A 56793-nucleotide genomic window follows, 5' to 3' on the forward strand; every position below is an offset into this window, starting at 1 on the left:
AAGACTGGTTGCCGGTTTGGAAATACCCACTGCTGGGCATATTTTGGTGGAACAATTGCCGGTGACTGGGCCGGGTTTTGATCGCGGCATGGTTTTTCAAAGTTATACTCTTTATCCTTGGATGAATATCGCCGATAATGTGGGGTTTGGATTGAAATTACAAGGACTACCTAAGACCGAACGGCGCGATCGCATTTCTTATTATTTGGATATGGTCGGTTTGTCTGAGTTTGCCCATGCTTATCCCAAGGAATTATCCGGGGGAATGAAGCAACGAGTAGCGATCGCGCGGGCTTTAGCTTGTCACCCGAAAATCCTGCTTTTGGATGAACCATTTGGGGCGTTGGATATCCAAACTAAAGAAATTTTGCAACAATTTTTGCTGCAAATTTGGCGACAAACGGGGATTACCATTTTAATGATTACCCATGATATCGAGGAAGCGGTGTTTCTTTCCCAGCGAATATATGTTCTCACCGCCCGACCGGGGACAATTCAACAAGAATTTCCGATTAACTTACCCGGCGATCGCCCATATCGAATTAAGCGACAATCAAAATTTCAACAGTATAAAAATGAAATCGCTGATTGTTTGATGAGTAACGCCCAAGAAGCTTTGTTTTTTGGCGATCGATAGTTAGGGTTCATTAATTGCCAACAATTAGTAGGGTGGGCATTGCCCACCCTACTAATTGTTATTTTTCCTTGCTAATTGTCAGCGGGCGAAATATCTCTAGATTTACGCGAACTAACTGATACGGCGTGATTTCATAAAAGGCTTTATAGTGAGGCGATCGCAACCCCGCCCCATTGAGTTTATTCGGCCAGCCAACGATTAATACTGAGATGGGAGTTACTGCTTTTTTCCCTTTAGCTTTTAAGTAATTCAAGGCGTCGGTAGACCGGCGAAAAAATGTCACCGGCTGATGACTATAAAAAACTAAACTTGGTTTTTCAAAGGCAATCATCACGATTTCTTCTTCGGGCTGCCTAATCTCTTTTACAATAGCCGCGATTTCTCGGACAGGTTGCTGTCTTTCTGCATTAAATATCAGCAAAGTGGGCATCAGGGCAAAGATGAAAAATGCCAAAAAGCCGATAAAATTAATCGCCCACAGTCCATAACCGGGTAAAAGCCCCTGTCCTGCTGAAACCGATGTTTTTTGTTTTTTTAATTGCTGTAAAGTAGCAGCAATTATCTGATTTGAAAATAGCAAAAATAAGCCAATAATCAAGGCGATCGCACCTAAAATAATTGCTCCTACAGTTGGGACTCCTGATGCTTGTAAAGCTTGCGGAAAATTGGGCATCGCTGGGTCAGTATTCAGGAAACTGTAAACCCAGAAACAAGCAAGGGCTAACAGCAGCCAAAATACTAAATTAATCCAACCATTAATTAGAATAGATTTGGGAAAAGCTAACTTTTCTGAAGACTCACTAACTTTATTATCCGGGTAATTTGTAGTGAACAACAAAGCGACTAAAATGGCTGCCGCAGGCATTAAAGGCAAGACATAACTAGGCAGTTTTGTCGCCGCAACGGTAAAGAAACCAAAAATCGCCACAAACCAACAAAGGGCAAATAAACCTAACTGTTGAATGCGGGTTTGTCGCTGCCAATAATTTCTTTGCCACCACTTCAAACGGGCGATCGCTAAGGGTAAATATAATGACCAAGGGGCAAATCCAAGTAACACAACTATAAAGTAAAAATACCACGGAGCACTATGTCGATTGACCACATTGGTAAATCTTTCAAAGTTATGATAACCAAAAAAACTGTCGATATATTCTTGTCCATTTGCCCAGGTGACTAAAATATACCAAGGCAGGGTAATGAATAAAATAATCAGCAGTCCTCGAATCGCTTGCATCTCGGCTAAAACTGACTTAAACTGACCGAGATAGAGTAAAAATAAACTAATAATAAGTCCGGGTAAGACAATTCCCACCGGACCTTTGGCTAAAATCCCTAAAGCAATTAAAATATAAAAGGCTAAATACCATAAATTTACCTCTGACTTTTCGGGTTTATTCTCATGGTGAATAGTTGCCGGTTTTGTTTCTGCATATCCCAGGAAAAATGCTAATAAAGCACCGCCCATACAGCCCGTGAGCAGCATATCAGAAACACCGCTACGACCCCAGGCAATAGTTTCTAGATTAAAAGCCAGCATTCCTGACCCGAAAAAGGGTAAAATTTTCTGGAAAAACCTGGCTTTATTCTCAGAATTAGCAAATTTATTTAGGGTATAAAATAGTAGAATAATTAGCCCGATCGCTGATAAAGCAGAGGGCAACCTTACCGCCCATTCGTTCACCCCAATTAACAGATAGGCGATCGCTTGTAACCAGTAAATTAATGGCGGCTTATCAAACCGGGTTTGCTCATTAAAATAAGGAGTAATCCAATCCCCCCGGACAATCATTTGGCGAGATGCTTCAGCAAATAAGGGTTCAGTTTCATCAATTAAGTTAATCGCCCCTAAATTCCATAAAAAAGCGATCGCCCCAATCACAGTTAACCAGATTATTGCTAAAATTAATCCGATATTTTTTTTGTGTTTAACCATACTTATTTTAGAAATTACTTCAGATAGTAGGGTGAGCAATGCCCACCATGACCTGACTTATTTTAGATAGTAGGGTGGGCAATGCCCACCATGATCTTTAATTTTATCATATAGTCATTTGAATTGTGGTTGACATAAAACATCAGGGGCGCAAGCATTGCGCCCCTACAATATACGTTTATTTTCTGTAGGGGCGCAATGCTTGCGCCCCGGTATAATTTTATCAATCTTGAAAACTTGAAATAACTATACCAAATAAGGTTGCCATAGTAATCTTAAGTTGGGTCCACCGTCCAAGAAACCCAACGGACAAATTTAGAATAGATGCGCTACTACTATTTTAAAGCGGACTACAGCTTGTTCACGAGTAGGGGCGAATGGCCATTCGCCCCTACTTAACACATTCTCCTCACCCTAAATTTTTCCCCCAAAAAGGGAGAGGGACTTTGAGATTCGATAGAATTATTTCTGAGCAGGCTGTATCTCTGGATGCCATAAATATAGTATAATATCGGTGAATTGAATCTAGGTCAATACTGGAATCGCCAATTATGCAAAACACTCGTCTAAATACACTGGTAGATGTAACTTTAAATCGCTTAGATGAATGGTTAAAGAATCCCTGGCGCAGAACTTCTATACAATTATTAGCGTTTTTATTGGGTTTTATCGCCGGACAATTTATTGCCAGTATCGCCGGTCAAAGGGCAAATTTGGATGTAACAATGGCGGCGGTTTTCTTGATTATTATTGAAAGCTATAGTCGGTTGATTTATCGGTCTAACAGCGAATGGACTAAATCTTTATTTTTGCAAACCATAAACTGGTTTAAAATTGGTGTTATGTATTGTTTATTTTTGGAGGCTTTTAAACTTGCATCTTGAGAAAGTGGGGTCACAAATTCTGCAAAATTGGGCGACCCTGGGACGCCGCCCCAACCCGGAAGAATGGCAACAGCTAGAAGCCAGGGAATTGCAGGATAAAAACCGTTGTTTAGGGTTGGGAATCGATCCAGAAAATATTACGGAACTGCTTCAGCAGCGATCGCATTTGTTTGAGGCGGTGGTGGGAGAAGTTGGCCATATGCTTGGCTATTTGCCCGTGACTACTTTATGGTATTTGTGGATTCCTTTGGCTATGCAATTAGCGGCAAAGCAAAAAATATTAAACCGTCCCTTAATTCAAGGCATTTTAGGCGGTCAGGGGACGGGCAAAACCACAATGGGAAAAATGCTGAGTTTGATTCTCCGTGAATTAGGCAATCGCACCTTAAGTTTATCCATTGATGACCTATATAAAACTTATGCAGAACGGCAAAAATTGCGGGAATTAGACCCCCGATTAATTTGGCGTGGCCCCCCAGGAACCCACGATGTAGAATTGGGTTTGCAAGTGCTGGATAAACTGCGTCAGCAACCTTTAAAATTAGAAACAAATTCGCCAACTACGCCAAAATTAATCGAAATTCCTCGGTTTGATAAGTCAGCTTATCAAGGGGCAGGCGATCGCACCAATCCTGAAAAAATTGATGGTGCAGAAATTATTTTATTTGAGGGTTGGTTTGTGGGAGTTCGTCCCGTAGAGGGGGATATTTGGCACAATGCCCCGTGGCCAATTATTACAGAAAGCGATCGCATTTTTGCCCAAGATAATAATCAAAGATTACGAGAATATTTACCTCTTTGGCAGCGGTTAGATAGTTTAATTGTCCTCTATCCGGTGGATTATCGCTTAAGTTTAGCATGGCGAAAACAGGCCGAACATGAGATGATTGCCAGCGGTAAATCGGGCATGAGTGATGCAGAAATTGAACAATTTGTTTACTATTTTTGGCAAGCCTTACATCCAGAGTTATTTATTGAACCCTTAATCAAAAATCCGCAATGGGTGGATTTAGTCATTACCATTAATCGCGATCGATCCATCGGGCAAATTTATTCTCCGAAACCGGGTTTCTTTGCTTAACCTTTGCCACCCAACCCACATTAAAATAGAAACCCGGTTTCTTACAGCGGTTTTTAAATGAATAAACCACATTAACCGCCAGGGAATAAATTCCCTGGCTAATAGCGCAAGTCGGTTAAAACCGACTGAACTTTTCATCGCTACAAGCATGATTAGTCGGTTTTAACCGACTTACGCTATGAGGCGGGGATTTTAATCCCCGACGGGTGTGGTTTACGCAGTCAACCTTTGCCACCCAACCCACATTAAAATAGAAACCCGGTTTCTTTGCATGAACTCCCCACACCTCCCCACACCTCGATGGCGGCCTCCCACACCTCGATGGCGGCCTCCCACACCTCGATGGCGGCCTCCCCCTCCTCCTCACTCCTGCATTTTCGCCATAATCTTCAAACTCATCTCTGCCGATAATTCCCCTTGACGATTCTCACTCACCACCTGCTGCAAAAACCGCAAATAATTCCGCCAAACAGTTTGAGTATTCGGATGATTTTTTCTCAGTCCTGACACCAGAAAGGCATTAAATAATATTGACTACCGATGGATGTCTCGACGTGATAGCCATGACCAGAAAAATAAATCACTACTGTAGCGTCTGGGTTGCTGGTCTAAGCTAAATTATCTAATCCAGAGAGAATATTTTCGCGAATTGCGGCTTCGCTGACTAATAAACTGACTTGGTTTGTAGGATAGGCACATCGTCCTTCGTCTTTGAGAATGTTCGCCAAACCTTTGGCATCATCGATGGTATTCGGTAAATCTGCGCCCACCCCCACCACGAGGGCAAAACCTTGCTGGAAAATTGCTGTCATTGTCTTTTGCTCCATCACACCTTATATATAGTGTCATTTTTTTCTGATATTGCCTACAACTATTCAGAAACCGGGTTTCTTTGCTTAACCTTTGCCACCCACCCCCAGAAACCGGGTTTCTTCAGATAACCTTTGCCACCAACCCCAGAAACCGGGTTTCTTTAGACCATCGAAAGCCACCAACAAACAAATGTCATAGAAACCCGGTTTCTTGCCCCGGTTTCTTCCCCCGGTTTCTTTGCGTCATGGGCAACGGATGGGCAATTGGCAACGGATGGGCAACGGATGCGCGATCGCCTTTCTTGGCCGATCGCCAAAACTAGAAAAATATTGATTTCTCGGCTATCATAAAAAATATAACTTACCCAATATGATGAGAGAAACAACCTTTGCGGACATATTGGAAGCCTGCGATCGCCTTCCCCTAGAAGACCAAGAAAATCTGATTAATATTTTACAAATTTACAAAATCGGAAATGGTAAAAAAACCAGCTAAATGAAAATATTCAAAAAAACAGAAAATAATTTATTCTTTATGTTAATAGACAAAATTATCCAAGAACTAGAAGATATTCCCGCAGAAAATCTCACAGAAATTTATGATTTTATTCATAACTTCCGTTTAAGATTAAACTCAGATAATCCCCAAACACTTACGGTAAGCGAAGTCGAACCGCGTACCCCTGGAATCCTTCCAGGAAAACTGGGAGATGCGTTTTTTGAACCCCTACCAGAAGAAAAAATATAACTTACCCAATATGATGAGAGAAACAACCTTTGCGGACATATTGGAAGCCTGCGATCGCCTTCCCCTAGAAGACCAAGAAAATCTGATTAATATTTTACAAAATCGGATTAGAGAACAGCGCCGATCCGAGAAAGTAAAAGATGTTCAAGAAGCACAAAAAGAATTTGCTGAAGGAAAGTGTCAACCTGTGACCCCCGAACAACTGATGGAGGAAATTCTATCGTGACATTTGTCTTATTGCGATTTAACCGAGAATTCAGAAACCGGGTTTCTTGCGACAAACTTTGCGGAAAACCCACATTAAAATAGAAACCCGGTTTCTTCTTCTCCGAAACCGGGTTTCTTGCGACAACCTTTGCCACCAACCCCAGAAACCGGGTTTCTTGCGTCAAACTTTGCCACCCAACCCCAGAAACCGGGTTTCTTTAGACCATCGAAAGCCACCAACAAACAAATGTCATAGAAACCCGGTTTCTTGCCCCGGTTTCTTCCCCCGGTTTCTTATTTGCCGAAGTCAAACAACCCAAAAACCCCGCCCCCAGAAACCGGGTTTCTTGCCCCGGTTTCTTTGCCTAATTTACAGTACCATGAAATAACCCCTTGCATCTTCCCTCATCAATCAGGCAATATACCCGTGAATCAACCATCAGTTAATCCCCCCCAAGGATGCCCACAAATTCCTGAAACAATTCAATTAAGAAATTACCAAAAACAAGCGGTTGCCAGTTGGTTTGCTAACCAGGGTCGTGGCACTTTAAAAATGGCCACCGGCAGCGGCAAAACCATCACCGCATTAGCGATCGCCACCGAACTTTATCACAAAATTGGCTTGCAAGTATTGCTAGTCATTTGCCCTTACCGACATTTAGTCACCCAATGGGCAAGAGAATGTGAAAGATTTAATCTTCAGCCGGTGCTTGCCTTTGAAAGCGTTTACGAATGGCAGAGTTTACTTTCCAGTCAATTATACAATATTCGGGCGGGAAATCAAGCTTTTTTGACAGTCGTCACCACCAACTCAACCCTAATCAAAGATAGCTTTCAATCTCAACTAAAATACTTTCCCGAAAAAACCCTAATTGTCGGCGATGAAGCCCATAACTTAGGCAGTTTACGCTTAGAAGAAAGTTTACCCCGTAACCTAGGTTTACGTCTAGCACTTTCCGCCACTCCTGAACGCCATTTTGACGAAATTGGCACTCAAGCAATTTTTGACTATTTTGGCTCAATATTGCAACCAGAATTAAACTTAGCGGATGCCATTCGCCTCGGCGCCCTAGTTCATTATCTTTATTATCCAACTTTAGTCCAACTCACGGAAGAAGAAAGCATCACTTATCACAAATTAACTACCAGAATTGGCTGGGCTTTAAGTAAAAATTCCGATCTCGATCTTGATGATAATGAATTAGTCAGTAATTTATTAATCCAAAGAGCGAGATTAATTGGTAATGCCCAAAATAAGTTAACCGCTTTAAGAGAAATTATGTCTAATCGCCTGCATACTAGCCATACGTTATTTTATTGTGGCGAAGGTTCTAGTCAATCTCTGGATAGTGAAAGCCAGCGTCAAATTACTGCCGTTTGCCGAATTTTGGGATTAGAACTAGGCTATAGAATTAATACATATACGGCAGAAAATCCCATTGAACAACGAGAGGAATTACGGCGACAATTTGAAACGGGAGAACTGCAAGGATTAGTAGCCATTCGCTGTCTGGATGAAGGGGTGGATATTCCGGCAATTCGCACCGCCGTAATTCTTGCCAGTAGCACAAATCCCCGACAATTTATTCAACGACGGGGCAGAATTTTACGCCCTTATCCGGGGAAAGAATATGCAACTTTATTTGATACCATTGTCACTCCAGCAAATTTAAATCGTGATGCCTTAGAAGTTGAAAGAAATTTATTACGCAAAGAGTTAAAACGGTTCTTAGAATTTGCTAATTTAGCGGATAACGCGGTGGAAGCTTGCGCCACCTTGCGAAAAGTTGAAGCCAAGTATGGGTTGTGACATGGGGCTTCTGGGCTTCTGGGGTGTGGGGTGTAGGGTGTAGGGTGTAGGGTGTAGGGTGTAGGGTGTAGGGGGAAGCCGCCGTCGTGTAGGGTCTGGGGTGTAGGGTGTAGGGAAGAGGGAATAGTGAATAGTGAATAGTAAATAGTGCATAACAAATAGTGAATAGTGAATAGTGAATTGTGAATAGTGATATTTCTTTTGTACGGGCGTCCTTGCGAAGCATAATCCGTCAGGCTATATGGCCATTCGCCCCTACGACTTTTGTACGGGCGAATGGCCATATAGCCCCTACGAATGCATCACTTTCTTCCCCCAGACCCCACACCCCACACCGATAGCGGCCCCACACCCCAAAAGCAACCCCCGCTGACTGGAGGGAGAAGAAAGCAGAAGTATTTAGGCAAAGATTTCCATGTACCTGGTCAAGTTGATCTAAAATAGAGTGATTATTTCAGTAGCCGGATTTATCAGCCCCAAACATCTAGTAATTTTAAGGATATGGTTAAAGCATGAATGCCTATGATTATCCGATTCCGCCAAAAATTGCTACTATTTCTAAAGCATTAGCGGAAAAGCGTTCGTCTTATCACGCTAAATTACAGCTAAATGATGTTCAAGAACCGATTAATAGTGCTACCGAGGAGGTTCAAGCAATTATCCAGAAAGTTTTGGAAGTAGAGAAAGACAAACTCTACCAAAAGAATCCTCGCTACATTAACGATGATATTTTAAAGATTATTAAAGAAGTGATCCAATGAAATTAATTTCCTTGCACTTGTGTAATTTTCGGCAATTTTATTCTAAAAGCCCAGAAATTAGTTTTTCCAAGGGAACGCTAAATACGACGATTATTCACGGGAATAATGGCGCAGGAAAAACCACTTTACTGAATGCGTTTACTTGGGTATTGTACGATAAATTTACAGCGGCTTTTGCGGCGGAAGATCAACTGGTAAATAAACGGGCAATGACCGAAGCCCCTTTGGGAAAACCTGTAGAATGCTGGGTTGAGGTTGTGTTTGAACATGATAATAAACGCTATCAAGTGAAGCGGTTATGTCGGGCTTATAAGAAACAAGATAGTATTGATTATGGCCCAAGTGATTTATTTATGTTGGTGGCTGGAGAAGATGGTCGCTGGTCGCCACCCCCCCAACCTCCAGAAGATGTGATTGGGCGGATTTTGCCGGAAAGTTTGCATCAATATTTTTTCTTTGATGGGGAACGCATTGAACATATCGTTCGAGATGATAAAAAGGATGAAATTGCGATCGCCACTAAAGAACTTTTGGGCGTAGAAGTCTTAAACCGAGGAATTAGACATCTGAAAGAAGCCAAAAAATCTTTAGAAACTGATTTACGGGGAATTGGCAATCCCCTAACTAAAAAGTTCTTACAAGATAAACGTAAGCAAGAACAAGAAATAGAAGAAATGGCAAATCGGCAAAAAGAAATTGCCGCTAGTTTAACGGAAAAGTCGGAAGTTAAACGCACCCTAAATCAGCGGTTATTAGAACTCGGTGGCGCTGAAGAGTTGCAAACTTTACGAAATCAAATCGAAGCCCAACTGGAATCGTTACGCGAACAACTAAAGCAGGCAAAAGATAATTTAAAAAAGGAAATTTCAACCCGGGGCTATACGGTGTTATTGTTAGAAAGAATCGCCGATTTTCGTTCGATTGTGGAATCATTGCGGGAAAAAGGTGAGTTAACCAGTGGGATTCAGCAGCAATTTCTCCAAGATTTATTAGAACGACAAAAGTGTATTTGTGGAGAACCCCTGACTTTGGGAAGCGATCGCTATCAACAAGTTCACGCTTGGATGGAAAAAGCTGGGAGTGCTGATGTGGAAGAAACGACGATTCGCATGATTGCCCAAGTAGATGAACTGGATAAAATGCAGCCGCAGTTTTGGCAAGAAGTAGACCAACAGCAAGATAATATTAATCAGTATAGAATTGAAATTTCTAAGTTGGAAAATCACCTAGATGACACAAAAAATAAATTAAGAAAATATCCCGATGAAGATATTCAAAATCTCCAAAATCAATTGGACGAAACCGAACAAGCGATTAGCGATTTAGACCGAGAAGTCGGATCCACTCAGCAACAAATTGATAATTTAAAGCAGGAAATCGAACGGTTAGACAAAGAAATTGATGCCCAACAAATGAATGAGTATCGGCAAGTCCTCGCCCAGCGTCGAATTGCTGCTACCCAAGATGCGATCGAGCGACTAACTGAAGTGAGAAATCGCTTAGAGTCTCAGTTTAAAAGCCAATTAGAAAAGCGGGTACAGGAGATATTTAGCAGTATTTCATTTACCCCATATGTGCCAAAAATTAGCGATAAATATGAGTTGACCCTGGTAGAAAATACTACCGGAAAAGAGGCTTATGTGGCTGCTTCGACTGGAGAAAATCAAATTTTGAGCTTGTCATTTATTGGCGGGATTATTGATGGGGTGCGAGAATGGAGTAAAAAAAATAGCTTAATGATGGCGCCGGATAGTAGCACTTTTCCCATTGTGATGGATTCTCCCTTTGGCAGTTTGGATCAAATTTATCGGCGACAAATTGCTAAAATATTACCAGAATTGGCCAATCAGTTAGTGGTTTTAGTCACAAAAACTCAATGGAGGGGAGAGGTGGAAACTGAAATGGCTAATTATATTGGTCGAGAATATGTGCTGGTATATAATTCCCCAAAATCTGATTGTCAGGAAGATTCGATTGAGTTGGGAGGAGTGTTGTATCCCTTGGTTCGCCGTAGTCCTAATCAATTTGAATATACGGAGATTTTAGAAGTAGAACCGAGAGATTTTTAGGCCAATTAACGATTAGCGATCGATGGTCGGGTGGGCAATGTCCAGCCGATCGATAACCCCAATTAAATGCATTTTTTACTATATGAAAAAAGAATATAATAAGCTAGTGCGCGATCGCATTCCAGAAATTCTGCTTGAAGCGGGTCTAGATTTTGAGATTAGTACCCTATCGGAAACAGAATATCGTCAGTTATTAAGAAAAAAAATTATCGAAGAAGCCCAAGAACTCGCTGAATCCGATGCGGAACATTTATTAACGGAATTGGCCGATTTATATGAAGTCCTCGATGCCCTAATCGAGACGTATGGTTTATCCCTAGATGCTATCCTGAAAAAACAAAAACAACGCCGCATAGAACGGGGTGGCTTTAAACAGCGAATTCAACTGCTTTGGACTGAAGAATCCTCGGATTCTCAGGCTAAATAATTTATCGATCAAAAATTTTTACTATTCCCTCTTCCCTCTTCCCTCTTCCCCGTTCCCTCTTCCCCGTTCCCCGTTCCCTATTACCATAAGTAATTTATTCAGTGAGGAAGATTATGTTTTCTGATATTGATAATCATTGGGCAAAAGAATGCATTATCCAACTAGCTAAACGAAACCTGGTCAGCGGTTATCCTGATCGCAATTATCGCCCCAATGCCCCAGTGACTCGGGCAGAATTTGCGGTACTAATGTGTAATTTATTTGCCAATGCCCCAGTGGTACAGACGGCGGTTAACTTTAAAGATGTACCGGAAAACTACTGGGCGTATCGAGCCATTAAAACCGCTTCAGAAAAAGCATTTTTTGTGGGATATCCCGATTTTAGTTTTAAGCCCAATCAGCAAATTCCTAGAGTTCAAGCTATTATTGTGGTGGCGGCCCAACTGAAGTTAAAAGCCCCAACCGATGTTGATCGAATTCTTGCCAGTGCTTTCAATGATGCTATGCAAATTCCTAATTACGCTAAAAACATGATTGCCGCTGCCACAATTGGCTCCCTGGTAGTAAATTATCCCAACGTAAAAGAACTAAAAGCGAATCAAAGTGCCACCAGAGGTGAAATTGCCACTTTATTAACTCAAGCGTTACAAATTCCCGGTGTACCTGAAGAATATATTTCCAGAGTGCAGCAATTATCTGGAGAAATTCGCCCCTTACCGGGAGGGCTAGATTCAATTCCTACTTTTAATAGTAATAGTCCGGAAGTAGTGGAAAATTCGGGAATTTTATTATCTACATTTCCCCCCACGGGCAAACAAGTGCCAACAGCGCATTTAAATTTTCCTTTTACGGGTAGGTTTGATGTGTTCACTCACCATATTACCCGCGCCCGATATCAGGCAGAAACCCATCCGTTTTATCAAGGAATTTTGATGCATAATCCTACGAATGAAACGGTGGTGGTGGAAGTTTTGACAGGAGCGAGTTATTTGACTTCTCCTGATGCTTTTTTTATCAATTTACCACCGATGGTGGATAACAGCTTTGGGGATGTTTTTTCTGGGCCGGGTAGTCGGGTGATGAATGAGGTTTTACGCCAACGAAGACAGGCCATTTTTCCTAAATATATTGATATTCCTGCCAAAGGATATCAAATGTTATTAAATTTACCGATTCCTCTGGGTAATCGGGTGCCGGTTTCTAATGCGCGATCTACCATGATGCGGTTGTCGAGTAATGGCCGAATTTATTTGGCGAATTTGGCCATGAAAGCGCCGAAAAATGCCGATGGTAGCTATCGATCGCCCACGGTGGAGGAATGGCGCAATTTATTAGTCACAGGTAAATTAGTTTCTCCTAGGGATTCGGTGCCCACTCCCTTAGAACCGGAGGTGAAATTTCCCATTGTATTTAGTCGAGTAGCGGGAGTATCCCAGGGCACCCAATGGAAAGGGCAAATTACCGATAATTCTAACAGTTCATTCTTGAGTATTCCCAACCCTGGACAAGCCTTTTCTTATCCCATTGCCACCATTCATCAGGTCACATTGGGTACTCAACAAGTGCAAAGTGCTAAAATGTTAGTTCGTTATCCAGATACCGCCTATTTTGCTCATGCCAATTATGGCATAGAATATGACTTAATTGTGCCATTGCAGAATAAAACCCGTGCAACTCAGACGATATCAGTGATATTTTCTTCTCCTTTAAAAAATAGCGAAGCCGACCCACCGAATCAAAATGAATTGGTATTTTTAAATGGCAGCGATCGCATCTTTTTCCGAGGAACTGTCCGAGTCAGTTATCTGGACGAAGTGGGGGAAGAACATACCCGCTATTTTCACTTAGTTCAACCGGAAGGACATGAGGGCAAACCTTTAGTCACCTTGACCATGTTACCGGGTTCTCACACCCGCATTCAAGTGAATTTCCTTTATCCCCCAGATGCTACACCTCCCCAAGTTTTAACGGTAAAAAATGAGGGGTCGAAAAATTAAAACCCCGTCCCTATATGATTGATAGAAAAAACAAGATATTAGACAATTCAGGCTTTCCCAAGCTAAAAAGCCGAGTGGCGCCCTTTTCCGCTATCGGTTGGGGGCATCGATGCCGGTATTAAAGAATTGTCTAGTCTCTTGTTCTCGATCGCTTGCTTAATTAAAAATCAAGATTAAACCGGCATTAACCCGGCGATCGATAGCCGCCAAATATGGCTAATTGATAATATTTCCAGGGCACCATCACCGGATGAAAGCCGACGTTTTTCAACATAGCCAACTGATCTAATAAATCACCCATTTCCTGTTCATGGGAATACCCTTCGGGTTTCGTTGGGGCAATTTGCTCTCGAAGTTTGCTCAAAGTATTTCCGTGACTCACCGCCCATTCTTCGCGAGTTTTTTGATAAAATTCCACGAGGTTAGGTAAATCGGGCAACACCAAATCCCCATTCCAAAAACAACCGTTTGGCTGTAAATTTTCGCCAATCCATTGAAACACTTTTTCTTTCATTGGATCTGTTAAATGGTGAATAGCCAAAGATGACAAACAAACATCAAACCCATTTTTGGGAGCCAAAGGTGCATTCAGGCTGGCTAAATTGCCAAAATCAGCTTTAATCCAATGGACTTGTTCTCCATAGCCAAATTTGTCAATTTTCACACTGGCAAAATCTAGCATTCGAGGAGAATAATCCACGGCGACAATTTCAATTTCCGGAAATCGACTGAGGATTTTGCCCGTGAGTTCACCCGTCCCACAACCCAGTTCTAACAACTGTCGAGTATTCGGTGGAATGCAATGTACAAGCAGATCCAGCATTTCATCATAACGGGGCAATAGTTGTCGAATGTTGCGATCGTAGTCAGTCAGATTTAGGAAAAGTTCTCCAGGAAATATCTCTTGCATAAATTCAAATTCCCTTAAATTGAATTGGAGAATTGCCTCTTGATTGTAGAAATTCACCCAATTTTATTGTACCTGATTAATCTAATATTTCAGTGATTTTTCCGGATGATTCCCGATCGCGATCGCTATTTTGTTGACTGTTGACTGTTGACTGTTGACTTTTGACTGTTGACCCCCCTCTGCACGGGGGCTGACGGTTATTGGTTATTTTGTTAAAAATAATAAGCAATAAGCAATAAGCAATAATTCTCGACCATCACCACCGATCGCGCAATCGTAACTTCATCCGCTAGAATTTACCCAGGGTGTTCATGGTTTTATTGGGTTCAGTCTTTTTAATTTTCTCTATGCATGACAAAAAGCTCTCATTGTTTTACTTGATTAAAGCTAGATTATCTAAAAGAATCGTTTTTTGGGTATTTCTCAGTTTAATTGCCATTGAAGCCATAATTTTAATCCCTTCAGCGCAGCGACGAGAACAAGAACTTCTAGAGCAATTAACCGAGGTATCCTCGGCCAAAGTCAGTTGGCTAATTCAAACCTACCCGATGATTTCTAGTCAAGAATTTATAGTGCAATTACGGCGACTAAAAATTGAAACAATGTTTGGCAAAATTATCGGCGGAATTCTCTATGATAGTCAGGGAAAGACTCTCCATCAATTTGGAGAAATTCCCTCCCTTGATTGGGAACAGGTAATGAGCGATCGCCTCAAACTCAAGCCGCACGATCTGGATCGATACGATCTGGCTTGGAAATTAGAACATATTCCGGGAAACTACATATTAATTTTGCGCCATGATGTATCTTTAATTGGCATAGAATTATGGGCATATAAAGCCCGAATTGCTGGCTTAGTAGTCTTAATTTCTCTCGTAGTCACTTCAACAACGATGTTTGTCTTAGGAAAAACGGTAATTTTTCCTGTATTGCAACTGCGCGATGACATCCTAGGGGCGGGAGAAGCCCTGAGTCAAGACTTACCCACCCCAGACTTTTATTCTTGTTCCGTGCAAAGAACTGATGAATTAGGAGAAGTTATGCAAGCGTTTAAGCAAATGTTTGAAAGAGTCCATCAAGAAATTGCCGAACGAAAACAAGCGGAAGAAATGTTACGAGGCGAACAGCAAAAATCGGAAACTTTACTCTTAAATATTTTACCCACTGCGATCGCAAAAAAATTAAAGAATGGAGAAAATCACATTGCCGATGGATTTGCCTCAGTAACGATTTTGTTTGCGGATATTGTCGGCTTTACCCAACTTTCCCAACAAACATCCCCCGCTGATTTAGTCCAATTATTAAACCATATTTTTTCTGCCTTTGATCGCTTAAGCGAAAAACATCAATTAGAAAAAATAAAAACCATTGGGGATGCGTATATGGTGGTGGGAGGTTTGCCCATTCCCAGACCGGATCACGCCGAAGCGATCGCGGCAATGGCCCTGGATATGCAAGATGCGATCGCCGATTTTAATGCCCAAAATAAATCCGATTTAACCATGCGAATTGGCATCAATACCGGGGCAGCGATCGCTGGAGTCATTGGCACCAAAAAATTTATCTATGACCTATGGGGTGATGCGGTCAATACTGCCTCTCGCATGGAGTCCCACGGCATTCCTGGAGAAATTCAGGTGACAGAATCTACCTACAATCTGCTGAAAAACAAATATTCTTTCCAGCCACGGGGAAAAATTCATATTAAAGGCAAAGGAAAAATGACGACCTATTTACTGAAAAAATCAGATAGTTAGACTAATTTTGACATTTTTAGAGATCGAATAGTCAGTAGACCGCTGACAGTGGCCGATTGACCGTGAAAGCAAAAAATAGAGAAATTTCTAAAAGCGCTCTCAAGTATAGTCGCCCATAATGAAAGAATTTGGAAATTAGCCTTTACCCCAGACGGTAAAGTGATCGCCTCTGCCAGTAAAGATGGCACCGTGAAATTATGGCAAACCGATGGCACACTTTTGGCCACATTGAATCATCAAGGGGGTGCGGTTTGGGGCGTCGCCATTAGTCCCCAAGGGGATTTGATTGCCTCTAGCAGTCGGGATGACACCGTAAAACTCTGGAAATTAGATGGCACCCTAGTGAAAACCATTAACGGGCAGAGTAGAGGCATCACCAGAGTCGCATTTAGTCCCGATGGTCAAACCATTGCCACTGGGGGTGTAGATAATACGGTAAAGCTGTGGAACTGGCAAGGAGAATTACTAGCCAATTTGCCCGGACATACCGGCATGGTGGTCAGGGTTGCCTTTACCCCGGATGCTGACTTTGTGGTTTCTGGGAGCGACGATTCCCTTTCCTGAGCTTCGCGAACGCACCGTGATTATTTGGGATTTAGCAAAAATTCATACCTGAAAAAACTAGCTTATGGCTGCGACTGGGTACGGGATTATTTGCACCACAATCCTCTGGTGGAAGCAAAAGACCGAAACCTTTGTGATGGGGTGAAAAGTGATGGGGTGAAAAGTGATGGGGTGAAAAAATAGGCAACGTCCTACATCATGGGTATCTTAGAGTCAAGAAACCCGGTTTCTTGATTCAGGTAAATGTTATATCAAATTTTAGGCAGAAACCCGGTTTCTCTGTCCCAGGAAAAACCTGAAAAAATGTAGCCTATTTTACTGTTTAAAAAACCATCGTTTTTTTGATGGATTCCTGATGGATTTCAAATAGAAAACCAAACTTCAGACTGAAGTTTGGCTTTCAAGGTATATATGTTTTGATGGCTAGGGTCTTTATCTGGGCTGACCCCATTTGAACTAACTATATGTTTGCATAACTTTGGCAAAATTGCCAATACCTTAATAATTTCTTTATAATCTCGCAAAATTAGGATGGTAAAAGGTTATAGCCGCTACTTATGGGTGAGTGTCGCCCCCAAAACTTGGGAAAACCAAACTTCAAACGAGCGTAAGCGAGCCATGCCCAATCCTTCAGCGGGATCGACTAATGGTTCTACTAAAATAGTAAACATTCCTAACCGATTGCCTGCGAGAACATCGGTAAAGAGGCGATCGCCCACCATCGCTAATTGTTCCACCGGCAACTGCATTTGCTCCACCGCTTGTCTTAACTTCCGACGGGATGGTTTAGCCGCCCCAGCAATATAAGGCAAATTCAGGGCATCTCCGATACGAGCAATCCGGGCTGAAATCACATTATTACTAACCAACCATAAACTAGCGACTTGTCGAATTTCACTCACCCATTGTTGTAACTCATCGGAGATATGATCTTGATTAATTGGCACCAGAGTTTCATCAACATCTAAAACCAGTCCTTTGAGATGATGTTGCTGAATTAATTCTGGAGTAATCGTCAAAACTGAACTGCCCAAAACGAGATCCGGTTCTAAAAGTTTGCCCCAAGACATGGTATTTTACTCTTTATTTTACGCTAAAATAGTAATAATAATATTAACAACCAATTAAGAATTAATAAAGTGTGAAGTTAGGCGATATTGCCTCGAACTTCACACTTAATGGTTTGACCAGGATAACTATTGTCGCGCCCCATCTCGGCGATCGTGAATTTCCTCCTGCGCTTTTTGATGTTCGGCCAAGGTACGGCTAAATACATGAGTGCCATCATAGCGAGCGACAAAATACAAATATTCAGTTTTTTGCGGATTTAAACTCGCTGTTAAACTCGGCAGTCCTGGTGAGCCAATGGGAGTTGGAGGTAAACCCACATTGAGATAAGTATTATAAGGAGAAGGAGTCTCAACTTGTTCCCAAGTTAAAGGGCGATCGGGAGTTTGTGTCACCCCTAATCCATATTCAACGGTTGGGTCAGCACCCAGAGGAATTCCTTCTTCTAATCGTCTGGCAAATACCCCAGCAATCAGCGGACGTTCTTGTGCGATCACCGCTTCTCTTTCAACAATACTAGCCAGAGTCACCCATTCTTTTAAACTGTAATTAGTTTGGGCTTTCCCGGCTTCATAAACTGGCAGGACTAATCGTTCAAATTGCCCTAGCATTTGGCGGATCACTGCTTGTGGACTGATCTGATCGCTATTGAGATGATAAGTGTCTGGATATAAAAATCCTTCTAGGTGAGGAATATCTTTGGGTAGCCAGGGAAATTCATTGGTGGGAATTTCTGACGCGGCAGCCATGAATTCTTTAGCGCTGAAAAAACCAAGGGACTCAAGATAATCCGCCATCTTTTTCAGTGTCCAACCTTCCCGGATCGTGTAGCCATCTTGAACGACCGATCCTCGCCAAATTTTAGTGGCGATCGCATTCAAATCTTCCGTTGGGTAAAACTCATAAGCCCCTGCCTGGAATCCACCATTGGGTTCTCGGAAAGTTTGCCAGCGAGTCCATAATTTCCACGCGGTTTCCGACCGAATCAACCCTTGGTTGATTAATTTTGTACCGATTTGCTGTCCCGGAGTTCCCGAAGCGATTTCTAAATAGATCGCTTTGGGTTTTGACTCTTCATCGGTCTCTTTTGTAAACGGTGAAGCCATTGGCGCACTGGCGGACATCCACCAGGCCCCAGCTTGCAACCCAGCCACTCCTAGCAATCCGCAAAAAAACAGAAAAGAAAAGAAAACACGAGTAACGATCCTAGTTGGATTTTTTTTGGGTTTGCTTTTCAGCACGATCTCTCCCCCCCCCTAATTACTTGTCAACTGAAGATTTCCGACCCTGATTATGATGAAACTTAATTCATTTCACTAAATAAGTGTTCTTCAATCATTCCTTCCAAGCTTGGTAACATCGGTTCGAGTTCTTCTAATTCTTCATCAGAGAGTAATTGCGGTTGTCCATTTTCGTCCAATCGAGCCAAAATAAAAAATGGATCTAGCGGTGTATAAATGGCATACTCCTGCTCTTCATTATAAAAACTAGCCAGCAGTTGTAACTCCTCATACCCTTCTTCTTCTTCAGAAGACTCCGCCTCATCCTCTAGTAAATCGGGAAGTTCACCACTGACGGTTAGGGTGACAGCAGTGCGTTTGAGGGTGAGATTTTGTTCTTCTAGCACCGCTTTGGCGGTTTCAAAAATCTCATCAATCTCATCAGGGTCTTCGATCGCAATGGGTTCTTCATCATCGTCATCTTCTGCCCAAGCAAAAATTTCTACCGGGGCATCTACCGGCAAAAGCAACACATAATTTTCCCCATTTAGTTCAAACGAATGCTCAACATAACAAGCGAGCGATCGCCCAAATTCATCAGTTACAGTCACAGATTTCGCGGAAAAGGTTCCATTTTCTTGTGGGAATTCTGATTGGGTCATAACCTTATAGAACAATTGAATATTGTAGCAAATAGTACCAATCAGTGCTGATTTAACACACTGATTAATGGGTCACTCTTTAGACGATAGTTTGGCGATGAATTACCCATGCTAAAATATCTTCGGTCATATAGTGGCCTAATCTAAAGACACATTCAGAATATCACGGCCTTGGGACATCTGGCCGAGTGTCAAAAATTAATGATTGACCATTGGTTGTTGTTGGTCTGTCGTTGTTGGTTGTTTGTTCTTGGTTAGTTACTCGTTATTATTTATTCGTTATTAGTTATAAAATTATTTGCTAGAAAGTTATTTGCTAAGGGAACGGGGAAATTCACACTCAGCAAAGAACCGCCATCATAGGAGTGCCGGAGAGCAAGGAATAGGACATTCGGGTCATTCGGGACAACCGTCAACCGTCAACCGTCAACCGTCAACGGTTCCTCTCTCCTCATCCTGGCTGAGGGTTCCGGGTTCAGGGGTGAGGGCTGATAGCTTTTGCCGACGGTCATCTAACCATTGCTGCAAAATCAGGGCAGCGGCTTTGCGATCGATCAGCCCCTTATTTCGGGAAGGGGAAATATTTTCCGCCTTGAGCATTTCTTCCGCCTGAAAAGAAGTTAAGCGCTCATCCACATACTCCACAGGTAACTGTAAAGCCGTAGAGAGCGCTTGAGCAAATTTGAGGATCTGTCGAGATTGGAGCCCAACGGTGCCATCCATCGAATAAGGTAAACCGACGACGAGGACTTGGACTTCGCGATCGCGGATAATTGCTTCTAGGTTGGCGACCACCTGGGCAAAAGATTTGCGGTAGATAGTCTCCAACCCGGTAGCAATCAACCCCGTGCCATCACAACCTGCGACACCAATTCGCTTTCTACCGAGATCCAAACCTAAAGCAGAGATTTTTTTTGTCACCGTTAACTGTTAAAACCTTGAAAATGAACCATAAACGCCTGTACCATCGTCAACCCAGTCTAACCCCACGGGTGCTTTGTATGGAACACGGTGAACCAACGGGACAATTAGCTAGAAAATTGACCTTCGTCACCGGTCGAACATTGACGAGAATCTTCAATATTCGGTCGCGAGGACTCTGGGGGACGACAGGGGGCGGCGGATTCTATTTCACTCCCCCACCAGGTAATCCGACTGGGGATGGGCTTGCGGACTGGGGATAAACCGGGCAGCATATCCGTCAGTTGCAAAGCATCCAAAGCAACCCGTTTAGATTCTCGGAGTTTATGCCAGACCGAACGAGACATCAACATCGTATGTTCAATGCGTTCCGCCCGGATTTGTTCTAAATACTCTTCTCGTTCCGGTTGATAATCTGCGGAAGCCAGTTGGAGTGACTGCGGGGGCAAATCTTTGGCAATGCGGGCCATTTGCGAGAGAATTTCTGGATATAGCCAGGTATAAGCGGGATGAACGGTTAAACTACCTCGGTGGGCAAAAGAGCCATCTTTACATAAGCGCAGTTGAAAATGACCGATCGCGGCTTTGCGCTGGGGTTCAAACACATAACCACTCACCACTTCGGTGCGATCGAGCCATTGGCGGATCCCTTGGAGGATGGCTTGGAAAAAACTGGTTTGAAAGTCACTTTTATGGCGTTCAAACACTTGACGCACCAGAGGGGGCATCGCGGCGATATCCAGTTGACAGAGTAAATGAGCATCCGCATTGCTCACAGGCAACAAGTTCGGTAAGTCCGGTTCCCGCTGGGTTAACTGAGTCAACAACTCAGGCGCGATCGCCCAATAAGTCATCTGGGCTAACGGTTGAAACCCATTATGACGATACAAGGCCAAAGCATCCTTATCATTCACATTCACTTCCAACAACCACATCCGGGCTTCCCAAATTGCTTCTAAGCAGTGGCGCAACAGCATCGAACCAATCAATAAATGGTCTGCGCCAGGATCCACCACAACTCTTTCAACCCGCCAAGTGCTGCGGGTACTATTAAACGGCGCAATCTGAATCAATCCCAAAATTTGGTTATCTCGTTCAGCCACCCGCGCACATAATAGGTGCTGCAAAGGATTGGGAAATAAACTGAATAACCTAAGCAACCCATACCAAGTGCGAATCGGTTGGAATTGCCGGTGAATATCTAGAGAACATTTTTCAATGGAACAGCTAGGAGTTTCTAGCTCAATGCCGATTTGCAGTAGATGCTCTACCGCTTCGAGATCCCTTTGTTGTAAAGGACGAATCGTGACATTTCGATTTCGATGAAGACTGACACTCATATTGATTTAGGGAGAAAGATTATAAAGGTAAGATTTTAGGGCGCGATCGCTGCCGCACAAAACCGATAGTGACAAAGGATCGGTGCGGCTTTCTGATGTTCCCAGTGAGACAATTTTGGCCAATTTTCTTTTTTTTCCGGGGTTAGACCATGCCTAACCCCGATCGGCTTGCTTCAAGACGTGATTTCCTTAGAGCAATCCTCAGAGCAATTAAGCAGTCTGGCGAATTAACACAACCGGAGTTTGTTCGTTACCATTGCCTGCGGGATTATTTCTTAAAGCGGCTTCTAAGAAGTCAGAGGAAATATCAGAGGTTGCTGCCAATATCTTAACTGCTTTCAAGTCGTTCACATCGACGATCGCCGCTGAAATATCAGTTTCTCGTTTAATTCGATCCACCACTTGCTGGGGATTTTCCGGGCCGAGGACAATAAATTGATCGTAAGGCGGCAAAGTGCCGGTGACATCATCGATTAAACGGGCTTGTTCCCCAGCTAACTGGTAAAAAGCGCCACGATAACCAAATACCCTGGCGATCGCCCCACCAACAAAGGCCAAAAATACTCGCACCGGGCCTACCACATCTACCAAAGACTGTAACCCACAAGCGGTAGCTAAACTGGAAGTGGGTAAGAAAAAATAACATAATCGTTTAGCCACAAATCCGGGCTTAACTTGACTGGGATCTCGCCACCGTCCTTGCATAATCGCCACGGGAGTTTCCCCAATTGCCACAATATCTCCCGGTTTAGCATGAGGCAGGACATATCGCTTCACCACCCCCACCGGATCGTCGGAATTGGTCAGCAAATGAGTTTTCACCGGCAACACTTGACCCTTGGCTGCGGGAACTTCTCGCCACGCCGGATTTTCTGCCGGATTGGGAAACTTTAACGGCACAATAATATGTTTAACCTTGGGAATGCGTCCTTCGGGGCCATAAGTCAGGTAATTAATTTTGATCCAAGCGGTTTGCAGATCGCTGAGATTCTCCCCTTGAATATCAATCGTAACCGACATTTGCGTGATTTTACGCACTTTAACAATATAGGCATCCCAATAGCCATCAGCCCGGGCTGGGGTATCTGGATGCATCGATTTCACGTGAGTCTGAGTCTGAATTTTCGTCAAACTGCCCTCAGACAGTAACGTCACCTCCGCAGACACTTGGGGCAGCATAATTTCCAAGTTGGGCGTCAGGTTGCGAAACTCCATTACCCCCACTAATTGCCAATGCTGGGGAGACAAGGTTTCTTGTTGCCATAAGCCGGTGGTCAGTTCTAAATCATTCCCCGGTCGGCGGCGGTATTGCAACTCTAGGGACACACCAGCGACACCGAGCACGAGGGCTGCCGCACCTAATCCCAGTCCAATTGTTTCTGCGATCGCCACAAATCCTCCAAAAATAAACTCAAAATTACATAATGAGTTTATTATGCTTGCATCACCACAGGATTTCCGCAAGATTCGTTATTCGTTATTTGTTGTTCGTTGTTCGTTATTCGTTATTTGTTGGTTGTTGTTCGTTATTTGTTGGTTGTTGTTCGTTATTCGTTATTCTCGCTTTATAACAACAACCAACAACCAACAACCAACAACCAACAACCAACCACTTTACATTAAAAAGTTTTGTGTCACCGTCAGGCAGCCAGATTTGATCTCAACGGTAAACTCTTCTCCTCGTTCAACCGTAAACTCCAATTGAATCACCTCACTGGTCTGATGGGCGATCGCGCAACCGAGAACGACTCCCAAAGGAGAAAGCACAGTCATCAGCAGGTTTTCTGGGAGATAATGTAAATCCGTCCCATGAACTTGTAAAAGAATGCTGGTTTTTGTCGAGGACTCGTTTTTCAGCGTGACAATTAGGGCAACTTGAGATTCCAGGTCAATCAACTTGGCGCGTTTTACCCCAGCGGTTTGTAAAGAAATCTTGGTGGCTGCGGGGTCAAAAATCTCCTCAATTGAATGCCAATCAGGTTCAAAAACATTGTGAAACCACTGCCGAAGTCTGACGGGCAACTCGGTGACATCCTCACCCCAATTTTCTAGCCAATCGCTTTCGACATCTTCAACATAAAGATTGACATAATCAAAGCCAGAGTTAATTCTTTCTTGCTGTAATTTCTCTGCATCTTGTAGTAAATGCCAAATTCTCTCCAGTCTGTCTTTATTGCTGAGATTGCTAGTAGTTATGCTCATGGATGGCTTTTTTCAACAGTTATAATGTTTTTATTTTTTGTTTTTTATTTGAATTCACTTGTTAAAAGTGAATTTTAAGTAATTTTGCTTGGGCAAATTTTTACTATTATATAAAACTAAGTTGACCACTTGAACAATGAACTCCTCCTGACTGGGATTAAAACTAATAAATAACCCGCGTTCTATGTTCCACTGGCGTAAAGTATATTCCCATTTATCATATTTCATTTGAGAATATTCATCAGAAACCGTGGTAATTTGAACACAGAGGGGCTGGCCTTTCTCACTACTGACAATCACATCAGTGGCCATAGAAAAATCAGCAATATAGCGATGAACAACGTTGCCGTGACGCTGTTGAATTTGATCCGCGATCGCCTTAATCAATTCAGTATCCGTGGGATTAAATTCTCCCGATCTTAATTTTTGTTTCCAAATATAAAATTTTTGATCGCGATCGCGAAACCAGGTGGGAAATAGCTCTTCATACCAATATCTTACCGTAGGAGTTAGCTGATCTAAAAAACATTTTCTTTCATCAGGATTTAGGACTTCCAACTCTAACCAAATTTCTGCATCCTTAGTCAGTTCTAGGAGAAATCCCATTAAAAATTTTTTTTGCAGCAGGTAACCGGACTTGATGTCTTTAATCCAGCGCCAGATTTCCTCTAGCCGTTTGGCGAGAATTGGCTCCACGACCGAGGCTAGTTTAATCAGTTGTTTGAGTTTCGGTTCGATCTCCCTGGCCTGCAAACCATATCCCCCTGAAAATAGGTAAGTTTTTTTCCTGTCTAACTTGTATCATATTACACTTCCGTTGCCAAGAGAGTAATTTTTGCGTTGCGGCGATCGGCCTTTGACCAACAATGCATCAAACATTAATCAAAAATTCATCAAAAATTAATGTTTGATTAATTTTTATCGAGGGAAGACAGCGGTTCCTCTTGGTTGCTCTTCGCTTCACGCCCGATCCCCAGAGGCTACAGATTGAGAAATTCGGCCAAGTCGAACAGGGAGATGGGGAGAATGGCAGTGGGCTAATCCCGCCCCAGCTTAAAAAGGCAGGTTGGCGGGATCGTCTTGTTCCGTTTCACTGCCGATGAATTCGCGGGGCTGAATCAATCAAAAACTCCGGGACAACTAACAAAGGACTAGACGCGATCGCCAGTCTTTATGTTGCGACATCTGGCGACCTAGCAAGACATGAATCGGACGTAGCAGGACATCCGCCCACGGCAGCAAATATCTCAGATTATTTCTTGCCTTTCTTCATTTTAAAATAATCTTCCATAACTTGCAGTGCCTTGGGTGCGGCAAAACCGCCGCCACCACCGCCAGAATTTTGCCCAAAAACCACCACCACAATTTCTGGTTTGTCATAAGGGGCATAACCGCCATACCAAGCATGGGATAGACGGGGCGGATCTTCAGCCGTACCTGTCTTCCCCGCATTTGGGGGAATCGTGGGTACATTCATCACCTGACCTGTTCCTGATGTCACCACCTGTCGCAAACCAGATTGCAAAACGTTCACCGCGTCCTTACTTAATCCAACAGACCGCCGATTTTTTTTCGCTTCTGGATTATCCTTAAGCAAGTGAGGTTGCACCAGATAGCCGCCATTAGCCGGGACTGCATTCATCAAGGCTACTTGCAGAGGGGTAGCCAGCAGAAACCCTTGACCAATAGACATATTGACCGTATCCCCTTCAAACCAACCTTCACCGATGTTTTCAGTTTTCCAGGCATCATCCGCCACCAGTCCGGGGTCTTCTTCGGCGGCCAACTCGATGCCGGTTTTCGAGCCAAAACCAAACTTGCGGGTCCATTCAATCAGCGTTGGCCCACCGATAGTCATGCCCACTTGATAAAAGAAAGTATCACTACTCCAAGCCATCGCTCCATCAAATCCTAAAGGGCCAAAACCAGCCTGGTTCCAATCCCAAAACTGGATGCCGCCAGCAATAATGTACGGATAAGTGGGTAGCACCGTATAGGGATCAAACTTGCCAGACTTGAGGGCGGCAACGGTGGTAATAATTTTAAAGGTGCTGGCAGGGGGGAAGCCTCGCAAAGCCCGATTGACAAATGGGTGATCGGATCCTTGAACTTGTTGCCAAATTTCTTCGGTCACAGGTTGAGAGAACACATTCGGGTCATAGACCGGGCGGCTGACCATCGCTAAAATCGCCCCATCGTTCGGATCCATGACTACAATGGCTCCCTGGGTATCGCCCAGGGCTTTTTCGGCGGCCCTTTGGATATCCAGGTCAATGGTCAAAGTCACATCTTGTCCAGCTTGGGCGGGTTCTTCACCCAAAAACTTGATAATTTGACCCATATTATCCACTTCTACGCGCCGACCACCCCATTTACCTCGCAATTTCTGCTCTAAACCAGCTTCAACCCCTAACTGACCAATAATGTCACCCAGACGATATCCTTTGGGTTTAAGTTCAACTAAAGATACTTCATCCACTTCGCCGGTATAACCTAAAACATGAGCCGCCAGAGTGCCGTTGGGATAGTAACGGAGGGCTTCATATTCCACGTCTACTCCGGGTAATTCATTACTGAATTCGCCAATTAAGGTGGCTTGTTCCGCTGTCAAACCCCTGGCGATGCGGATTTGCTGCGTAGAGTCATAGCCATTTTCGGCTCTTTCGATCAGTTTAGATAACTCAGTGTCAGGGATATTCAGAATTTGAGAGATGCGTTTAAGAATGGGCTGCCATTCTTCGCGACTGTGGGATCTCGGCCAAACAAATAGCGCTTTGGATAGCCGAGAAGTCGCCATAATTCTGCCTTTCCGGTCGAATATATTGCCTCTGGCTGGTTGTTTGGCAATTAGACGAATCCGGTTTTGATCGGCCACTGCTCGAAAGCGATCGCCTTCGACTAATTGCAAATAGGCTAAACGCCAGACAATGCCACCAAACAGCATTAAACTTACCAGTCCCATGATCACAAAAGACTGATAATGTTGTCCGACGGTACGAAGTTTAGATTTCTGGCGATCTGAGTAAAACTGCATCAAGGTCATAATTATGGCTATTTGCGGCAATTATTGCATATCCTTCTTTAGGTTATGGTAAATAACAGCTATTGTTGGCTGATTTTAGTCAGAAGTTGAAGGGTTGATCTTCTGACTTTTAGGGGACGACCAGAAGTGGCTTAGGCACGGCTTAACCCACTTTGGCAGCGGGCGATTCCGCGTGCATATCGGATCCCGAAGCGGGAATCCCGCCATAAGCTAGAGAGAGATTCATCAGTGATTCCTGGAGAGGGCAATCTTCCCATTCGTTTCTTGGCTTTCCAGTTCAGGAAAAAATCGGCGATCGCTCTTCCCCATATCTGAAGGCATCCATTACTAATCCATTACTAATCCATTACTATTTACTAAAATGCAATGAAAAAATTTGAACAGAGATTAAAATTTCCAGAAAGAGATTCGATCGCGAATTCCGATCGGCTCGGTAGACCTGAGTCCAACTTGGGAATCCAGAGATAGGGAGAATTCTCTCCCCATCTCTGGATGTCAGCGATAGAATCAAGCCAATTATAAGTTATAAACCAATCAGGCTAACTCAAACATTACAGGGGTAAAATTGGGCGGAAATGCCATGAGTTTTTCAACTGCTGCTACACAACCATCAGACACCACACGGCAGGAAACGGCCTTGGACGTGGAACTGCGGAAAGTTTTTAAGGTGTTTGATGGCAATACCGTTGTCCGGGCTGTAGACCTGGATATTCGTCGAGGGGAGTTTTTTAGTATTCTGGGATCTTCTGGCTGTGGGAAAACCACAACCCTGCGTTTAATTGCCGGGTTTGAAACTCCTTCCGCTGGAGAGGTACTCATTCGGGGCAAGTCAATGACCCAAGTGCCTCCTTATCAAAGACCTGTCAACACCGTATTTCAAAGTTATGCCCTGTTTAATCACATGAGCGTAGCGGAAAATATTGCTTTTGGATTACGGATTAAACGCTTGGGCAAAGCGGAAATTGAAGACCGGGTTCGGCAAGCGCTGAAATTAGTCAAAATGGAAGAATTTGCTAACCGGGTTCCCACTTCCCTCTCAGGAGGTCAGCAGCAACGGGTCGCTTTAGCCAGAGCACTGGTAAATCGACCAGCGGTGATTTTACTGGATGAACCCCTCGGCGCTTTGGATTTGAAGCTGCGGAAAGAGATGCAAGTGGAATTATCCAATTTACATAAAGATTTGGGCTTAACTTTTGTGATGGTGACGCACGATCAACAAGAAGCCCTGAGTCTTTCCGATCGCATTGCGGTAATGCGTCAAGGTCGGGTTGAGCAAATTGGTTCACCGACGGAAATCTATGAACGGCCCAAAACAACTTTTGTGGCGGATTTTATCGGCGATACTAATTTGCTGGAAGGGCGGATCGAATGTGCCGAAAGCGCATCTGCGCCGCCTCGCGAACGCACCAATTTACAAATCCGCACCAATAGCAACCTGAAAATTGGGGTACAAACCTTAGAACCCTGGAGTCATTCAGGAACTCAGGTTGCTGTGAGCGTGCGACCGGAACGGATTCAATTGAGTCTGTATGAACCGGAAAACCAAATCAATTGTTTTGAAGCCCGCCTGGAACATATTATGTATCTGGGAACCCATGTGCATTATGTGGTGAAGTTAACTTCAGGGGATCGGCTAACAATTATGCAACCGAACACCCTGGGTAGCTTGCCAGAATTACACACGCGGATTTATGTTCACTGGTCGCCAACGGACTGTATTGCGATCGCCCAATAGGGGGGATTCGGGAATCGCCCCTACATACCACAAAGCAAATCTTGTGAACATTTCAAGACCCAACTATGACAATCAAAGGCTTAAATCAATTACTGGCTGAGTTGGAATCACACTGCCCCAAACAGGCGATCCTCACCTTTTTGGGCAGTGATGGTCAACCCTTCGTGATTAACCTGTATCGCCAAGGCAACCAAGTCAAATATGGAGAGGAAGCATACAGCCAAGAATTATTTCTCAGGCGCATTGATTCCTGTTGCGATTCTGTGGCATCGATCGTATTGCGTTCCTTTACCTCTGAGATCGATCCGATGACCCAACTGCCCATCAAAGAACTGCGGGGATATTTACTCAAACGTCAGGGCAATCACCTGGAGTTTGAAAAAATTTCTCCAGAAACGATGTTTGCCTGTCAAAATACTGATGCTCAAACTGGTGAACCACTAGCTTTAGAACAATCAGTACGCTACTGTTGATTCAAACCAATTATGGTCAGATTCTACGGATAGATATCACGGGTAGAAATCAAATTCCCCCCCGTACCCCCCAAGAGACGTTTCGCCCTCCGCGATAGCTTCGCTAACGTACCTCCGACGAAATCACATAGAACACCTCGCATCTATATGACTCAAACTCGACGCCAATTTTTACAAAGTTCTGCGGCGGCGCTTTCTAGTATGGCGCTGTCCGGTTGTGGGTGGACTCTAGGGGGTAATCCCTTTGATGACAGTGGGGATGAGATGACCGGACCGCCGATGACTCAGACCTCAGCCAACGATCTCTATATCTACACTTGGGCCGATTACACTGACTCAGAGTTAATCGAAACCTTTAGAAAACAAACCGGCATCAAAGTCATTGTGGATATTTTTGACTCCAATGAAGCGATGCTGGCGAAGGTTCAAGCGGGCGGTGGTGGAGCCTACAGTATTATTTATCCCTCGGATTCTTGGGTCAAACGGATGGTGGAGTTGAGACTGCTACAACCCCTTGACCACTCTCGACTGAAGGGGATAAACAATCTATTTGAGAAGTTTCAAAATCCTGACTACGATCCAGGAAATCGTTACAGTTTACCCTTCACTTGGGGAACCACCGGCTTAATTTATAACGCCGAAAAACTTTCCTCTACCCCGAAAGATTGGGACTATCTCTGGGAACACCAAAAAGAATTATCTCGCAAAGTGACTTTGATCAACGATCCGCGAGAAGTGATAGGGGCATCCCTGCGATCGCTGGGCTACTCCTACAATTCCGAAAACCCCGCAGAAATACAAGCGGCTTATGAAAAATTGCTAAACCTCAAAGGTACACTGGCCACATTTACCACTGATGGTTGGCGAGATTTAATATTAGCCGGAGACTTAACAATGGCAATGGGTTTTTCCTTTGACGCCCTAAATGTAGCCAATGAAAACCCAAATTTAAAATATCTGGTGCCTCAAAGTGGTACTTCTTTGTGGATAGATACAATGGTTATTCCCGCCGGGGCGCCGAATGTAGCCGGAGCTTACAAATGGCTAAACTTCATGTTGCAACCAGAAGTAACCGTATCGCTCTGTGAGCGACTGTATTTTGCCACACCCAATAAGCAGGCTTATGCTCAATTATCTCAGGATTTACAAGAAAATCCTACCTTGTTCCCCCCTGAATCCGTACTAGAAAAGTGTGAAGGAATTATTCCTTTAAGTATTGAAAAAGAAAAAACTTATGCCAGGTATTGGATCAAACTAAAAAGCAGCTAAATTATCAGTAATGATGTGAAAAATTTTCAGATTTAAATTGTAAATTTAATTTGATTGAAAAATACATAAATTCTCAAATTATATTTATCAAAATAAATTATTTAATTGATGAATATTCATCGTTAAAAATCCCTAAAATCTTCTATCTCCCAATCATTAATTAACCCTGGAAAAATTACTCATGTCATTATGACTCCACCTTCTACTATATCGACCAATAAGACCAAACCAGAACCAGCCGGAAATCATCGCCTACAACCGAATTGGCTTGGCCCTTTGGCATTGCTTGGCCCATCAGGAATTTGGTTAGTGTTATTGTTGGTGCTGCCCACCTTGGTGATTTTTCAACTAAGTTTGGTGCCGGAAATCCAACCTGGGGAAAAAGTGATTCCGTCCGGGCTGGATAATTATTGTCGAGTCTTGGGATTTGATCAGTGTCAATGGGCTAATTTCGATCCGGTTTATTTACAAGTGATTGGCCGATCGCTCCTGTTAGCATCTGGCACCACCAGCATTTGTTTGATCCTCGGATTTCCTGTCGCTTACTGGTTAGCCTTGCAAACTCCCAAACGCTGGCAAAATTTACTTTTATTAGGGTTTGTCTTGCCTTTGTGGACTTCTTCCCTGCTGCGGTCTTATGCCTGGAAAACCATTTTGCGGCCTACTGGGGTACTGAATAGCATTATCGCCACTGTGGGACTACCCCCGACGGATTTGTTGCACTCTACGTCAGCGGTACTGATTGGCATGAGTTACAGCTTTTTGCCTTATATGGTACTGATTCTTTATGCTTCTTTGGAAAAACTCGATCGCCGTTTGTTGGAAGCGGCGGCGGATTTGGGCGCTAATCCCGTGGAAGTCTTTTTGAAAGTAACCGTACCCCAAACCCTGCCGGGAATTGCAGCGGGTTGTTTGCTGGTGTTTATCAGCGGTCTGGGGGATTTCGTGGATCCCGAACTTTTGGGCGGGGCTTCCAGCATGACGGTATCTCGGTTAATTTACGATCAATTTTTGGGGGCAGCGCGGGATTGGGGCTTTGGTTCTGCCCTGAGTATGGTGTTAATTACGGCGGTGAGTATTGCGATCGCGTTGATGATTCGCTTTGGTGATGCCAGCCCGAAAAAATAATTCTTTGTTATTTGTTTATTGGTTGATTGTTGATTGTTGATTGTTGATTGATTGTTGATTGTTGATTGTTGATTGTTGATTGTTGAACAACGAACAACCAACAACAAACAGGGAACAGGGAACAGGCAACAGGCAACAGTGGTGAATAGTGAATAGTGAATAGTGAATAGTGATACTTCTTTTGTACGGGCGTCCTTGCGGAGCATAATCCGTCAGGCTATATGGCCAGAAAGCCCCTACGACTTTTGTACGGGCTTTCTGGCCAGAAAGCCCCTACGACTTTCTCCGTTCCCTGATAACTGTTCCCCGTTCCCCAACCAAAGAATCCCTACCCAAAGAATCCCTACCCAAAGAATCCCTACCCAACAACAAACAACAAACAACAAATCCTATAATAATTGATTAATTGGAATAGATTTCAATGATAGACACCAAAATTTCACAGGAGGACATCCCGGTAGATATGTTAAAAGGTAAGCAAAAATTGCGAATTTCTTGGTCGGTGATGTTTGCCGGGGCAATGTTCTTTTTTATGTATTTGCCTATTTTGGTTTTGACTTTTTATAGTTTCAATGAATCTCGCTATAGTGCGGCTTGGGGTGGCTTTACTTTCAAATGGTATCTGAATTTATTTCAAGATGAGTCAATTTTGCTGGCACTCCGCAATAGTTTGATGGTGGGGTTGTTAGCGATCGCGGTTTCGGCGGTCTTAGGAACTTTGATGGCTGTGGGTTTAGCTCGGTATAATTTTTTCGGCAAAACTTTATATAAAGGGATTTCTTACCTGCCTTTAATTATTCCCGATATTGCGATCGCTGTGGCTACCCTGGTATTTTTAGCCGCTGTCCAAATTACCCTAAGTTTGTGGACAATTATTGCCGCCCATATCGTCTTTTGTCTCGCTTATATTGCCCTAGTAGTTTCCACTCGATTAGCGGATTTAGACCCTCATTTAGAAGAAGCCGCTTTAGATTTAGGCGCCACCCCAGTGCAAGCTTTTCTACAAGTTTTATTACCGCAGTTAATGCCCGGAATTGTATCCGGTTGTCTGTTGGCATTTGTCCTGAGTTTGGATGATTTTTTAATCGCCAGTTTTACCGCAGGCAGTGGCGCTGTTACTTTGCCAATGGAAATATTTGGCCGCATTCGTACCGGGGTAAAACCGGATATTAATGCTTTGAGTGTGATGTTGATTATCTTCTCTGGATCTATCGCCTTTTTCGGGGAATTTCTCCGTTCTCAGGGAGAAACAAAAACCGCTAAATAATCCTGAATTTTATCCGCAATAACCCCGGTTTTTTTAGAAAAGCCGGGGTTATTTTACTGCGCTTTTCTGTTGATTACAGCGGTTTTTAGATTAATAAACCACAGCCGGCGGGGATTTCACCCCGCCTAATGTCGCGCAAGTCGGTTTTAACGGACTGTAGGGGTCAACGGCCGTTGACCCCTACAGGCGGGAATTCATTCCCTGGCGATTAATGTGGTTTACTCAGTAGAAAACCGCTGTAGGATTGCTATATCTACTGATTTTTCACATACTGTTTAAATAAGCCTTGCACGGTAAATAGGGACGCACCATTATTATCGCTGACTTTTTCGATTAAACCCCGTTTCCGCAAAGATTGGATCGCGGTCAAAAAATCCGCATCCGGTAGGGGCGAATGGCCATTCGCCCCTACTGGTTTCTGGAAAATATCGGCGGCTTCTTGGTTGACTAACCACCCCAAGACTATTTTTTCAGATGCCGATAACCGTTGATAATATTCTTGTAATCTGGGTTCTAAGTCTCCGAGAAATAAACCGGGATAGGATAGGTAGCGATCGACGCTGCGGTTAAATAAGTCTTCAATGGTAGCGGCAACGATATTTAACCAGGACGGGTTGCCGCTATAAATTTGGATTAGTTCCCCCCATTTATCGTCATCCTTTAACCCTTTGTTGCTTAATATTTCTCCTGCTGCTGCTTCTCTCAAACCTCCCAGTTGTAAGCTACGGCAATGGCGGTTTTCTCCTTCTAAGGTGGCAATTTCTGTGGGTTTTTCCCAACTGAGGATGAGGAAGCAACTTTTGTGAGGCGATCGCGCCATTTCTTTGAGGAATTTCCCATAACTTTCGGCTTCTGGGAGATAAGTGCCTGCGAATTTTTCACGGGCAAACAGTTCTTGGAAGTCATCGAGAATAATCAGGCAACGATTTAAACGCAAATAGTCGATCGGGGATGATGATTTCGTTTCCTGATTTTGGGAAAAAAACTCAATTAAATTGGTTTGGAAAGATTTTAGGGTGAGAGTTTCGCTACAGTTGCGCCAAAGAATATAGTCAAAGTTATCTTTAATTTGTTCTACCAGTTCTCTAGCGAGGGTGGTTTTGCCCATTCCCGGCAAGCCAAAGATAGTGATAAGGCGGATTTTTTCGGCCAAAATCAACTTTTTTAGGGTGGTTATTTCTGCACGGCGGTTGTTATGATGCTCCCAGTCCGGGGCTTCGGTTAAATTGTGGCGTTGTTCTGGTTGTTTGCTAGGGGAATTTGTGGAGGAATTGGCAGAGGGCGATCGGGTTTTTGTGGCTTTCTTTACTTTGGGATAGGGGCAAATTTCGCTACAGATATTAATATCACCAAAAATTTGTGTATCCGAGCCAAAATTTGAAATATGGGAAAATTCTATTCGGTCTAAGGTAGATTTTAAATTGGCTTTTTTGACCTCTTCACCCAACACATCCGAGAGCATTTTCCACAATTGCGCCGCGACTCTTTTAGTATGGTCTTTATTACAATGATAATCCTGGGCTATTTGCTTGTAACTTTGATTTTCTAAAGTTCCTTCTAAGATAGTGCGTTGCAGTGAGTCGAGGCGCTTTCCGGTTTTAGCAAAAACGCGATCGTCCGTCCACTCGATCGCCTCTTGGATATCCATCATTGTTAGGTAAGGTCATCATTGTAGTTAAGGTTTGACGTTACTTTATCACACCAAATGCCACTTTTGCCACCAAATGTCACTTTTTGTCACCAAGTCGGGGTCAAAAAATTTGAAAAATACGCCACCAAATGCCACCGCTTATCCGGTGACGGAATAAAAATTGCGTGGCAAAATAATAGATATGTAGCCAAAGGAGCGATTCGCCCTCCGCGTTAGCTTCGCTAACGCACATATTTTTTTAGCTAGATGACGCGCTCCGCTTGTGTTACTCCCGCGAGGGAATATTGTAACCATCCGCATTTGACTAATCAAATAAACGCTATATAAGCGTTATCATAAGGGGAATTATGCCATGATTTTTAGCTGGCCTTTTAAGGACTCCTCTGATGGTGATAAAAAAATCACCCGCGAAGATGAACGGCGAATAGTTGCTCAGTTTAAGGAATGGTTGCCGCGTATTTTGGCAGTGCCGGAAGTACAGGCAGTGATAACTTTTGATCAGGTGATTAGTTATTTACAGAGCGATCGACCCCCCAACTCGGCTGTAAATAAGAGTGTAGTTATTCGTCAAAATCATGCTCAAGGGCAACTTTTAGGATGGGTATTTTTGGATCAAAATAACAGCTTTGTTTCTCGTCCTGATGGAACCGCATACGGTCGTCAGTTATTAGCTCGCAAACTAGATGGAAAACTGCAACAAAATTTGGGTAACAAAGACCTGATGCTGGTGGACATCCAGTCTCAAAAGTCTGGTTTTGAGGAGTTTCATCGCTCAATAACAGACCAGTATCAACAATGGTTGCGAGACATCCTGAAACTACCAGAAATCGTGCCTATTATGACGTATGAAGCCGCCATCCAATATTTTATCACAGACCGCCCATCCGATCCAAGGATAGAGAAAGGAGCTATTATTCGTCAACCTCATTCGCAAGGTCAACTCTTGGCACAAGTGTTTTTGGATAGCAACAACGACTTAGTTAGACGTTCTGATGGTAAACCCTATGGTCGTCAGCTTGTAGCCAAAAAACTGGACGAAGAATTATTAGACGCTTTTGGCAATAAAAACTTGATTATTGTTGAATAAGGATAAGATTATGATACCTTTGTTGCTTGCTGCTATTGCTGTTGCTGTAGTTATTTTTGTGATTATATATCTGATTCGGGTTCACTGGGACACACTTGCCGAATGGTTTCAGCAAAAGGAAGGACTTATAAAATCGGATGAAATTGCTGCTCTTATTAAAACAACGCTGGAATCTGGAGCAGTAATTATTCAGGGGATTTTTAAGAAAAAAACAGGCGCTCCTGTTGAGGGACGTGTCATTCATCATAAAGATATCGATTCAAAAACCAGCGCTGCTTTTAGGGAGAGTTCATCTGGTGTTTTGATTGTTGAATAAAAGTGCCACAGCCAATATCTAATTTTTTAAAAAATGATCGGCGATATTCGCATCCAGGGGATTTTTTATCCCGTAACCGAACCTATCGCTCCCGGTTGTTTTTTCACCACTTGTGCCAATAGTGTTGAAAAAACAACGCTATAGTTATTTGGTAATAGCCAACAATAGTTTTGTTATTTTGTGCAAAAAAAAATTAGCCAAAAACTATTAGTAGCTTTCGGCAAGTAAAACTTGATTCTTGTTGAATGAGAATAGTATTATGGATCCGCTGACAATTTTAGTTCTGGGTGCGATAGCAGCCTACAATCTTTTTGTAATTGTATATTTTGTTTACCTTACTTGGTCAATAATTGTTGAATGGTTTCAGAACAATGAAGAAGTAGCTACAGAATGGGATAACGTCGCTGCTACTGTTAAAACAGCACTGGAATCTGGTGAAGTAGCAGTTGTTCAGGGTATTTTTAACAGAAATACAGGCAAGCCTGTCAAGGGACGTACCATTAAGTATGACGATCTCGACTCACGAGTACGCGAAGTTCATCGCAACAACCCTGTTGTGATTTGGCAGTAGAAAAGCAACCCAATTTAAAAGTCAGGAGAAAATGAACGCATCCCGTGATATTCGCATACAGGGTATTCCTGATACTGTACCCGAACCTACCGCAGCCGTTTGTCGTTCTCGACTTTTAACGGCAGTGAATAAACTGATTGATGAAACAGGTCTGGATAACATCAGGATTACTGTGGGTGATGCTTCTAGTTTTTCGAGTTTTTGGGAAAACATCAATCTCCCAGGTAGAGGTGATTCAAATCAGAAAAACCGCGACCCAGAATTGTCACCAGAAGAGCGGGCAAAAAGGTACGAAGCTCAACAACCCATATTTACTTTCAAGCAGTTAGTCATTCCTGAAGAAGTAGAAGAAGACCTGCTTTTAGCTGTTGACTTAATTCGGCTAGAGTTTAAAGTTTTCGATGAGTGGGGGTTAAGGAAAATAGAACCTTTTCCCCGCACAGCGTTAAACTTTCACGGTAAACCGGGAACAGGAAAAACTCTAGCAGCACACGCCATAGCATCTAAAATTAACCGCCCGATTTTAGTCGCCAGTTACGCTCAAATTGAGAGTATGTATCACGGCGAAGGTCCCAAGAACGTGGAGGCAATTTTTCTCGCAGCAGAGCGAGACAATGCATTGTTATTTATAGATGAAGCTGACTCCTTACTTTCCAAACGACTAACCAATGTCACCCAAGGTTCGGAGCAAGCTATCAACTCAATGCGTAGTCAGTTGCTTATTTGCTTAGAGCAATTTCGCGGTGTGGTGATTTTTTCCACAAATCTTGTTGAAAACTATGACAAGGCATTTGAAACGCGGGTGAGAAACATCAATTTTCCGATGCCAGATGAAACCTGTCGTCGTGAGATTTGGAAAAGACACCTTGTTGAAGAATTGCCTATAGCCGAAGATGTCTCCATTGAAAAACTAGCTCAGATTGAAGATGTTTGCGGAAGAGATATCAAGAATGCTATTATTGATGCGTCTATGAGAGCAGCGCGTCAAGACAAGGAAGAAATTGGAATAAGCGAATTTCTTGACTCGGTTGATCGCATTAAGAAAGCCAGAATTAATGTGACTTCAGAGCCAATGCAGTTAACCCCAAAAGAAAAAGAGGAAGTTGCTGAAAAAGTCAAAGCTGCTATAGCTAAAAAAGAACAGGAGACTACATCTTGATTAGACCTCTTGCAAAATTCCTAAAAGCCCCCCTTAAAAAGGGGGGTTGGGGGGGTCGAAATATTTATTTTGCAAGAGGTCTATTTATTACTAGGCTTTCCTTATATCACCAGTAGAGACAAAACCAAAGCCATCAAAGATCGTATTCTTGATAAAAATCCGTTTATTGCAGTTATGTCTGTGAAACTAGGCATTCTTGAACTTTTGCGAGGCACGGAAACAACTTTGTCAAGTCTCTATGAAGATTTATCAGCATCAGGTTTTTTATGGCTTAATCGACGAGAGAGAGGTACTCAATTTGGTGATTTAGATTCTCGAACTAGCGTTTCTGATAAACCTAGAATTCTGGATTGGTATGATCTACCAGATTATAAAGATCCTTACTGTCCTGTTTGCGGTGATTTTATTGAAGGGCAAATAAAATCAGGAAACATTTCAGCAAGACCTTCTGAAGAGGAAATTTCAGCTTTTGGCACAGATTTATTTGAATCGAGGTGAAATATGCAACTAAAAAAACGCACTTGCAATGACTGCGGTGGAACTGGTCGTTTAACCTGCTCTCACTGTGGTGGGCATGGAGGATATAGTAGTGGATCTCGCATGGGAGAGTATAGTAGCGATCACAATAATGTACCTGATAACAGAACAGTATGGATGACTTGCACTTGGTGCGGTGGGCGCCGAACTCTAACTTGCGATCGGTGTCATGGAATGGGTTATGTTGAATTTTATGAGTAAAAAATAACTTTTTAATTAACCCTGATCCTTCAAATTGTTTATAAATAGAGAGCATCTCCGCAATTGTAAAAATCTTGTAATATTCTAATAGTCGTGAAGCATTCCCGGATAAATATCTGCTACAGACCGATAGATTATCTACGAGGAAAGCTTTGCCTGTCCAGATATTTTTACAAAAACGGAATGCTCCCTAGCCATCGCTAAACCTAGCTGTTAGCTTAGGAGATGACTTGGCAATTGGGGCAAACTAAGAAAAACCCGGTTTCTAGTGACTGGGATTTATACAGGGGGCGATATTTTATTTTCCATTCATGCGATCGCTTTTTTATTCCTGCATAAAGAAACCGGGTTTCTTTGCGGCGAAAAAGAAACCGGGTTTCTTTGGTGTAATTCACAGTTAACTGTGGCAGGACAAAAAGAAACCCGGTTTCTGCCTCCGTGGTTTCTTTGCCCGGAAAAAGAAACCGGGTTTCTTTGGTGGAAAGAACAGTTAACTGCGAAAGCACAAAAAGAAACCCGGTTTCTGTCTTCCAGGTTTATTTGCTGCGAAAAAGAAACAGGGTTTCTGTTGCGGAAATGTAGGGGCGAATGGCCATTCGCCCCTACTGTGGCACCACAAAAAGAAACCCGGTTTCTGTGTACTCTGTTTCTGTGGCAAGATGCGATCGCTATGCTGTCAGGCAAGTACGCTATTTTACGATCGCAGAAAAGCGATCGCGAACATAGCAAGTAAACGTAGGTAGCCGATCGCACCAAAATGGATTATAATCGAATAGCTTAAATCAGTCGAGGTAATGATTAATGAAATTAACAGCAACAGAACAGGGTTTATTAATTCCTAAAGACATATTAGGAGACAGTCAAGAATTTGAACTTACCCAAGAACAAGGAAAAATTATTATTACGGTCATCAAAAAACCATCTTCTATTTGGGATTTAGGTTCAAATCCTGTGGAATGTGATGTAAAAGATGCCGCCATCAACCACGATCGTTATCTGTATAACCAATGAAAAACATTTATTTTTTGGATACCAGCTATATTTTGGCTCTGGAAATTAAAAATGAAGCGGCTGATAAACAAGTATTAAAATTTGGGTTATTTTAGCACAATCAAAACCAGTTTTAGTAACTACAACATACATTTTTGATGAAATTGTCACTTTCTTTAATAGCCGAAACCTTCATCATAAATTGAAGTTGGTAATCGCCTCTTGTCAAGTCCCGATATAGAGTTATTAGAGATTAATAGAACTTTATTTAATCAGGGCTGGCAATATTTTCAAAAATATCAAGACAAGTCTTATTCCCTCACTGATTGTTTATCATTTATCGTTATGGAAGAACGAGGGATTATTACGGCTTTAACCTTAGATCATCATTTTATTCAAGCTGGATTTCAAATTTTCCCATCATCACTTAATTAAAAATACGGTTTAATTTCAGAAAAGCGATCGCTATTTTATTTGCTAGAAAGGCGATCGCTATTTTATTCCTGCATAAAGAAACCGGTTTTCTTTGGTGAATATGTAGGGGCGAATGCGAGAACGCCCCTAGGCAGCACAAAAAGAAACCCGGTTTCTGTGTGCTCGTTTCTTTGTCGAGAGGCGATTCCGCAAAGCGGATCGATCAAAGCGAATCGCACAGCGTACCGGAGGGAATCGCTATTTTATTTAGTAGAAAAGCGATCGCGCTTTTATTCCTTCAATTGACACATTCCCCGATCCACGAGCGAGAAATCTCTGTCCCCCACGGTGTACCTCATGCTACAACTAATATTATAGAGATACCCTCCAGCGACAATGGCACCTAAGCCTAGGAGGGCGGTTCCGGTTAGCAGTCCTTGATTTAGTCTTACCAGTGGGAGATAGTCCATAGTTTGTTACCCCAGGCAGCAAGGTTATGGCAGATAGTTTAGCATCTGAGAAACCGGGTTTCTGGCAGAGGTTATGCCAGAAACCCGGTTTCTTGCCCTGGCTGGTTTAACCTAGGGCTAATAAATCATCGGCAACTGTCACAAACCGGGAAATAAGTTCAGCGGGAGTCACACCGACGACAATGCCCAAAGCGGTGCCAAAAAACTCCGAACCCGGTTGATTATTTCTAATTAGTACCCCGTCAACTTTGGCATTCACAATAGTGGTATCATTTGGGGCAATTAAGTCCGGGGAAAAACCACTCACGGCGGATGTTTGGTCTGGGAATAACTTAAAAATACTTAATTGAGTGGTTAGGTCAATGGTGAATACTTCTAAAGTAATATTACTCGCAGTCAGACCATTGGTCAAACCAATACTATCCTCCGATGAATTAAAGCCAAAAATCAAATCTGCTTGGTTCGGGTCAAAGGCTGGGGCATCGGTTCTCAGCACATAAAGATCCTGACCTTCTCCTCCAAAGAGAAAATCCTGATTCATATCACCAATTAAGGTATCATTTCCCGCTGAACCAATTAAAATATCCTCCCCTTGACCACCACGAATAATATCATTGTCTTCCCCACCGACCACTAAATCGTTACCTAAGTTGCCATTGAGAATATCGTTGCCATTTTCGCCAAATAGGACATCATTATCTCTTCCGCCTAATAAAATATCGTCACCATTACCCCCAAATAAAGTATCATCTCCGGCATTGCCGTTGATTTGTTCATTGCCTGAAGAACCAGTGATTAAATCATTGCCCGCGAGTCCCCGTAACCCTTCGGGAAATGCTGATAATTCACCAATAGTTAGTGAATAATTATCATTTTGTTCGGTTAAATTTTTGTAAATTGGTGGGGGTGGTGGAGGCGGTGGTGCTGGGGTTGGGGTTGGGGTTGGAGTTGGGGTTGTCACAGGGGAAGATACTGGGGCTGTCTCTTTTGTTGTGGTTGCCCCTCCGGTTAATGTGTCTCTATCTGGTAATATTAAAACTGCTTGAGTCATTTTAGATATCCTTGCTATATCTTCAAGATTATTTGCTGTGAGGATTTCTTACTTTTCAGGCATTAACCAACCAATCTTACCAATATTTTTTGTGAATATTGGTTGGCTGCGAGAAATCCTATCCCAGAGATAAGAAGGAGTCCGGCACACTTTGAAAAATTGAATTATTATTGATTTGGGCTTCAGTGACATTTAAGACAATCCCCAAAACTGTATTGAGGAACGGAGAATTTCTTTCATTATTACGAATCAGGACTCCTTGAACGGTGCCATCCCCATTTGGATCTAGGACTTGGGTAGGAATTTCTGTCTCTGAAGAAAAATTTTCTCCGTTGAAACTTGTTAAAAAATCCAGCCTACTGCCTAAGTTTAAACTAATGGTTTCAAAGCTTAGGTCACTTCTAGAAAGTCCCCCAGTTAGACCAATTTTATCATTGTTGGGATCAAAGTCAATGATCCAATCTGCGAATGAGGCGATCGCTTCTGCGGTTTCGGTTCTGAGGATAAACAAATCATCTCCATCGTTACCCATTAAATAGTCGGTGCCAAAATCACCAATCAGAGTATCGCGGCCTTCTCCTCCCAGCAAGAGGTCATTATCTTGACCTCCGCGCACAATATCATTGCTATTACCTCCTAATACTAAGTCATTTCCTCGATTCCCATTGACAATATCGTTGCCATCTTCCCCAAAGATGCGATCGCTATTTTGGCCACCTCGCAATGTATCGTCACCCCCTCCACCCAGGAGGCTATCAAATCCCAGATTACCATTGATGGCTTCACCGCTTGATGAACCGACGATCGTATCATTGCCACCAAGGGATCGCAAACCTCCGGTAAAGTTTGCCAGTTCATTAGGGCTTAATCGTTTATTATCATCATCGTTGGTTAAGTCTTTAAAATCACTGTCCGTGAAGACGGTTCCCCCGGTTACAGCGGTTGAGGTTGAACTGCCTGATGTGGTTGAATTTGTGCTGTTTTTACTCGCTTCTATGGCGGCTAACAATTCTTCGATTGTCGGGTTTTTGTCAACTGCTTGAGGCATAGTTTTTCTCCATAATTTATGATAACATAACCTAGTAGGGTGGGCATTGCCCACCATTGTTTATCTCCTACCAATTCGTTGATAAAAATAAATCATAAAACTCAAAGTTTAAAGCCAATTTCTGCTAATTTGCTGCGTAGTTGCTCTGCTGCCGGAGACTGACGTTGTTCATATTCCGCGATCGCACTTTTAAAGGCGTCCATCGCTTCCAGGATGTTCCCTGATTTTAACAATGTCACCCCTAAATTTTGGTAAGCTTCCGCATAGTCCGGCTTCAGGGCAATGGCTTGTTTATAATTGGCGATCGCTTCTGGGATGCGGCCTTTTTGTCTCAGGGCTAAAGCTAAATTAAAATAACCGGCTGGTAAACTGGGGTCGATTTGTAAAACCGTCTCATAAACTGCGATCGCCCCGGTTAAATCTCCAGTTTCAAGCAATAAATTGCCCAAATTATTATAGGCGCCTAATTTCAATGGCAGGAACATTTCCTGTTTAATAGCCGCTGCATATTCTGCCTTAGCTTTTGACAGTTTTTTCAAGCAACTATAGGCAATTCCTAAATGATAGTGAAGTTCATATTTTACCGCATTTTCAATCGTTTGATTGCTAACTAATCCTAACTGCAATAATTGAATGCCGCGATTCACTTCACCGATTTGCACATACAACGCACCGAGCTTACTACAAGTATAAGCATCATTGGGATGATCCAGCAAATATTGTTCTAAAATCTCTTGTGCCATTGCCAGTTTATTTTTTTCAGCGATCGCCCCTGGTTGATAACCTGTATGTAAAATCGCCACCTTTGCCAAAGAACCGACCGCCCATCGATCCGGTTCTGCCTGCATTAATCGACTGACACTATCATCCACCATCGCATGATAAGGATGCTCAAAGTAAATATCTGGATGATTGCGAAATAATCGGGATACCAAAGAATAAGGAGATTGACTTGCCCCCAATTCTTGACGCACTAAATTAATTAACAGATAGAGATCGCTTTCAATAGCGTTTTTAATATCTGGGATCACTTCTGGGGTCAACATTTCATCCGCATCTAAAACCAATACCCAATCCCCAGTCACATATTTTAACGACTCATTCCGAGCGGCAGCAAAGTCATTATGCCAATCAAAATCATAAACCTTTGCCCCCATTTCCTGGGCAATTTCTGGGGTGCGATCGCTCGACCCCGTATCCAGCACCACCATCTCATCTACTAAACCGGCCACACTACCGAGACATTGCGGCAAAGCGGCTTCCTCATTTTTGGCGATCGCGCACAAGCTTAACTTCATCTGACAACAACTTCCCCATAATTCACAGCGTCGTTGCCATTTTAGCAGGGGGGCGGGGCCGCCATCGGCCGCCATCGGCCGCCATCGGGGGGAAAGTGAAAAGTGGTAGGGGCGAATGGCCATTCGCCCGTACAAGTGAAAAGTTATGCATAAATATCACTATTCACTATTCACTATTCACTCTTCACTCTTCCCTACACCCTACACTCTACACCCTACACGACGGCGGCTTCCCTACGCCCTACAGATAACTAATTTTCTGGCAGATTCAAGCTAATCACTTCATTAGCCTCATTCAGAACAACGATCAAGTCAATCGTTTGCTTTTCAAATTCGCAGGTAATCACAACCGCATTGCCCAGATTCTCGCGAATCTCAACCTGCTGCTTAAAGTCGCCATTTTGCTGAATAAACTTGCTCCACTCGGCCTCAAGATTCTCCGCAGTCACCTTTTGTTCAGCATCATATTTCGTTGCTGCTGTTTCAAAGTCGCCCTCAGCCATTAGCCTAATCAACTCCTGCGCGATCGCCTCTGAGGTCTGTGACTGAGCCAGGATTTCAGGATAGGCTACATCGGAATAAGCTTGGGCATAAGCCGGAATAGCGGTGCCAAAAACCAAGGAACCGAACAAACACAAAGAAATCGATGTTTTCATCATTTTGTCCTCATAAGATTACTTTCATTTTAATTCATGGCTTCAAAAACCCCATCGGGCAAGCCGTACCAGAATTGTGACGCCTCGGCTTGTCGTCTGCTGCCAGTGGGATTAAAGCTGACCCAAATGGGTTGATGCATCAGTCTTATGATAGCCTAAAAGCCTCTTAATCAATTCCCGGTTCCCGGTTCCCGGTTCCCCGTTACTTCTTGGTTGAAAAAAATCGCGATTTCTTAGTCTGTGATGTGCGATCGCGCATAATCAGCATTTTTAGCTGGCTTTTGCTCAACACCTCTATTTGTTTCACAACCGGGCTATGAGTTAAGATAGAATATAGTGACCAGCCCCGAAAATCTACATGATCAACGATCAAGAATTTCTTCACGGTGCAGCATTCTTAAAACTGATTAATGCTGGAGAGCGAATTACGATCGCCCATCTTGCCGAAATTCATCCATCAATTTACTTGATTTCCAGCGATCGTAATCAGTCGGCTGTTCTGTTCAAAGTCTCGAAAAAACCAAAATCTGCATGGTCTTTTACCTTAAGTACCCAGGAAGAATCCGCTCTGGGTACTATGCATTCCCAGTATCCTGATTATTCGTTATTCCTGGCTCTAGTCTGTCACAGAGACGGGATTTGCTGCATTGCAGAGGAGCGGCTTCGGACTGTCTTGGACAAAAATGCTAACATAAGTAATCAGTACATTTCCGTGTCCAGAACCCCTCGCGGCAGCTATCATGTAAGCGGCCCAGGGAGACAGAAAATGGAACAAACTGTACCCCAGAGTGATTGGCCTCGCGTAATTTTGTCACCAAAAAATGCTAGATATGAGTAATACACTAATTAAACCTGATATAAAAAGTGATGGATATTGCATCAGAAAGCTGATGCAAAACCTTGAAGGTAAAATTGGAGTTGAAGCGGCTAATCAATTAAAGACCACCGCTGTGGAAATTGTTCAGAATTGTGTGGATGTTTACTCCCAAAAATTTGGTGATGGGGATGTGGGGTCTACCGGAACTGGTCGGGTCAGCCGTCCGTACAAAGGTCGAATTCCTAATGGCACTACGGGTTTAATTTACGGCAGAGTTCAAAGCGGCAAGACGAACACGACGATCGCCACATTAGCGATCGCCCAAGAAAATAATTTTCGCTGTTTTATTGTTTTAACTTCTGACAATACTTGGCTGGGTAAGCAAACCGCCAATCGATTTAATAATCAGCTAAGAGGTGGGCCGGTTGTATTTGATTGGGAACAATGGAAAAAAGATCCCAGGGATTTTGCGGAAAGTAAATTGCTTCCTTATATTGAAGATACGGGAGTTGTTCTAGTTTCGACAAAAAACAACAAGCATCTAGATCATTTGTTACAAGTTCTCAAGTATGCTAAAGCAAAAAATGTCCCCACTTTGATTTTTGATGATGAAGCGGATAATGCGAGTTTGAATACAAACGAATCTAAACAATCAAAAAATGGCAAAAATAGTATTCCCAATAGTGCAATTTTTGATAAAATTTGTGATATCAGGCAAGAAGTTGCTAATCATATTTATTTACAAATTACCGCGACTCCGCAAAGCCTACTGCTACAAAATCTAGACCATGAATGTAAACCGGCTTTTTGTGCCGCACTTTCTGAACCGGGCGAAAGCTACATGGGGGGAGATTTATTTTTTACAGAAAAAAGTCCTTACTGCTGCACAGTGAGTGATGCAGAAATCAAGGAATTAAAAAAACAAGGAGGAAAAATAAATCCAGGGAATAACTGGCATATCCCCAAAGGCTTGCGACTAGCCCTCTGCTGTTTTTTCTTAGGTTCTGTTTACAAAATGCGACAACAACCGAATGAACATTACTCATTCTTGGCTCATTTATGCTATAAAAAAGTGAACCATAAAACCCTAGAAAAAGTTATCGGTGATTTTGTCATTGACTTAGATAAAAGTATTAGAGAAAAAACACCACCTTATCAACAAAATGAGGCAAAAAAATGGCTACAAGAAGCTTATGAAGAATTAAGTAAAACCGCAGTTTTACCTGATTTTGACGATCTAATAGAGGACTTAAAGCAGGAATTACGCAGTGCCATTCCCAAAGTGATCAATGCGGATAATCGAGATAAAGAACCGAATTATAACCCTGGGATGAATATTTTAATTGGGGGAAATCGACTGGGACGGGGTGTGACAATTGAAGGATTAATGGTGACATATTATGGGCGTGATGCCAAACAAAAATTGATGGATACGGTACATCAACACGCCCGAATGTATGGTTATCGCCAACATTTAAAAGATGTGACTCGGCTGTTCTTACCCAAGCACATTTTAGAAGATTTTCGGGCAATCCATGAAGCGGATGAGGGAATGCGGGAAGCGATCGGCGATGATCCGAAGAATATTAAAATTAAGCCGGTGTGGGTTGGGCCTGAACTCCAGCCAACTCGTTCCAATGTCTTAAATCCAGCAAATATTAATACATTCACACCTGGATCGCATATTTTCCCCCAAGCACCGTTATGGAAAGCAGGAGATGTTCGGGAAAACACTAATCAGTTAAATAAACTTTTAGCTGAGTATAGGGATGACGATAAATACTACGAAGTAAATATTAATTTCTTAATTCAAATTCTCTCATATATGCGAAGTCAGAAGGTTGGCTTAGGAAAATGGGAGGATGAGCGAGTCAAAGAACTTCTCCAGCAAATGAAGGCTAAAGGTATTGAAAAAGGACGGATCAATGTTCGTCGTGGCAAAAATGCTGAAGGACTGGACTTACAACGCCAAGAATCTGGCAATTGGTCTGGATATGGTTTTGCCACCAGTAAATGGCTGACTAAACCAAAACGAGATTATCCAGATGTTCCTACTCTAGTTGTTATGTACGAAAAAGGCGAAAAGGAAAAAAAGTGGGATGATCAACCACTCTATCTACCGATGTTGATTATTCCCAAAGGTAAGTTTGTGTTTATGTTCAATGATTCTAATAATGCTGATGAAATAGAAGATGAGTTACACTGGGAAATTCCTGATGAAATCGATGAGCAAGCATGGCTCCAGGCAGCGGCAAGTAATCCAGTCTTTGATTTCCTCAAAGATCCTGAAGAAGATATTTATACATTAGCGGATGGGAAGCCATTTAATGACTAAAGGTAAAGTATTGTGCCTTTCCCATTTGATGATCTATCAAGTACAAAGGTGCGTCCTGCTGTTTGTCTGACGAATCCTATCGGGCAATATCAGCATATTATTTTAGCGTTTATTACCAGTAAAATTCCTGGTAAGTTACTCGACAGTGACTATGTTTTAGATCAAAGTCATTCAGACTTTACAGCGAGTGGGCTGCACAAGTCATCTACGATCAGGTTGGATCATTTGATGACTGTGAGACAGTCAATAATTCAGCGTGAACTAGGAGAATTGTCATCCCAGACACAAGCTGAAATCGCTCAAAAATTGAGTCAGCTACTCAATAATTAATAATTTTCTGTGGGTCAACCCTTGGTCAGGGAATGGTTAGTTAGTCGGTGGGGCTAAAAAAGCCCAACCGACTATTTTATGGACGAGCGGGATTTTGGGCAATACCACTTTTCCCTCTAAAGGATTGATACGCCGCTTGAGAAATTTGCCGAATTAACTCCGAAGCCCCTGGGTCATCATGGGGACGCTTGACGATCACCGATGCCAGATAGCGCTTGCCGTTGGGCAGATCCACGATGCCCGTATCCGCCAGCACTGAGCCAATATTGCCGGTTTTGTGGGCAATGGTGGCATCATCGCCTAAGCCTTGAGGTAATAAGCTATTGTTCTCGGTGGCTTGCATGATGTCCAGGACGCGATCGCGACTCCGCAAAGACAGCAGCCCCCCTTTTTCCACCATTGCCATCAGAGAAACTAAATCCTTGGGGCTGGTGGTATTCGTGCCTTGAATATCCGGTAAAAAATTTTGAATCTGGGTGGAAGCCAAGCCCCAAGACTGGAAACGCTGATTCAGGACATTTTGCCCCCCCAAGCGAGCAATCAGCATATTCGTTGCCGTATTGTCGCTGATGGTAATCATTTTTCTGGCGGTTTCCAGTACGGTGTACTGAGTGCCCACGGGCTGATCCTGCATATCCCCAGAACCTTCTGCCACATATTCCGCTTGCATGGTCAAAGGTTCATCAAGGCGGATCTTGCCCGCATCAACTTCTTGAAATAAGGCAATCAGAATCGGCACCTTAATAGTGCTGGCTGCCGAAAAAGTATTGTTGCCGTTCATATCCAAATAAGCCCCGGTATCGAGATCCACAAAAAAGACCCCAGGGGTTAATTGAGAATAAGAAGCGCTTAAAGTTTGGATTTCATTTTTTAACTGGACAATTTCTTGACCTAAATGTAGTGCGTTTAAGGAATTCACTCTTAAATTCCCAGAGTTCCCGGAATTGGGGGAGCCCGTAGCCACCGCATCCCCACTAGCGGATAATCCAGCCACATTTTGGGCCTCTGGGTTACGAATTGATAACAAAGTCCCGGCGATCGCCGCTAAACCCACACCCACAATCAACAACCGAACCCCAGACAACAACGGAGAGAAACGGGCGCTCGCCAAGCGTGCCGGAGGCATCTCTCGCCTGGGTTTAGTCTTTCTTTGTTTTCTCTGCTGAGAGGTTGGTTGCCGAGATTTTTGGGGCGATCGCTCCCGAACAGGTTGACTGTTCTGAGCCTTTGATCCAGTCCCGGCGCTATCACCGGAGGGATTTTGACGACTAGACATTCTTGGGGAGGGTCTCACGGAGGAAGCGCGATCACTGAAACCTTCTCTAGAATTGGCTCTAGAATTGGCTCTAGAATTGGCTCTAGAATTGACTCTAGAATTGGCTCTAGAATTACCTCTAGAACTGGGAATCGTCACAGAACCTTGAGGGGGTCTGGATGAAGCACTTTGATTAGGGGCGATCGCCGAATCCAGTCGGGGGTCTCGCAACAAATTGGGGCGAACTCGATCGGCTACTGGCGAAGCAATCACCGGCGGAAGACTCACGGGCGATGATTTCTGAACTTTCACTGATAGCCTGCCTGGAGTGACACGCGATCGCTTGCTGGACCCAAGATCGGGAAACTGGATAGTTTTTCCTGCCGACTGACGGGAGGATGCTTGAGCAGAGAATTTCTCATATGGCTGTCCCACCTCTTGACTAGAGGAAACAACCGACAAAAAAGACCGAATCGGATACCTTTGAGCCACACCTCACTCCTGTTTATTTCATTAATTAATATCTGAATCCATCAATATCCATAAATAATTTAGGCGATTATGGGATTTCTATCCGGTAGGACTTACCCTGTAGGGGCAACCTCCGCCACAGAAAACTCCCCTACAGATTTCTGGGACATTGCTGAATTGACCCAGCCATTTCAATGCAGTAGTCATATCCGAATTATCGATAGATAGATATATCAATAGATAGATGCGATCGCTTCTCGACACACCCAGGCGAAATCCCTGGAGACTTGATTTTAGTCATCCGTGCTACTGACTTTTAAGTGGGAAATTGCCCATTCCACCTGAGAAAGAATTCCCCGCAGCATCGCTAATTCCTGATTAGATAGTCCTGCACGATTATAAATTCTTCGGAATTTTTCCATCCGGGTGGCAGCGGTATGGGGATAAAGATACCCAATTTTGAGCAAGAGGCTTTCTAGATGCTGATAATATCCCTCGATCGCTTCCATTGAGGCAGAGGGGTTAGACTCCACAGGCGTTAAACCCCGCATGGCTGCCGGTGGCATATTTTCCGTCACTGACTGGGACAGTTCATAAGCACAAATCGCCACGGACTGAGCCAGATTTAAGGAGGGATAAGCGTCTGAAGTCGGAATGCGGACAAATCTCTGGGCATAATTCAATTCCTGATTACTTAAACCGCGATCTTCCGGGCCAAAAATTAAAGCCGAGGGAGTGGATGAATCACAAAGCCAGGGTAAGGCAACTCTAGGAGATTCTAATACCGTATCCAGCGCTCGCGGACGGGCTGTAGTGGCGATCGCACGCACACACCCTGTCAATGCTTCTGGTAAGCTGCCCACCACCTGAGCATTTTCTAAAATATCTTGAGCATGAACCGCCATCCGGCGGGCTTCTTCCCCCAAAGGATCGCAATGAGGATTTACCAAAACTAACTGAGAAAGTCCCAGATTTTTCAAAGTTCGGGCGATCGTGCCCACATTCAGCGCCCCTGCCGGTTCCACTAAAATAATTCTTACCGCAGCTAATAATTGTTCATTCATCCATTCATCACCCTAAAACTAGCGATTCCCTAGGGGGCGCTTCGCGATCGCCAGGGCGTTTCCCGAAGCGCCCCTACTTTTCCCCATTCACTTTTTGAATACCGATTCAGTAATTTTAAGATTTTTTGGCCAAAAATCATCAGAATTGACCTATTTTATTTACCACTTTAATAGAGCATAAACCTGAAAGTTATAGCCATAATTATAGCTATTATTAGCTATTAGTAGGTTGGGTTTCGGTCTTCAACCCAACCAACGCATTCGCGGGGACAGGATCTAAAATTTTCAGGGGTTCATTTCCCTAAATTTAAATTACTATGATCAATCTCAATTGATCTAAATTTAGGGGCTAATTAGCGGCTAATAAAGTGAGTCCAAAACTGACCATCAGGCATACAAGTATTCCTAATCAGATTATAACTGTAGTGGAGAAATGCCCCACTCAGGTCTGTACGATAGCCCGTGGAAAACCACTCCCCGTAGGGGTCATGGACAATAAATCCATTTTGATCGTAGCCAACTAAAACAATAATATGACCAAAAGAAGTAAAGTATCCATGCACCACTACCGGGTTGCCCTTGGCTATATGCTCCTTCGCTCGGTCAATGGTGCCCCAAACGGTGAAATCGTCTCGGCGGCCATAATCACGCACCACTTTCGCCAGGTCTTGAGGAGAATGACGACTTAATCCGCTATCGAGCATATAACGATACAGTTCGTCCTCTAGCTGCCTGTACCGCAAATCATAGCGTCTCACCCCCAGATACTCCAAACACATGGCGATCGAAGTAACATTACAAGAACCCGTTGGGTTATACCAGTTGTCCAACTGAGATTTAAAGGGCACATTCAGTCTGACTTGTCTCGGCGGGCCACTGTTAATAATCTGTTGCGTCCCATCAACGATTTTGACGTGCTCGTCGTAGGCATACCAAACCCTTTGACTACTCACCGGCTGAGAGAATGTCACCTTATAGTGACGCCGGTGCCCCGCTTCATAATCTACCAGAGCAAATGACTGACCCGGTTCAGCGTCCAGGATCTCACTAGGGCTTAATTCCCTGGACTGAAGAGGCCGCAGTTTGAGCTTGGTCTTGATAATTATGCTTAAAACCGGATTATTCGTCGGCAGGTTTTGTGGCTGTACCGTTAACAGTTGTCTGGCGGTTTGCGGACCAAGACTATCTGGTTCGGTGGTAATTCCCACCAGGGTTTGAAATCGCCGAAACGCTGCGGTAGTCTTGGGGCCGAAAATGCCATCGACCGGGGGATCAAGTAACCTCAGTGCGATTAAACGTTGTTGCACTTGACTGCTCAGAGCAAAATTCTGAGCTACTTGGGATAAAGGTAATCGAGTGGTAATTTGTTCTAGTCTCATTTGGCTGCAATTCTTTATGGGTTTATGAAATAGATGACTTACGCACCATATTTATATTCTGACATTGGGGCAACCACCGCCAACGGATTGCCCCTACTTATTTTATCTGTGAGATTAGTCTATGAGGATGCTTGATGGTTGACAGTGGAAAGCATTTATAGACTACCAAATCTAGAATACTCCCAAGGAGTCTGCGGCAATATTACCAAAAAGGCTGATTATGGATATGAATGCTGACCCGCTACCCGCTGAGAAAATCTACATCATTTATGTCCTCTCGGAAGCGCGAGAACCCATTTCCCAGCGGTTGCTGGCTAAGTTCACCGGGATAGCAGAATATAAGCTGCCGCCAGTGTTGAAGGAATGGCGGCAGTTTTTGCGGTTACAAAAGATTCAGGAAGAACCTCGCTACAGCGTCTATCATGCCTCGTTTAGCGACTTTCTCAACGAGCAAGCCAAAGATTCAGGAGTTGACCTAGAAGAGATTAACCGCCGTATGGGTGACAATTTAGCCGATGGAGCGCCCCTATGACCACAGAATTAGGAGATTGGATTCAGCAACAGTTACCAGAAGACCGCCTGCACCTCCTCCGACATCAACCCAGTTATTTTGCCAAGGGGGGACAGGTACAGCGGTTGGTAGCTTGGTTGACGGATTTTGGCTTTTTGGAGCAAAAGTTAGAGGCGGTGGGGATCAACCCGTTAATTGATGATTATGATTTGGCATTACCCTTGGTATCGGAAACGGAACAACAGACGTTAAGCCTAATTCAAGGGGCGTTGCGGCTATCGGCACATATTTTAGACCAGGATAAGACCCAACTAGCGGGGCAAATGCTGGGGCGGTTATTGTCGTTTTCTCAGCCTGAAATTGTCGCGTTACTGAAACAGGTCAAACAAGCCCAAAAAAAACCCTGGTTGCGTCCCCTCTCCCCCACCCTCACTCCTCCCGGTGGAGCACTGATTCGCACCCTCACCGGGCATAATGACTCGGTATATGCAGTCGCCATTACCCCCGATGGCAAAATCGCTGTTTCTGGTTCTTATGATAAGATACAGCCACTTTTGCCAAGTGCCCCAAACAACCTCGGAAAATCAACGGTTTTAGCCCTGTAACTCATGGTTTACAGGGCTTTAATTTTTATTAGGTGGCGGTATAGGTGGCGGTATAGGTGGCGGTATAGGTGGCGGTGATTATGCCAGTGCAAAATCACCGGCAAAGTCATCACCCAGGGCAAAATTTGGGTCAACCTGAGAGATTAACTCTGGTAGCTCTGTAAAGACCCAATTGGTAATTTTTGCGCCCATTGCCTTGACTTTTTGCCACATATCCTTAAAGGTGTCGTTAGCCACGGCGTCCCAAATTTCAGCCCATAGCTTTTCACCGGAAATTTCCCCGGCCTCGGTGCCGGAAATTTCCCCGGCAAAGTCACCGGCCTCGGTGCCGGAAAAATTTCCAGCAAAGTCACCGGCCTCGGTGCCGGAAATTTCCCCGGCAAAGTCACCGGCGGCCCCGGAAATTTCCTGAGCCTTCATATCGCGCTCTAACCAGAAAGCAAAAATCTGATCCATATCTATGCCGTCAAACTTAGGCACGGCACAATAGTGGCGGATAGCATTCCCCCCCGTACCTACCCGGCCTACATATTTTTTCTGGTAGCCAATAAGATCCAAAATGGCATTGATGCGATCGCCCGTCTTTTCTGGTAGCCTACGGCGAAACGTCTCTGCATACTCATCTGGTATTAACTTGGCAACCACATCAGTGAGGAACGGGTCATCTTTACTGAAACTTTCACCCGTCAGCAACCGGGATAAACCCTTATCAAAAAGTACAGACAAGTATGCTTGTCTCAGGGTGACTGCATACTTGCTGATTTCATGGTCAAGACACTGGGTTTTAGAGGTAAAAGTCTGGACTTGCTTAGTGTCGTGAGACGCGGCAAAGGCTTTACCAAGGGTCGAATAATATAGCAATTGCAACGGTCTGAAGCAACCGTCATCATCTGCCATGATTAAAGCCTTAGAACAGTAACCATAAGTTCTAATTAAGTTACCCTTGCGTTCTTTATACCGTTGGGCTTTAGTTTTTGCCACGGCATTATTAAGGGTTTTTAACTCATCATCAGAGGGATTTTCGGTGGCGTCAATCTCGTTGACTTCAGCTTCATAAGCCACATCTCTAATCTCTCTGATTTCAGCGTCTAAAGTTTTTACAGGGTCAACGTAATAGCACCGATGGCCGTCAGAAGTCAGCAACCATTCTAAATTTTTCCGGTAAGCACTTAACCCTAAATTGGTACGGGCTACAGACTCACAGTAAGGATCAATTACAGCATTATCTAAAGCAAAAAAATCTTTCTGGTTAGGTATAAAAGATTCCATTCTCTTTTTGTTGGTGCGTAATTGATACTTAATTTGTTCTGATGATAAGGCCCCGTTGAATTTCTTAAATATGGCATTACCTACTTCTGGTATCCAGACATGACGGTCAACGGGACGGCGATAACGTCCCAAACATTGCGCTACTGACTGGACAGAATGGACACCATAACCAATATAAAAAACGGAATCAAAATAGTCAGGTTCTATACTCACCCCTGTTTCTAAAACCCCGGTAGTGGCAACAAATTGCTTGCCACCTAACTTATGCAGATTGCTACCTATGCCGTAAGCTTCATGGGTAGGGTCTTTAACAGTATCAGAGTCAATCACTAAAGACTCACCCTGAAAATAAGGTGCCATTCTAGTGGCAACATTTTGGGCAGAATAGACCGAACTCGCTTGCTTACCACCGCAGAATAAAAGCACTCGCTTGCCTTGCTCTAATTGGGTTTGACATTCTGCTAAAATTCTGTCTGGGTTGTTTTCTCGGTACATAAAAACATTCCAACCCTCAGACTTATCAAACTTATAATTATTTTGAATCACCGCCACATCTGATTTACCTACATCAGCCATTTTTCTAAAGAAATCAACAGAAAAATCAGATAAGTCAGCATCCGCTAAAACAATTTGTCCAGCATCCCGGCAAAGTATTTGTTCATTACTAATAATCTCAGCCCGATGCTTCTTAATTCTTTTAAGATTAGAGTGCAAAAGATGATTAACTTTTTGTTCAGACTCATCTACAATCAAAAGACAACCCTCAAAGGGGTTTTCAACTGTCAAATCAATTTTAGCTTTTGACTTAGGATGTAAAGAGTCAATACACAAACCTAGGCCATAATATGAAGCCTCTAGCCATTCCTGTTCAGACTTAACTTCATTAAGAAATTGAATTCCGAATTCTTTGCATGAGTTAGACATTAACTGGACTCTATGACCCAACACGATAACTTTTTGACCCGCTTCTAGGGCATTATGAACCATCTGTCTAAGTGCAAAAGTTTTACCCGTGTTTTTAGGGGATTTCATGGCTACAATCTTGGCAGAAAGCTTAGGAATTTGACCTAAATATCTACGATTAAAGTCTAAGACGGGATAGCTTAAACCCAGAGATTTTCTGAACTTAGACACTTTCAATGGTAAGGCAGAATTTAAAACCGTCTCAAGTGTCTCAATGCCATTCTGAACAATGATGTCATCAACACCTTTACCTAATTCAGGATGCCACTCAGCAATCTTGACAACTGCTTTTCTGTTAACTTGCCAAGTGATTTTGTTGGCTAGTGTACACGCGGCACTATAAACCTGTAAGGCAGTTGATACTCTGCTGTCAGAGTCAAAAGCGATCGTAATTTCAAGCTGTTTAAACCGGCTAAAAAATGATTGTAGCCACGGGTTTAAAGGTGTTTTAAATGCAGCGGTACTTTTATCGCTGGTGTCTGAAAAGTTCCATATTCCCGGTAGCCCAATAGCAACGTAACCGGCACATAGCAGAGACGCGACTTTTTTGACACCTTCAGTGATGACAAGGGGTAAGCTGTGAACTATTACCCATTCCCAAAATTCTTTACCATAATAGGTTTCAGGCAAAAAGGGATATTTGGACTGTTGATCGAGGTCTTGACGCACAAATTCTGGCATAGCTACCCCGTGCCGTTTGGAGTGCCGTTTCCATACCCGTGCCGTGACTTTCAAGAAAAATGGTTGCACCGGCATCTCTGGCGGGTGCTCATACTTGATGGTTTTCAGCTTAATGCCGTCTTGATAAGTCCGTGGCGTTAGAGGTTTGAGACATCCCCAATCATCTTCTGCAAAATCTGCCAACGGGTTAAGGGTGTTTATCCACCATCCCCCGTTAGAGAGATGGCTGTATCTTTTGAGGTATTTTTCAGCAACTCTGCCAGTGTTGGTGCGAGTCAGCTTGTCAGAGATGAGAATCTTATCAAGTGCCGTTGTCCAGTCAACACCTTGCACGCGGTTAAACAACGCGATCGCCGCTGACTTATCCCAGTCATCCCGTGCCCATTGCTCTAAGTCAAATGGTTGATGTGTAGATTGCGGGTTGACAAACTGAGATTTTTGTTGTAGAGTTGATGAAATGGAATTATTCATAATAAAATAACCTGGTTACAAATTAACAGTCCACTCGGTGCGCTAACACCGGGTTTTTTTGTCTCTAAACTTGGTGTGTGAAGCCTAGAGACGGGATAAAACCACACCTTTAAAAATATTTATCCCTCATAGAATAGCACAAAATTACAGAAATGTACGCATCATTTTGACTAATCAAACTGACTAATCAAAATGACAGGCATACCTTACAAAATGTAAACCACGGTTTACATTTAACCCTACAAATGTCTCTGACGGTAACATT

58 protein-coding genes (1 of these 58 running past the window's edge) are annotated in these 56793 nt (G+C 43.3%); 35 read left to right on the forward strand and 23 right to left on the reverse strand.

All coding sequences use genetic code 11. The annotated features are described in order from the left end of the window. A protein-coding gene (locus AM228_RS06500) for an ABC transporter ATP-binding protein (RefSeq protein ID WP_054465280.1) crosses the window boundary here: on the forward strand, positions 1-637 show its 3' portion. The gene continues 149 nt to the left of window position 1, outside the view; the window shows 637 of its 786 coding nt (coding positions 150-786); its start codon lies beyond the left edge, outside the window; its stop codon occupies positions 635-637. A gap of 58 nt (positions 638-695) precedes the next feature. Here AM228_RS06500 and AM228_RS06505 read toward each other — a convergent pair whose 3' ends face one another. Beyond that, positions 696-2573 (reverse strand): glycosyltransferase family 39 protein, encoded by a 1878-nt coding sequence (locus tag AM228_RS06505; protein ID WP_054465281.1) that lies wholly within the window; start codon positions 2571-2573, stop codon positions 696-698. A gap of 551 nt (positions 2574-3124) precedes the next feature. Here AM228_RS06505 and AM228_RS06510 point away from each other — a divergent pair. Together AM228_RS06510 and AM228_RS06515 are read left to right on the forward strand one after the other, a co-directional pair. After that, entirely contained in the window at positions 3125-3457 is a 333-nt protein-coding gene (locus AM228_RS06510) for a DUF565 domain-containing protein (protein ID WP_054465282.1), read from the forward strand. Then, positions 3447-4538 (forward strand): glycerate kinase, encoded by a 1092-nt coding sequence (locus tag AM228_RS06515; protein WP_197285232.1) that lies wholly within the window; start codon positions 3447-3449, stop codon positions 4536-4538. Before AM228_RS06510 ends, AM228_RS06515 begins: the two co-directional genes overlap by 11 nt. A 363-nt stretch (positions 4539-4901) precedes the next feature. On the opposite strand, the gene AM228_RS31970 is transcribed toward AM228_RS06515, so the two are convergent. Both AM228_RS31970 and AM228_RS06520 read right to left on the reverse strand, forming a co-directional pair. Further along, positions 4902-5048, reverse strand: a complete 147-nt coding sequence (locus tag AM228_RS31970; RefSeq protein ID WP_156331579.1) for a hypothetical protein — start codon at positions 5046-5048, stop codon at positions 4902-4904. Positions 5049-5146: 98 nt separating this feature from the next. Further along, complete coding sequence (locus AM228_RS06520; protein ID WP_054465284.1) at positions 5147-5350, reverse strand: hypothetical protein; 204 nt, start codon at positions 5348-5350, stop codon at positions 5147-5149. A gap of 80 nt (positions 5351-5430) precedes the next feature. Here AM228_RS06520 and AM228_RS31975 point away from each other — a divergent pair, with 80 nt between their 5' ends. The 9 genes from AM228_RS31975 (at position 5431) to AM228_RS06555 (ending at position 13369) form a co-directional block, all read left to right on the forward strand. Then, positions 5431-5673: a hypothetical protein gene (locus AM228_RS31975; RefSeq protein WP_156331580.1), complete on the forward strand. Its 243-nt coding sequence runs from the start codon at positions 5431-5433 to the stop codon at positions 5671-5673. A gap of 47 nt (positions 5674-5720) precedes the next feature. Next, on the forward strand, positions 5721-5846 hold the full coding sequence (locus AM228_RS36045; protein WP_255353158.1) for a hypothetical protein: 126 nt from the start codon (positions 5721-5723) through the stop codon (positions 5844-5846). Beyond that, positions 5847-6098, forward strand: coding sequence for a hypothetical protein (locus tag AM228_RS06525; protein WP_231636658.1), 252 nt, complete (start codon positions 5847-5849; stop codon positions 6096-6098). It abuts the gene before it with no gap. A gap of 10 nt (positions 6099-6108) precedes the next feature. Beyond that, positions 6109-6324, forward strand: coding sequence for a hypothetical protein (locus tag AM228_RS06530; RefSeq protein WP_054465285.1), 216 nt, complete (start codon positions 6109-6111; stop codon positions 6322-6324). A gap of 408 nt (positions 6325-6732) precedes the next feature. Continuing rightward, positions 6733-8115, forward strand: a complete 1383-nt coding sequence (locus tag AM228_RS06535; RefSeq protein ID WP_197285233.1) for a DNA phosphorothioation system restriction enzyme — start codon at positions 6733-6735, stop codon at positions 8113-8115. Between the two features lie 512 nt (positions 8116-8627). After that, the gene (locus tag AM228_RS06540; protein ID WP_054465286.1) at positions 8628-8876 is read left to right on the forward strand and encodes a hypothetical protein; all 249 of its coding nucleotides are present in this window, start codon (positions 8628-8630) and stop codon (positions 8874-8876) included. Further along, positions 8873-10945 (forward strand): AAA family ATPase, encoded by a 2073-nt coding sequence (locus AM228_RS06545; protein ID WP_054465287.1) that lies wholly within the window; start codon positions 8873-8875, stop codon positions 10943-10945. Before AM228_RS06540 ends, AM228_RS06545 begins: the two co-directional genes overlap by 4 nt. Positions 10946-11027: 82 nt before the next feature. Continuing rightward, the gene (locus AM228_RS06550; RefSeq protein WP_054465288.1) at positions 11028-11372 is read left to right on the forward strand and encodes a nucleoside triphosphate pyrophosphohydrolase; all 345 of its coding nucleotides are present in this window, start codon (positions 11028-11030) and stop codon (positions 11370-11372) included. 113 nt (positions 11373-11485) lie between these two features. After that, positions 11486-13369 (forward strand): DUF3370 family protein, encoded by a 1884-nt coding sequence (locus AM228_RS06555; RefSeq protein ID WP_082348771.1) that lies wholly within the window; start codon positions 11486-11488, stop codon positions 13367-13369. A gap of 184 nt (positions 13370-13553) precedes the next feature. Here AM228_RS06555 and AM228_RS06560 read toward each other — a convergent pair whose 3' ends face one another. Beyond that, the gene (locus AM228_RS06560) at positions 13554-14336 is read right to left on the reverse strand and encodes a trans-aconitate 2-methyltransferase (protein WP_231636660.1); all 783 of its coding nucleotides are present in this window, start codon (positions 14334-14336) and stop codon (positions 13554-13556) included. A 290-nt stretch (positions 14337-14626) separates the two neighbouring features. Here AM228_RS06560 and AM228_RS06565 point away from each other — a divergent pair, with 290 nt between their 5' ends. The 3 genes from AM228_RS06565 (at position 14627) to AM228_RS34970 (ending at position 16783) form a co-directional block, all read left to right on the forward strand. Continuing rightward, a complete protein-coding gene (locus tag AM228_RS06565; RefSeq protein WP_054465359.1) occupies positions 14627-16036 on the forward strand; it encodes an adenylate/guanylate cyclase domain-containing protein in 1410 nt (469 codons plus the stop codon). A 105-nt stretch (positions 16037-16141) separates the two neighbouring features. Further along, entirely contained in the window at positions 16142-16600 is a 459-nt protein-coding gene (locus tag AM228_RS34965) for a WD40 repeat domain-containing protein (RefSeq protein WP_255353159.1), read from the forward strand. 24 nt (positions 16601-16624) lie between these two features. After that, entirely contained in the window at positions 16625-16783 is a 159-nt protein-coding gene (locus tag AM228_RS34970) for a hypothetical protein (RefSeq protein WP_231636662.1), read from the forward strand. 368 nt (positions 16784-17151) lie between these two features. On the opposite strand, the gene AM228_RS06575 is transcribed toward AM228_RS34970, so the two are convergent. The 9 genes from AM228_RS06575 to mrdA form a co-directional block, all read right to left on the reverse strand. Continuing rightward, a complete protein-coding gene (locus tag AM228_RS06575) occupies positions 17152-17670 on the reverse strand; it encodes a YqeG family HAD IIIA-type phosphatase (RefSeq protein WP_054465292.1) in 519 nt (172 codons plus the stop codon). 126 nt (positions 17671-17796) lie between these two features. Then, a complete protein-coding gene (gene mltG / locus AM228_RS06580; protein WP_313890597.1) occupies positions 17797-18822 on the reverse strand; it encodes an endolytic transglycosylase MltG in 1026 nt (341 codons plus the stop codon). Positions 18823-18971: 149 nt separating this feature from the next. Further along, positions 18972-19550 (reverse strand): DUF3727 domain-containing protein, encoded by a 579-nt coding sequence (locus tag AM228_RS06585; protein WP_054465294.1) that lies wholly within the window; start codon positions 19548-19550, stop codon positions 18972-18974. Between the two features lie 426 nt (positions 19551-19976). Continuing rightward, complete coding sequence (ruvX, locus tag AM228_RS06590; RefSeq protein WP_054465295.1) at positions 19977-20471, reverse strand: Holliday junction resolvase RuvX; 495 nt, start codon at positions 20469-20471, stop codon at positions 19977-19979. A gap of 107 nt (positions 20472-20578) precedes the next feature. Further along, complete coding sequence (locus AM228_RS06595; RefSeq protein ID WP_054465296.1) at positions 20579-21811, reverse strand: GNAT family N-acetyltransferase; 1233 nt, start codon at positions 21809-21811, stop codon at positions 20579-20581. Between the two features lie 210 nt (positions 21812-22021). Beyond that, positions 22022-23197 carry a F420-0--gamma-glutamyl ligase gene (locus AM228_RS06600; protein ID WP_054465361.1) on the reverse strand — a complete coding sequence of 392 codons (1176 nt, stop codon included), beginning with the start codon at positions 23195-23197 and terminating at the stop codon, positions 22022-22024. Between the two features lie 228 nt (positions 23198-23425). After that, positions 23426-24013 (reverse strand): DUF1822 family protein, encoded by a 588-nt coding sequence (locus AM228_RS06605; RefSeq protein WP_054465297.1) that lies wholly within the window; start codon positions 24011-24013, stop codon positions 23426-23428. Between the two features lie 54 nt (positions 24014-24067). Continuing rightward, positions 24068-24766 carry a hypothetical protein gene (locus tag AM228_RS06610; protein WP_054465298.1) on the reverse strand — a complete coding sequence of 233 codons (699 nt, stop codon included), beginning with the start codon at positions 24764-24766 and terminating at the stop codon, positions 24068-24070. 499 nt (positions 24767-25265) lie between these two features. Continuing rightward, on the reverse strand, positions 25266-27047 hold the full coding sequence (gene mrdA / locus AM228_RS06615) for a penicillin-binding protein 2 (RefSeq protein WP_369817682.1): 1782 nt from the start codon (positions 27045-27047) through the stop codon (positions 25266-25268). Between the two features lie 589 nt (positions 27048-27636). Here mrdA and AM228_RS06620 point away from each other — a divergent pair. The 5 genes from AM228_RS06620 (at position 27637) to AM228_RS06640 (ending at position 32928) form a co-directional block, all read left to right on the forward strand. Further along, the gene (locus tag AM228_RS06620; protein ID WP_054465300.1) at positions 27637-28791 is read left to right on the forward strand and encodes an ABC transporter ATP-binding protein; all 1155 of its coding nucleotides are present in this window, start codon (positions 27637-27639) and stop codon (positions 28789-28791) included. A 65-nt stretch (positions 28792-28856) separates the two neighbouring features. Beyond that, positions 28857-29264 carry a hypothetical protein gene (locus AM228_RS06625; protein ID WP_054465301.1) on the forward strand — a complete coding sequence of 136 codons (408 nt, stop codon included), beginning with the start codon at positions 28857-28859 and terminating at the stop codon, positions 29262-29264. A 147-nt stretch (positions 29265-29411) separates the two neighbouring features. Beyond that, positions 29412-30533, forward strand: a complete 1122-nt coding sequence (locus tag AM228_RS06630) for a PotD/PotF family extracellular solute-binding protein (RefSeq protein WP_054465302.1) — start codon at positions 29412-29414, stop codon at positions 30531-30533. Between the two features lie 189 nt (positions 30534-30722). After that, entirely contained in the window at positions 30723-31661 is a 939-nt protein-coding gene (locus tag AM228_RS06635) for an ABC transporter permease (RefSeq protein WP_082348772.1), read from the forward strand. Between the two features lie 421 nt (positions 31662-32082). After that, positions 32083-32928: an ABC transporter permease gene (locus AM228_RS06640; RefSeq protein ID WP_054465303.1), complete on the forward strand. Its 846-nt coding sequence runs from the start codon at positions 32083-32085 to the stop codon at positions 32926-32928. Positions 32929-33181: 253 nt separating this feature from the next. Here the strand turns inward: AM228_RS06640 and AM228_RS06645 are convergent, their stop codons facing one another. Beyond that, positions 33182-34579, reverse strand: a complete 1398-nt coding sequence (locus AM228_RS06645) for an NB-ARC domain-containing protein (protein WP_369817683.1) — start codon at positions 34577-34579, stop codon at positions 33182-33184. Between the two features lie 54 nt (positions 34580-34633). Here AM228_RS06645 and AM228_RS31985 point away from each other — a divergent pair, with 54 nt between their 5' ends. The 10 genes from AM228_RS31985 to AM228_RS34030 all read left to right on the forward strand — a co-directional run bounded on the left by AM228_RS31985 (position 34634) and on the right by AM228_RS34030 (position 39875). Further along, complete coding sequence (locus tag AM228_RS31985; protein WP_231636666.1) at positions 34634-34795, forward strand: hypothetical protein; 162 nt, start codon at positions 34634-34636, stop codon at positions 34793-34795. A gap of 136 nt (positions 34796-34931) precedes the next feature. Further along, complete coding sequence (locus tag AM228_RS06650) at positions 34932-35666, forward strand: hypothetical protein (protein ID WP_054465304.1); 735 nt, start codon at positions 34932-34934, stop codon at positions 35664-35666. Between the two features lie 10 nt (positions 35667-35676). Beyond that, complete coding sequence (locus tag AM228_RS06655) at positions 35677-35982, forward strand: hypothetical protein (protein ID WP_156331583.1); 306 nt, start codon at positions 35677-35679, stop codon at positions 35980-35982. Between the two features lie 259 nt (positions 35983-36241). Then, a complete protein-coding gene (locus tag AM228_RS06660) occupies positions 36242-36553 on the forward strand; it encodes a hypothetical protein (RefSeq protein ID WP_054465306.1) in 312 nt (103 codons plus the stop codon). 31 nt (positions 36554-36584) lie between these two features. Further along, positions 36585-37712 carry an ATP-binding protein gene (locus AM228_RS06665; protein ID WP_054465307.1) on the forward strand — a complete coding sequence of 376 codons (1128 nt, stop codon included), beginning with the start codon at positions 36585-36587 and terminating at the stop codon, positions 37710-37712. Between the two features lie 69 nt (positions 37713-37781). Continuing rightward, positions 37782-38210, forward strand: a complete 429-nt coding sequence (locus AM228_RS06670) for a hypothetical protein (protein WP_054465308.1) — start codon at positions 37782-37784, stop codon at positions 38208-38210. A 3-nt stretch (positions 38211-38213) separates the two neighbouring features. After that, positions 38214-38450, forward strand: coding sequence for a hypothetical protein (locus AM228_RS34975; RefSeq protein ID WP_156331584.1), 237 nt, complete (start codon positions 38214-38216; stop codon positions 38448-38450). A gap of 268 nt (positions 38451-38718) precedes the next feature. Next, complete coding sequence (locus AM228_RS34025; RefSeq protein WP_054465309.1) at positions 38719-39183, forward strand: hypothetical protein; 465 nt, start codon at positions 38719-38721, stop codon at positions 39181-39183. Between the two features lie 68 nt (positions 39184-39251). Beyond that, entirely contained in the window at positions 39252-39461 is a 210-nt protein-coding gene (locus AM228_RS06680; protein ID WP_054465310.1) for a hypothetical protein, read from the forward strand. 201 nt (positions 39462-39662) lie between these two features. Then, positions 39663-39875 carry a type II toxin-antitoxin system VapC family toxin gene (locus tag AM228_RS34030; RefSeq protein WP_197285234.1) on the forward strand — a complete coding sequence of 71 codons (213 nt, stop codon included), beginning with the start codon at positions 39663-39665 and terminating at the stop codon, positions 39873-39875. Between the two features lie 269 nt (positions 39876-40144). Here AM228_RS34030 and AM228_RS31995 read toward each other — a convergent pair whose 3' ends face one another. The 5 genes from AM228_RS31995 to AM228_RS06705 all read right to left on the reverse strand — a co-directional run bounded on the left by AM228_RS31995 (position 40145) and on the right by AM228_RS06705 (position 44380). After that, positions 40145-40324 (reverse strand): hypothetical protein, encoded by a 180-nt coding sequence (locus AM228_RS31995; protein ID WP_156331585.1) that lies wholly within the window; start codon positions 40322-40324, stop codon positions 40145-40147. A 106-nt stretch (positions 40325-40430) separates the two neighbouring features. Next, entirely contained in the window at positions 40431-41375 is a 945-nt protein-coding gene (locus AM228_RS06690) for a calcium-binding protein (RefSeq protein WP_054465311.1), read from the reverse strand. 118 nt (positions 41376-41493) lie between these two features. Further along, the gene (locus AM228_RS06695; protein WP_054465312.1) at positions 41494-42423 is read right to left on the reverse strand and encodes a calcium-binding protein; all 930 of its coding nucleotides are present in this window, start codon (positions 42421-42423) and stop codon (positions 41494-41496) included. A gap of 101 nt (positions 42424-42524) precedes the next feature. Further along, positions 42525-43721, reverse strand: coding sequence for a TPR domain-containing glycosyltransferase (locus tag AM228_RS06700; RefSeq protein ID WP_054465366.1), 1197 nt, complete (start codon positions 43719-43721; stop codon positions 42525-42527). 251 nt (positions 43722-43972) lie between these two features. After that, positions 43973-44380 (reverse strand): DUF3887 domain-containing protein, encoded by a 408-nt coding sequence (locus tag AM228_RS06705; protein ID WP_082348773.1) that lies wholly within the window; start codon positions 44378-44380, stop codon positions 43973-43975. 355 nt (positions 44381-44735) lie between these two features. Here AM228_RS06705 and AM228_RS06710 point away from each other — a divergent pair, with 355 nt between their 5' ends. Genes AM228_RS06710 through AM228_RS06720 form a run of 3 tightly spaced genes read left to right on the forward strand, consistent with a single transcriptional unit; the run spans position 44736 to position 47859 of the window. Next, entirely contained in the window at positions 44736-45215 is a 480-nt protein-coding gene (locus AM228_RS06710) for a hypothetical protein (RefSeq protein WP_054465314.1), read from the forward strand. A 52-nt stretch (positions 45216-45267) separates the two neighbouring features. Continuing rightward, the gene (locus AM228_RS06715) at positions 45268-47529 is read left to right on the forward strand and encodes a Z1 domain-containing protein (RefSeq protein ID WP_072160693.1); all 2262 of its coding nucleotides are present in this window, start codon (positions 45268-45270) and stop codon (positions 47527-47529) included. Positions 47530-47577: 48 nt separating this feature from the next. Next, positions 47578-47859 carry a type II toxin-antitoxin system PemK/MazF family toxin gene (locus AM228_RS06720; RefSeq protein WP_231636669.1) on the forward strand — a complete coding sequence of 94 codons (282 nt, stop codon included), beginning with the start codon at positions 47578-47580 and terminating at the stop codon, positions 47857-47859. 76 nt (positions 47860-47935) lie between these two features. Here AM228_RS06720 and AM228_RS06725 read toward each other — a convergent pair whose 3' ends face one another. From AM228_RS06725 to AM228_RS06735, 3 genes are all read right to left on the reverse strand, one after another. Then, on the reverse strand, positions 47936-49606 hold the full coding sequence (locus AM228_RS06725; protein WP_197285235.1) for a serine hydrolase: 1671 nt from the start codon (positions 49604-49606) through the stop codon (positions 47936-47938). 272 nt (positions 49607-49878) lie between these two features. Next, a complete protein-coding gene (locus AM228_RS06730; RefSeq protein ID WP_054465319.1) occupies positions 49879-50649 on the reverse strand; it encodes an RNA methyltransferase in 771 nt (256 codons plus the stop codon). 353 nt (positions 50650-51002) lie between these two features. Then, on the reverse strand, positions 51003-52028 hold the full coding sequence (locus AM228_RS06735; RefSeq protein ID WP_054465321.1) for a C39 family peptidase: 1026 nt from the start codon (positions 52026-52028) through the stop codon (positions 51003-51005). A 220-nt stretch (positions 52029-52248) separates the two neighbouring features. Here AM228_RS06735 and AM228_RS06740 point away from each other — a divergent pair, with 220 nt between their 5' ends. Both AM228_RS06740 and AM228_RS06745 read left to right on the forward strand, forming a co-directional pair. Beyond that, a complete protein-coding gene (locus tag AM228_RS06740; protein WP_054465323.1) occupies positions 52249-52560 on the forward strand; it encodes a hypothetical protein in 312 nt (103 codons plus the stop codon). Continuing rightward, positions 52557-53144 carry a hypothetical protein gene (locus AM228_RS06745; RefSeq protein WP_054465324.1) on the forward strand — a complete coding sequence of 196 codons (588 nt, stop codon included), beginning with the start codon at positions 52557-52559 and terminating at the stop codon, positions 53142-53144. The genes AM228_RS06740 and AM228_RS06745 overlap by 4 nt, the downstream gene beginning before the upstream one ends. A gap of 78 nt (positions 53145-53222) precedes the next feature. On the opposite strand, the gene AM228_RS06750 is transcribed toward AM228_RS06745, so the two are convergent. Next, the gene (locus AM228_RS06750) at positions 53223-56528 is read right to left on the reverse strand and encodes a plasmid replication protein, CyRepA1 family (protein WP_054465326.1); all 3306 of its coding nucleotides are present in this window, start codon (positions 56526-56528) and stop codon (positions 53223-53225) included. Positions 56529-56793 lie beyond the last annotated feature (265 nt).

The sequence above is a fragment of the Planktothricoides sp. SR001 genome (genome assembly GCF_001276715.1).
Lineage (GTDB): Bacteria > Cyanobacteriota > Cyanobacteriia > Cyanobacteriales > Laspinemataceae > Planktothricoides > Planktothricoides raciborskii.

Coding starts and splice junctions, on each gene's coding strand:
- AM228_RS06505 (WP_054465281.1), bottom strand. CDS start 2,573: ATGGTTAAACACAAAAAAAATATCGGATTAATTTTAGCAATAATCTGG.
- AM228_RS06510 (WP_054465282.1), top strand. CDS start 3,125: ATGCAAAACACTCGTCTAAATACACTGGTAGATGTAACTTTAAATCGC.
- AM228_RS06520 (WP_054465284.1), bottom strand. CDS start 5,350: ATGACAGCAATTTTCCAGCAAGGTTTTGCCCTCGTGGTGGGGGTGGGC.
- AM228_RS36045 (WP_255353158.1), top strand. CDS start 5,721: ATGATGAGAGAAACAACCTTTGCGGACATATTGGAAGCCTGCGATCGC.
- AM228_RS06525 (WP_231636658.1), top strand. CDS start 5,847: ATGAAAATATTCAAAAAAACAGAAAATAATTTATTCTTTATGTTAATA.
- AM228_RS06530 (WP_054465285.1), top strand. CDS start 6,109: ATGATGAGAGAAACAACCTTTGCGGACATATTGGAAGCCTGCGATCGC.
- AM228_RS06540 (WP_054465286.1), top strand. CDS start 8,628: ATGAATGCCTATGATTATCCGATTCCGCCAAAAATTGCTACTATTTCT.
- AM228_RS06545 (WP_054465287.1), top strand. CDS start 8,873: ATGAAATTAATTTCCTTGCACTTGTGTAATTTTCGGCAATTTTATTCT.
- AM228_RS06550 (WP_054465288.1), top strand. CDS start 11,028: ATGAAAAAAGAATATAATAAGCTAGTGCGCGATCGCATTCCAGAAATT.
- AM228_RS06555 (WP_082348771.1), top strand. CDS start 11,486: ATGTTTTCTGATATTGATAATCATTGGGCAAAAGAATGCATTATCCAA.
- AM228_RS06565 (WP_054465359.1), top strand. CDS start 14,627: ATGCATGACAAAAAGCTCTCATTGTTTTACTTGATTAAAGCTAGATTA.
- AM228_RS06575 (WP_054465292.1), bottom strand. CDS start 17,670: ATGTCTTGGGGCAAACTTTTAGAACCGGATCTCGTTTTGGGCAGTTCA.
- AM228_RS06585 (WP_054465294.1), bottom strand. CDS start 19,550: ATGACCCAATCAGAATTCCCACAAGAAAATGGAACCTTTTCCGCGAAA.
- AM228_RS06595 (WP_054465296.1), bottom strand. CDS start 21,811: ATGAGTGTCAGTCTTCATCGAAATCGAAATGTCACGATTCGTCCTTTA.
- AM228_RS06605 (WP_054465297.1), bottom strand. CDS start 24,013: ATGAGCATAACTACTAGCAATCTCAGCAATAAAGACAGACTGGAGAGA.
- mrdA (WP_369817682.1), bottom strand. CDS start 27,047: ATGCAGTTTTACTCAGATCGCCAGAAATCTAAACTTCGTACCGTCGGA.
- AM228_RS06620 (WP_054465300.1), top strand. CDS start 27,637: ATGAGTTTTTCAACTGCTGCTACACAACCATCAGACACCACACGGCAG.
- AM228_RS06625 (WP_054465301.1), top strand. CDS start 28,857: ATGACAATCAAAGGCTTAAATCAATTACTGGCTGAGTTGGAATCACAC.
- AM228_RS06630 (WP_054465302.1), top strand. CDS start 29,412: ATGACTCAAACTCGACGCCAATTTTTACAAAGTTCTGCGGCGGCGCTT.
- AM228_RS06635 (WP_082348772.1), top strand. CDS start 30,723: ATGACTCCACCTTCTACTATATCGACCAATAAGACCAAACCAGAACCA.
- AM228_RS06640 (WP_054465303.1), top strand. CDS start 32,083: ATGATAGACACCAAAATTTCACAGGAGGACATCCCGGTAGATATGTTA.
- AM228_RS06645 (WP_369817683.1), bottom strand. CDS start 34,579: ATGATGGATATCCAAGAGGCGATCGAGTGGACGGACGATCGCGTTTTT.
- AM228_RS31985 (WP_231636666.1), top strand. CDS start 34,634: ATGCCACTTTTGCCACCAAATGTCACTTTTTGTCACCAAGTCGGGGTC.
- AM228_RS06650 (WP_054465304.1), top strand. CDS start 34,932: ATGATTTTTAGCTGGCCTTTTAAGGACTCCTCTGATGGTGATAAAAAA.
- AM228_RS06655 (WP_156331583.1), top strand. CDS start 35,677: ATGATACCTTTGTTGCTTGCTGCTATTGCTGTTGCTGTAGTTATTTTT.
- AM228_RS06660 (WP_054465306.1), top strand. CDS start 36,242: ATGGATCCGCTGACAATTTTAGTTCTGGGTGCGATAGCAGCCTACAAT.
- AM228_RS06665 (WP_054465307.1), top strand. CDS start 36,585: ATGAACGCATCCCGTGATATTCGCATACAGGGTATTCCTGATACTGTA.
- AM228_RS34975 (WP_156331584.1), top strand. CDS start 38,214: ATGCAACTAAAAAAACGCACTTGCAATGACTGCGGTGGAACTGGTCGT.
- AM228_RS06680 (WP_054465310.1), top strand. CDS start 39,252: ATGAAATTAACAGCAACAGAACAGGGTTTATTAATTCCTAAAGACATA.
- AM228_RS31995 (WP_156331585.1), bottom strand. CDS start 40,324: ATGGACTATCTCCCACTGGTAAGACTAAATCAAGGACTGCTAACCGGA.
- AM228_RS06690 (WP_054465311.1), bottom strand. CDS start 41,375: ATGACTCAAGCAGTTTTAATATTACCAGATAGAGACACATTAACCGGA.
- AM228_RS06695 (WP_054465312.1), bottom strand. CDS start 42,423: ATGCCTCAAGCAGTTGACAAAAACCCGACAATCGAAGAATTGTTAGCC.
- AM228_RS06700 (WP_054465366.1), bottom strand. CDS start 43,721: ATGAAGTTAAGCTTGTGCGCGATCGCCAAAAATGAGGAAGCCGCTTTG.
- AM228_RS06705 (WP_082348773.1), bottom strand. CDS start 44,380: ATGATGAAAACATCGATTTCTTTGTGTTTGTTCGGTTCCTTGGTTTTT.
- AM228_RS06710 (WP_054465314.1), top strand. CDS start 44,736: ATGATCAACGATCAAGAATTTCTTCACGGTGCAGCATTCTTAAAACTG.
- AM228_RS06715 (WP_072160693.1), top strand. CDS start 45,268: ATGCAAAACCTTGAAGGTAAAATTGGAGTTGAAGCGGCTAATCAATTA.
- AM228_RS06730 (WP_054465319.1), bottom strand. CDS start 50,649: ATGAATGAACAATTATTAGCTGCGGTAAGAATTATTTTAGTGGAACCG.
- AM228_RS06735 (WP_054465321.1), bottom strand. CDS start 52,028: ATGAGACTAGAACAAATTACCACTCGATTACCTTTATCCCAAGTAGCT.
- AM228_RS06740 (WP_054465323.1), top strand. CDS start 52,249: ATGGATATGAATGCTGACCCGCTACCCGCTGAGAAAATCTACATCATT.
- AM228_RS06745 (WP_054465324.1), top strand. CDS start 52,557: ATGACCACAGAATTAGGAGATTGGATTCAGCAACAGTTACCAGAAGAC.
- AM228_RS06750 (WP_054465326.1), bottom strand. CDS start 56,528: ATGAATAATTCCATTTCATCAACTCTACAACAAAAATCTCAGTTTGTC.